The organism is Hydrogenophaga sp. (assembly GCF_035481345.1).
In the GTDB taxonomy this organism is placed as follows: Bacteria; Pseudomonadota; Gammaproteobacteria; order Burkholderiales; family Burkholderiaceae_C; genus Hydrogenophaga.
Map to the genome: position 1 here is coordinate 1 of NZ_DATIGV010000127.1, position 49,163 is coordinate 49,163.

46 protein-coding genes, 1 tRNA gene and 1 pseudogene are annotated in these 49,163 nt (G+C 68.9%); 23 read left to right on the forward strand and 25 right to left on the reverse strand.

Annotated features, from left to right (window positions below; all coding sequences use genetic code 11):
• From VLG41_RS13850 to VLG41_RS13875, 6 genes and pseudogenes are all read left to right on the forward strand, one after another.
• Positions 1-93: pseudogene (locus tag VLG41_RS13850) on the forward strand (3-hydroxyacyl-CoA dehydrogenase); the annotation flags it as partial.
• Between the two features lie 28 nt (positions 94-121).
• On the forward strand, positions 122-1,909 hold the full coding sequence (locus VLG41_RS13855; protein WP_325349987.1) for a gamma-glutamyltransferase family protein: 1,788 nt from the start codon (positions 122-124) through the stop codon (positions 1,907-1,909).
• A 39-nt stretch (positions 1,910-1,948) separates the two neighbouring features.
• Positions 1,949-3,910: a DNA primase gene (dnaG, locus tag VLG41_RS13860; RefSeq protein ID WP_325349988.1), complete on the forward strand. Its 1,962-nt coding sequence runs from the start codon at positions 1,949-1,951 to the stop codon at positions 3,908-3,910.
• 281 nt (positions 3,911-4,191) lie between these two features.
• Entirely contained in the window at positions 4,192-6,567 is a 2,376-nt protein-coding gene (gene rpoD / locus VLG41_RS13865) for an RNA polymerase sigma factor RpoD (protein ID WP_325349989.1), read from the forward strand.
• Positions 6,568-6,704: 137 nt separating this feature from the next.
• Positions 6,705-7,256 (forward strand): hypothetical protein, encoded by a 552-nt coding sequence (locus VLG41_RS13870; RefSeq protein WP_325349990.1) that lies wholly within the window; start codon positions 6,705-6,707, stop codon positions 7,254-7,256.
• Positions 7,257-7,367: 111 nt separating this feature from the next.
• The gene (locus VLG41_RS13875; protein WP_325349991.1) at positions 7,368-8,291 is read left to right on the forward strand and encodes a LysR family transcriptional regulator; all 924 of its coding nucleotides are present in this window, start codon (positions 7,368-7,370) and stop codon (positions 8,289-8,291) included.
• Position 8,292: 1 nt separating this feature from the next.
• Here the strand turns inward: VLG41_RS13875 and VLG41_RS13880 are convergent, their stop codons facing one another.
• From VLG41_RS13880 to phaC, 5 genes are read right to left on the reverse strand one after another with little or no spacing between them, the layout of a single operon-like run.
• Entirely contained in the window at positions 8,293-8,718 is a 426-nt protein-coding gene (locus VLG41_RS13880; RefSeq protein WP_325349992.1) for a putative toxin-antitoxin system toxin component, PIN family, read from the reverse strand.
• 20 nt (positions 8,719-8,738) lie between these two features.
• Positions 8,739-9,059 (reverse strand): AbrB/MazE/SpoVT family DNA-binding domain-containing protein, encoded by a 321-nt coding sequence (locus tag VLG41_RS13885; RefSeq protein WP_325349993.1) that lies wholly within the window; start codon positions 9,057-9,059, stop codon positions 8,739-8,741.
• 59 nt (positions 9,060-9,118) lie between these two features.
• On the reverse strand, positions 9,119-9,856 hold the full coding sequence (phbB, locus tag VLG41_RS13890) for an acetoacetyl-CoA reductase (protein WP_325349994.1): 738 nt from the start codon (positions 9,854-9,856) through the stop codon (positions 9,119-9,121).
• 50 nt (positions 9,857-9,906) lie between these two features.
• Entirely contained in the window at positions 9,907-11,085 is a 1,179-nt protein-coding gene (locus VLG41_RS13895) for an acetyl-CoA C-acetyltransferase (protein WP_325349995.1), read from the reverse strand.
• Between the two features lie 31 nt (positions 11,086-11,116).
• Complete coding sequence (gene phaC, locus VLG41_RS13900; RefSeq protein WP_325349996.1) at positions 11,117-12,925, reverse strand: class I poly(R)-hydroxyalkanoic acid synthase; 1,809 nt, start codon at positions 12,923-12,925, stop codon at positions 11,117-11,119.
• 117 nt (positions 12,926-13,042) lie between these two features.
• Here phaC and VLG41_RS13905 point away from each other — a divergent pair, with 117 nt between their 5' ends.
• On the forward strand, positions 13,043-13,363 hold the full coding sequence (locus tag VLG41_RS13905) for a hypothetical protein (protein WP_325349997.1): 321 nt from the start codon (positions 13,043-13,045) through the stop codon (positions 13,361-13,363).
• Here the strand turns inward: VLG41_RS13905 and pgeF are convergent.
• Together pgeF and maiA are read right to left on the reverse strand one after the other, a co-directional pair.
• Positions 13,283-14,068, reverse strand: a complete 786-nt coding sequence (gene pgeF / locus VLG41_RS13910; protein ID WP_325349998.1) for a peptidoglycan editing factor PgeF — start codon at positions 14,066-14,068, stop codon at positions 13,283-13,285. The genes VLG41_RS13905 and pgeF overlap by 81 nt on opposite strands.
• Positions 14,068-14,709, reverse strand: a complete 642-nt coding sequence (gene maiA, locus VLG41_RS13915) for a maleylacetoacetate isomerase (RefSeq protein WP_325349999.1) — start codon at positions 14,707-14,709, stop codon at positions 14,068-14,070. The genes pgeF and maiA overlap by 1 nt, the downstream gene beginning before the upstream one ends.
• A 77-nt stretch (positions 14,710-14,786) precedes the next feature.
• Between maiA and VLG41_RS13920 the strand changes: the two genes are divergently transcribed.
• Positions 14,787-15,350, forward strand: coding sequence for a hypothetical protein (locus VLG41_RS13920; protein WP_325350000.1), 564 nt, complete (start codon positions 14,787-14,789; stop codon positions 15,348-15,350).
• Between the two features lie 17 nt (positions 15,351-15,367).
• Positions 15,368-15,958, forward strand: coding sequence for a hypothetical protein (locus VLG41_RS13925; protein WP_325350001.1), 591 nt, complete (start codon positions 15,368-15,370; stop codon positions 15,956-15,958).
• A 19-nt stretch (positions 15,959-15,977) separates the two neighbouring features.
• Here the strand turns inward: VLG41_RS13925 and VLG41_RS13930 are convergent, their stop codons facing one another.
• Together VLG41_RS13930 and VLG41_RS13935 are read right to left on the reverse strand one after the other, a co-directional pair.
• Entirely contained in the window at positions 15,978-17,084 is a 1,107-nt protein-coding gene (locus VLG41_RS13930) for an alkene reductase (protein ID WP_325350002.1), read from the reverse strand.
• Positions 17,085-17,215: 131 nt separating this feature from the next.
• Positions 17,216-17,935 carry a GntR family transcriptional regulator gene (locus VLG41_RS13935; RefSeq protein ID WP_325350003.1) on the reverse strand — a complete coding sequence of 240 codons (720 nt, stop codon included), beginning with the start codon at positions 17,933-17,935 and terminating at the stop codon, positions 17,216-17,218.
• A gap of 66 nt (positions 17,936-18,001) precedes the next feature.
• Here VLG41_RS13935 and VLG41_RS13940 point away from each other — a divergent pair, with 66 nt between their 5' ends.
• From VLG41_RS13940 to VLG41_RS13980, 9 genes are all read left to right on the forward strand, one after another.
• Complete coding sequence (locus VLG41_RS13940; protein WP_325350004.1) at positions 18,002-19,375, forward strand: Rieske 2Fe-2S domain-containing protein; 1,374 nt, start codon at positions 18,002-18,004, stop codon at positions 19,373-19,375.
• A complete protein-coding gene (locus tag VLG41_RS13945) occupies positions 19,372-20,847 on the forward strand; it encodes a glutamine synthetase family protein (protein ID WP_325350005.1) in 1,476 nt (491 codons plus the stop codon). The genes VLG41_RS13940 and VLG41_RS13945 overlap by 4 nt, the downstream gene beginning before the upstream one ends.
• 12 nt (positions 20,848-20,859) lie before the next feature.
• Entirely contained in the window at positions 20,860-21,183 is a 324-nt protein-coding gene (locus tag VLG41_RS13950; protein WP_325350006.1) for a 2Fe-2S iron-sulfur cluster-binding protein, read from the forward strand.
• Between the two features lie 19 nt (positions 21,184-21,202).
• Complete coding sequence (locus tag VLG41_RS13955; protein WP_325350007.1) at positions 21,203-21,901, forward strand: fumarylacetoacetate hydrolase family protein; 699 nt, start codon at positions 21,203-21,205, stop codon at positions 21,899-21,901.
• A 91-nt stretch (positions 21,902-21,992) separates the two neighbouring features.
• On the forward strand, positions 21,993-23,039 hold the full coding sequence (locus tag VLG41_RS13960; RefSeq protein ID WP_291021517.1) for a TRAP transporter substrate-binding protein: 1,047 nt from the start codon (positions 21,993-21,995) through the stop codon (positions 23,037-23,039).
• A gap of 74 nt (positions 23,040-23,113) precedes the next feature.
• The gene (locus VLG41_RS13965) at positions 23,114-23,668 is read left to right on the forward strand and encodes an NUDIX hydrolase (protein ID WP_325350008.1); all 555 of its coding nucleotides are present in this window, start codon (positions 23,114-23,116) and stop codon (positions 23,666-23,668) included.
• A gap of 3 nt (positions 23,669-23,671) precedes the next feature.
• Positions 23,672-24,841 (forward strand): MFS transporter, encoded by a 1,170-nt coding sequence (locus VLG41_RS13970; protein WP_325350009.1) that lies wholly within the window; start codon positions 23,672-23,674, stop codon positions 24,839-24,841.
• 110 nt (positions 24,842-24,951) lie between these two features.
• The gene (locus VLG41_RS13975; protein ID WP_325350010.1) at positions 24,952-25,428 is read left to right on the forward strand and encodes a hypothetical protein; all 477 of its coding nucleotides are present in this window, start codon (positions 24,952-24,954) and stop codon (positions 25,426-25,428) included.
• A 33-nt stretch (positions 25,429-25,461) separates the two neighbouring features.
• Positions 25,462-28,587 carry a hypothetical protein gene (locus tag VLG41_RS13980; protein WP_325350011.1) on the forward strand — a complete coding sequence of 1,042 codons (3,126 nt, stop codon included), beginning with the start codon at positions 25,462-25,464 and terminating at the stop codon, positions 28,585-28,587.
• An 87-nt stretch (positions 28,588-28,674) separates the two neighbouring features.
• Here VLG41_RS13980 and VLG41_RS13985 read toward each other — a convergent pair.
• The 10 genes from VLG41_RS13985 to uvrB form a co-directional block, all read right to left on the reverse strand.
• Positions 28,675-28,749: transfer RNA gene (locus VLG41_RS13985), tRNA-Val, on the reverse strand.
• A gap of 56 nt (positions 28,750-28,805) precedes the next feature.
• Positions 28,806-29,525, reverse strand: coding sequence for a DNA polymerase III subunit epsilon (dnaQ, locus tag VLG41_RS13990; protein ID WP_325350012.1), 720 nt, complete (start codon positions 29,523-29,525; stop codon positions 28,806-28,808).
• Positions 29,525-29,863: an ISC system 2Fe-2S type ferredoxin gene (fdx, locus tag VLG41_RS13995; RefSeq protein ID WP_325350013.1), complete on the reverse strand. Its 339-nt coding sequence runs from the start codon at positions 29,861-29,863 to the stop codon at positions 29,525-29,527. Before fdx ends, dnaQ begins: the two co-directional genes overlap by 1 nt.
• A gap of 13 nt (positions 29,864-29,876) precedes the next feature.
• Positions 29,877-31,751: a Fe-S protein assembly chaperone HscA gene (gene hscA, locus VLG41_RS14000; protein ID WP_325350014.1), complete on the reverse strand. Its 1,875-nt coding sequence runs from the start codon at positions 31,749-31,751 to the stop codon at positions 29,877-29,879.
• A gap of 41 nt (positions 31,752-31,792) precedes the next feature.
• Positions 31,793-32,311 carry a Fe-S protein assembly co-chaperone HscB gene (hscB, locus tag VLG41_RS14005; RefSeq protein ID WP_325350015.1) on the reverse strand — a complete coding sequence of 173 codons (519 nt, stop codon included), beginning with the start codon at positions 32,309-32,311 and terminating at the stop codon, positions 31,793-31,795.
• 56 nt (positions 32,312-32,367) lie between these two features.
• On the reverse strand, positions 32,368-32,691 hold the full coding sequence (gene iscA, locus VLG41_RS14010) for an iron-sulfur cluster assembly protein IscA (RefSeq protein WP_009515281.1): 324 nt from the start codon (positions 32,689-32,691) through the stop codon (positions 32,368-32,370).
• Between the two features lie 4 nt (positions 32,692-32,695).
• Complete coding sequence (gene iscU / locus VLG41_RS14015) at positions 32,696-33,082, reverse strand: Fe-S cluster assembly scaffold IscU (RefSeq protein ID WP_325350016.1); 387 nt, start codon at positions 33,080-33,082, stop codon at positions 32,696-32,698.
• 17 nt (positions 33,083-33,099) lie between these two features.
• Entirely contained in the window at positions 33,100-34,317 is a 1,218-nt protein-coding gene (locus VLG41_RS14020) for an IscS subfamily cysteine desulfurase (RefSeq protein WP_325350017.1), read from the reverse strand.
• A gap of 76 nt (positions 34,318-34,393) precedes the next feature.
• Positions 34,394-34,927: a Fe-S cluster assembly transcriptional regulator IscR gene (gene iscR, locus VLG41_RS14025; protein WP_325350018.1), complete on the reverse strand. Its 534-nt coding sequence runs from the start codon at positions 34,925-34,927 to the stop codon at positions 34,394-34,396.
• 251 nt (positions 34,928-35,178) lie between these two features.
• On the reverse strand, positions 35,179-37,275 hold the full coding sequence (gene uvrB, locus VLG41_RS14030) for an excinuclease ABC subunit UvrB (RefSeq protein WP_325350019.1): 2,097 nt from the start codon (positions 37,273-37,275) through the stop codon (positions 35,179-35,181).
• 52 nt (positions 37,276-37,327) lie between these two features.
• Between uvrB and VLG41_RS14035 the strand changes: the two genes are divergently transcribed.
• Positions 37,328-37,936, forward strand: coding sequence for a 3'-5' exonuclease (locus VLG41_RS14035; protein WP_325350020.1), 609 nt, complete (start codon positions 37,328-37,330; stop codon positions 37,934-37,936).
• Here the strand turns inward: VLG41_RS14035 and VLG41_RS14040 are convergent.
• Together VLG41_RS14040 and VLG41_RS14045 are read right to left on the reverse strand one after the other, a co-directional pair.
• Positions 37,909-38,838, reverse strand: a complete 930-nt coding sequence (locus VLG41_RS14040) for an alpha/beta hydrolase (RefSeq protein WP_325350021.1) — start codon at positions 38,836-38,838, stop codon at positions 37,909-37,911. The genes VLG41_RS14035 and VLG41_RS14040 overlap by 28 nt on opposite strands.
• Before the next feature lies 1 nt (position 38,839).
• Complete coding sequence (locus VLG41_RS14045) at positions 38,840-40,030, reverse strand: PLP-dependent aminotransferase family protein (protein ID WP_325350030.1); 1,191 nt, start codon at positions 40,028-40,030, stop codon at positions 38,840-38,842.
• Between the two features lie 128 nt (positions 40,031-40,158).
• Between VLG41_RS14045 and nth the strand changes: the two genes are divergently transcribed.
• The gene (gene nth / locus VLG41_RS14050) at positions 40,159-40,794 is read left to right on the forward strand and encodes an endonuclease III (RefSeq protein WP_325350022.1); all 636 of its coding nucleotides are present in this window, start codon (positions 40,159-40,161) and stop codon (positions 40,792-40,794) included.
• A gap of 48 nt (positions 40,795-40,842) precedes the next feature.
• On the opposite strand, the gene proX is transcribed toward nth, so the two are convergent.
• From proX to VLG41_RS14070, 4 genes are all read right to left on the reverse strand, one after another.
• Entirely contained in the window at positions 40,843-41,865 is a 1,023-nt protein-coding gene (gene proX / locus VLG41_RS14055) for a glycine betaine/L-proline ABC transporter substrate-binding protein ProX (protein WP_325350023.1), read from the reverse strand.
• A complete protein-coding gene (gene proW / locus VLG41_RS14060) occupies positions 41,862-42,983 on the reverse strand; it encodes a glycine betaine/L-proline ABC transporter permease ProW (protein ID WP_325350024.1) in 1,122 nt (373 codons plus the stop codon). Before proW ends, proX begins: the two co-directional genes overlap by 4 nt.
• 13 nt (positions 42,984-42,996) lie before the next feature.
• On the reverse strand, positions 42,997-44,196 hold the full coding sequence (gene proV / locus VLG41_RS14065; RefSeq protein WP_325350025.1) for a glycine betaine/L-proline ABC transporter ATP-binding protein ProV: 1,200 nt from the start codon (positions 44,194-44,196) through the stop codon (positions 42,997-42,999).
• A gap of 447 nt (positions 44,197-44,643) precedes the next feature.
• On the reverse strand, positions 44,644-44,811 hold the full coding sequence (locus VLG41_RS14070; protein ID WP_325350026.1) for a hypothetical protein: 168 nt from the start codon (positions 44,809-44,811) through the stop codon (positions 44,644-44,646).
• Positions 44,812-44,909: 98 nt separating this feature from the next.
• On the opposite strand from VLG41_RS14070, the gene VLG41_RS14075 reads away from it, so the two are divergent.
• From VLG41_RS14075 to VLG41_RS14085, 3 genes are all read left to right on the forward strand, one after another.
• A complete protein-coding gene (locus VLG41_RS14075; RefSeq protein WP_325350027.1) occupies positions 44,910-47,435 on the forward strand; it encodes an FtsX-like permease family protein in 2,526 nt (841 codons plus the stop codon).
• Positions 47,436-47,440: 5 nt separating this feature from the next.
• Complete coding sequence (locus VLG41_RS14080; RefSeq protein ID WP_325350028.1) at positions 47,441-48,631, forward strand: carotenoid 1,2-hydratase; 1,191 nt, start codon at positions 47,441-47,443, stop codon at positions 48,629-48,631.
• Positions 48,632-48,685: 54 nt separating this feature from the next.
• Positions 48,686-49,163 (forward strand): FecR family protein (locus VLG41_RS14085; RefSeq protein ID WP_325350029.1); only part of this gene is annotated, 478 nt, incomplete at its 3' end.

The following is a 49,163-nucleotide window of genomic DNA, read 5'->3' on the forward strand; positions in this document are numbered from 1 at the left end:
TACGCGAAGCTGGCCAAGCACATCATCGAGAACGACATGCTCAATGGCGAGGTGATCCGCCTGGATGGCGCCATCCGGCTCGCCCCTCGATAAGGCGATGCATCGGGCGTAGAGTCGCGCCATGAAGCGCTGGCTCTCGCCTCTCTTTCTCTCGCTGATGCTGGCGGCCTGCGCTCAACCGCCGGCCTCACCTCCCCAACCCGAAGCGGCCTCCGGCCTCACCGCCAAGCCTGGCTGGTCGTTCCAGCGTCAGGCCGTGGCCGCGGCCAACCCGCTCGCCACCGAGGCCGGCGCACAGATCCTGCGCGAGGGGGGCAGCGCGGTCGATGCGACGATCGCGGTGCAGATGGTGCTCACGCTGGTGGAGCCGCAGTCCAGCGGCATCGGCGGTGGCGCCTTTCTGCTGCACTGGGACGGCCGGCGCGTGCAGGCCTTCGATGGCCGAGAAACCGCGCCCGCCGCCGTGGACGAGCGCCTGTTCCTCGACGACCGGGGCCAGCCGATGCCCTTTGCCCAGGCCGTGGCCAGCGGCCGTTCGGTGGGTGTACCGGGCGCCGTGGCCATGCTCGCGCTGGCCCACCGCCAGCACGGCCGCCTGCCCTGGGCGCGGCTGTTCCAGCCCGCCATCGACCTCGCCGAGCGCGGCTTCGCCGTGAGCCCGCGGCTGCACACGCTGCTGGCCGCCGAAAAGGCCTTGCCGACCGACCCCGTGGCGCGCGCCTACTTCTACCGCCCCGACGGCACGCCCCACCCCGTGGGCCACACGCTGCGCAACCCCGAACTCGCGGCGGTGCTGCGCGAGATCGCCGCCACCGGCCCCCAGGCACTGGTCGAAGGCCCGATCGCGCGCGCCATCGTCGAGAAAGTGCGCCAGCACCCCACCCTGCCCGGCGCGCTGACGCAGGACGACCTGCGCCGCTACCAGCCGCGCGAGCGCGAGGCCCTGTGCCACCCGCTGCGCACCGGCGGGCGCTGGGTGCGCGTCTGCGGCTTCCCGCCGCCCAGCTCCGGCGGCATCGCGGTCGGGCAGATCCTGGGCCTGCTCTCGCGCACGCCGCAGGCCATGGCCTCGCTGCGCAACGGCCTGCCCGGCGCCGACTGGCTGCACGCCTACACGGAAGCCTCGCGCCTGGCCTTCGCGGACCGCGCCCAGTACGTGGCCGACCCCGACTTCGTGCCCGCGCCGGGTGGCGACTGGCGCAGCCTGCTCGACCCCGACTACCTGAACGCGCGCGCCACGCTCATCGGCCCGCAGCGCCTGCCGAACGCCGAGCCGGGCCGCCCCGCCGGCACGCCACTGGCCTACGCACCCATGCCGCCGCAGCCCGAGGCCGGCACCAGCCACATCAGCATCGTCGATGGCCAGGGCCAGGCGCTGGCCATGACAACCACCATCGAATCGGCCTTCGGCGCGCGGCTCATGGTGAGCACCAACCCCGCGCGCCCCGGCGGCTTCCTGCTCAACAACGAACTCACCGACTTCAGCTTCGCGCCCGCCGATGCGCAGGGTCGCCCGATCGCCAACCGCGTGCAGCCGGGCAAGCGCCCGCGCTCGTCCATGGCGCCCACGCTGGTGTTCGACGCGCAGACGGGCGAGCCGATCATGAGCGCGGGCAGCCCGGGCGGCGGGCTGATCATTCACTACACGGCCAAGGCCCTGCACGGCACGCTGCACTGGAACCTGCACCCGCAGGCCGCGCTGGACCTGCCCAACTTCGGCACGCTGGGCGGGCCGCTGATGCTGGAGCTCAACCGCTTTCCCGAAGCCACCGTGCAGGCCCTGCGCGCCCTGGGCCATACGGTGCAGACGGTGGAGATGACCAGCGGCGCGCAGGCCCTGGTGCGACGTGGTAGCCGCTGGCTGGGCGGTGCTGACCCGCGGCGCGAGGGCATCGTCGCGGGCGACTGATGCCGATGGCCCCAGGGGGTAAGCTAGCCACCCTTCAATATGGCCATCCCTCAGAGCTTCATCCAGGAACTGCTCAACCGCGTCGACGTGGTCGACGTGGTGGGCCGCTACGTGCAGCTCAAGAAAGGCGGTGCCAACTTCATGGGGCTGTGCCCCTTTCACGGCGAGAAGTCGCCGTCCTTCAGCGTCAGCCCGTCCAAGCAGTTCTATCACTGCTTCGGCTGCGGGGCCAATGGCAACGCCATCGGCTTCCTCATGGAGCACGCGGGCATGGGCTTCGTGGAGGCCGTGAAGGACCTGGCCGCGCAGGTGGGCCTGCAGGTGCCCGACGACGGCGCCTCGCCCCAGGACCGCGAGCGCGCCGCGCAACAGCGCCAGCAGCAGGCCACGCTCAACGACGTGCTGGACAAGGCCGCGCGCGACTACCAGAAGGCACTGAAGGCCTCGCCCCGCGCCATCGACTACCTCAAGGGCCGTGGCCTGTCGGGCCAGATCGCCAAAGTCTTCGGCCTGGGCTACGCGCCCGAGGGCTGGCGCCACCTGGCCGGCGTGTTCCCCGACTACCAGTCGCCGCTGCTGGTCGAGTCGGGCCTGGTGATCGAGCACGCCGATGAGAAAGGCCAGGACGGCCAGGCCAAGCGCTACGACCGCTTCCGCGACCGCGTGATGTTTCCCATCCGCAACGTCAAGGGCGAGTGCATCGGCTTCGGCGGGCGCGTGCTCGACAAGGGCGAGCCCAAGTACCTCAACTCGCCCGAGACCCCCGTCTTCAGCAAGGGCCGCGAACTCTACGGCCTGTTCGAGGCCCGCACCGCCATCCGCCAGCATGGCTACGCCTTGGTGACCGAGGGTTACATGGACGTGGTCGCGCTCGCGCAACTGGGCTTCGGCAACGCCGTGGCCACGCTGGGCACGGCCTGTACGGCCGACCACGTGCAAAAGCTCTTTCGCTTCACCGACGCGGTGGTGTTCAGCTTCGACGGCGACGCCGCCGGCCGGCGCGCCGCGCGCAAGGCCCTGGACGCTGCCCTGCCCTGGGCCAGCGACACGCGCAGCGTGAAGTTCCTGTTCCTGCCCACCGAGCACGACCCCGACAGCTTCATCCGCGAGCACGGCACCGAGGCCTTCGCCGCGCGCGTGAAGGAGGCCGTGCCGCTGTCGCGTTTCCTGCTGGACGCCGCCAGCGCCGACTGCGAGCTCGACACCGCCGAGGGCCGCGCGCGCATGGCCAGCCAGGCGCGCCCACTGTGGAGCGCGCTGCCCGAGGGGGCGCTCAAGAGCCAGTTGCTGGCCGACATCGCCCACACCGCTGCGCTGGACGCGCAAGACCTGCTGCGCCTGTGGGCGCCTTCGGGCGGCCGCGGCCCGACCGGTGGCGCACCGCGCTCGGCCCGAGCACGCCAGGAACCCGGGGAACACGACCAGGCCCACGAGCGCGAGCCGGGTTACGAGCACGCCGGCGGGTACCGGCAGGCCGGCGGGTACGAGGCCCGTGGCACGCGCCGCCAGCGACAGGCCGCGACCCAGCACGCCTGGCAAGGCCGTGCACGGAGCGGGCGACGCGGCCTGATGAGCCGGGAGGATCGCGCCCTGGGCCTGCTGCTGTCCAACACCCAGTCCTGGGACCAGCTCTCCGCCGACGACCACCACCTGCTGGCCGCGCTGCCCGCCCCGCACGGCCCCCTGTTCGCCTGGCTGGAGGCGCAGTTGCACGAGCACGGTCACCAGCCCTGGGCGGCTCTGCGCGAGGCCTTGCGCGGCCACGAGCACGAGGCCCTGGCCTGCCAGCAGGTCGAGCACTGCGCCCTGACGCCGGGTGCGGAGGAGGACGCCGAGGAACTGGCCGGCGTCATGCTGCGCCTGCGCATCGAGCACCTGAAGGCGCTGGAGGTCGAGGCCATCGCCCGCGCCGGCAGCGACCCGGCCGAACTGCGGCGTTATGCCGACATTCAGGCACAACGCAAGGCTCTGGAACACCAGATCGGGGCCGCCCCGGTATAATCCTGGGTTGCACCGCAAGCGCGACAGCAGCACCTCCGGCACCGGCCCGGCCCTCCTGCAAGGGCTACATGGCAACCCAGCCTGGCCACCCCGCCCTCCCCGGGCGCGCGGAACCCCGCAAGGACTGCACACCAAATGATCGCCCGACAGCTTGCCGACCCGCCCGCACCGGCCCGTGGTGGGTTCGTGCTCTTCCAAAACCACCGGTTCGACCCCATGTAGGGTCTTCTGGCGGCTGTTGAGTGTTCTGCCGGTCCCATCGACGTTTTTTTGAGGTGTCCATGCCCACGAAGAAAGCCAGTCCGTCCGCTGCCGCTACCAAGACCGCCGCCAAGAAGGCCGCTCCCGCCAAGGCAAAACCGGTGGCCGCCCCCAAGAAAGCCCCCGCAGTGACGACCAAGACCCCCACCAAAGCCGCCGCCACGGCCGCACCGGCCAAGAAGGCCGCCGCCAAGACGACCGCCAGCAGCACCGCCAAGAAAGCCAAGCCCGAGGCCCTGAGCGAGGAATTGCTCGAGGACGCGCCGGCGAAGAAGAAACCCGGCCGCCCCGCCAAGGCCGCGGCCGACAAGCCCGCCGCCAAGCGCGGCCGCAAGCCCAAGGCCGATGCCAAGGGCGGCAAGGCCGGGGAAGACCTCGACGACGCCGACCTCTCCGACATCGACGAAGACCTGGGTGGCGAGGAACTGCCCGAGGAAGTAGCGGCCGTCGACGAAACGCAGCCGACCGAGAAGGCCAAGCCGCTGCGCATGAAGATCAGCAAGGCGAAGGAACGCGCGCTGATGAAGGAATTCGGCCTGGATGAAACCATCCTGTCCGAAGAAGAAGCCCGCGCCCGCCGCGAACGCCTCAAGACCCTGATCAAGCTGGGCAAGACGCGCGGCTACCTCACGCACGGCGAGATCAACGACCACCTGCCCGACAAGCTCGTCGAGGCCGAGACCCTGGAAGTCGTGGTCTCGCTGCTCAACGACATGGGCGTGGCCGTCTACGAACAGACGCCCGACGCCGAGACCCTGCTGCTCAACAACACCGGCCCCACCGCCGCCACCGAAGAGGAAGCGGAAGAGGAAGCCGAGGCCGCCCTGTCCACCGTGGACAGCGAATTCGGCCGCACCACCGACCCGGTGCGCATGTACATGCGCGAGATGGGCACGGTGGAACTGCTCACGCGCGAAGGCGAGATCGAGATCGCCAAGCGCATCGAGGGCGGCCTGCACAGCATGATGGAGGCGATCAGCGAGTCGCCCGCCACCATCGCCGAGATCCTGGCCATGGCCGAGGAAATCCGCGAAGGCAAAGTCGTCATCTCCACCGTGGTGGACGGCTTTGCCGACGCCGACGAGGCCGACGACTACGTGGCCGAGGAAGACTTCGACGACTACGACGAGGCCGACGACGACGACGGCAAGGGCGGCTCCAAGGCGCTCACGCGCAAGCTCGAGGAACTCAAGCGCGAGGCGCTGGAACGCTTCGACGCGCTGCGCGGCATGTTCGAGAAGCTGCACAAGACCTACGACAAGGAAGGCTACGGCGGTGCCGTCTACGTGAAGACGCAGCAGGCCATCACCGAGAAGCTGATGACCATCCGCTTCACGGCCAAGGCGATCGAGAAGCTGTGCAGCACGGTGCGCGGCCAGGTCGACGAGATCCGCAAGAAGGAGCGCGAGCTGCGCCGCATCATCGTGGACAAGTGCGGCATGCCGCAGGAAACCTTCATCAAGGACTTCCCGCCCAACCTGCTCAACCTCAAGTGGGTGGAGAAGCAGGCCGCCGCGGGCAAGCCCTGGAGTGTCATCCTCGAGCGCAACATCCCGCCGGTGCAGGAGCTGCAGCAAGGCCTGATCGACATCCAGAACAGCGTCGTGGTGCCCATCGACCACCTGAAGGACATCCACAAGCGCATGAACAACGGCGAGGCCTCCTCGCGCGACGCCAAGAAGGAAATGATCGAGGCCAACCTGCGCCTGGTGATCTCGATCGCGAAGAAGTACACCAACCGCGGCCTGCAGTTCCTCGACCTGATCCAGGAAGGCAACATCGGCCTGATGAAGGCGGTGGACAAGTTCGAGTACCGCCGCGGCTACAAATTCTCGACCTACGCCACCTGGTGGATCCGCCAGGCCATCACGCGCTCGATCGCCGACCAGGCGCGCACGATCCGCATCCCGGTGCACATGATCGAGACCATCAACAAGATGAACCGCATCAGCCGCCAGCACCTGCAGGAGTTCGGCTTCGAGCCCGATGCGTCCATCCTGGCCGAGAAGATGGAGATGCCCGAGGACAAGATCCGCAAGATCATGAAGATCGCGAAGGAGCCGATCTCGATGGAAACCCCCATCGGCGACGACGACGATTCGCACCTGGGCGACTTCATCGAGGACACCACCAACACCGCTCCGATCGAGGCCGCCATGCAGGCCGGCCTGCGCGAGGTGGTGAAGGAGATCCTCGACAGCCTCACGCCGCGCGAGGCCAAGGTGCTGCGCATGCGCTTCGGCATCGAGATGTCCACCGACCACACGCTGGAAGAAGTGGGCAAGCAGTTCGACGTGACGCGCGAGCGCATCCGCCAGATCGAGAGCAAGGCGGTGCGCAAGCTCAAGCACCCCAGCCGCAGCGACAAGCTGCGCAGCTTCATCGACTCGCTCTGATCGGGTCGATCCGGAAGAAGGGAGCCGTCGGCTCCCTTTTTTCATGCGCGCCTCGCCGACCATCGGTACTGGGCGGCGCCACGGGCCCTTCTCACAATGGCGGAGCCCGCACCGGGTGACACCGAATGGGAGCGTCCATGGAAACCGCCCAGGCCGACGAGGCCCGCCTCGAGATCGAAAGCTTCATGCACTGGCTGCTGGATTTCCTGGAGGCACTCAAGGAAGACCTGAGACAGCCCCTCCTGTTGGACAGCGCCATGCGCGCTCACCTGCGCGACGCCTGGCCCTCCTTTCGCCGGGACTTCGATGACAGCGGCTGGGTGGGCCGCATCAAGGACGTGTCCGAGGACGACCTGGCCAGGCACGGCTTGTACGGCGCGCAATTGACGCTGAAACTGTTTGCGGTGCGCTATCTGCTGGAGTGCTTCTATCGCCTGCGGGACCAGCGCCTGGCCGACCCTGAGGGGCAGCGCTGGCAGGCCCGCGTGGACGCGCCGGCCCGATCGGCGGCGGCGACAGCCGTTGCCAATGCACCATCGCTGCCCGAGCGGATCAGAAGCGTGCGCGACGCGCTCAAGCGGCTCATCGAGGGCATCGACGTTTTCCTCGAAAGCGTGGTGGCCGCCGCCAATCTCAATGGCGCGGTGGTGGAGATCAAGAAGCTGTTCGGACTGGCCGTCGAGGCCTGAGCGGGTTCACTGGCCCCGGGCTTTCGCGACCCGTTCCAGATAACCCGTGGCCGCATCGGCTTCACGGGAAAGGTCCCAGTCCGGCAGCAGCGCGATCAGCAACGCCCGCAAATGCCGATACATTCATCGGCCATGCAGCTCAATCTGTCGACCCGCGAACTGCGCGCCTTCGTGGCGCTGGCCGAGCAACGTCACTTCACGCGCGCGGCCGCGTTGTGCCACCTGTCGCAACCGGCGTTCTCGGCGCTCATCCGCTCGCTGGAGGAGCACGTGGGCGGCCGCCTGTTCGACCGCACCACTCGGCAGGTGGAGCTCACCACCGAGGGCGCGGCCTTCCTGGAGGCGGCGTTGCGCCTGCTGCGCGACGCCGAGGACGCGGTGTCCGATGTGCGCGACCACGTGGCGCGGCGGCGCGGTCGCGTGGCCATCGCGGCCCTGCCCTCGCTCGCCGCCGGCTGGCTGCCACCGCTGCTGGCGCGGTTCCACCGCGAGCACCCGGGCATCGAACTCGACGTGGCCGACGTGCTGTCCGATGGCTGCGTGGCGCGTGTGCAGGCCGGTCACGCCGACTTCGCGCTGGCCTCGACGCGCGCCAACGTCGGGGGGCTGCGCACCGAGCGCTTCTGCGCCGACGCCTTCCACGCCGTCTTCCGCAAGGACCATCCCCTGGCCGCCGAGACGGGCCGGCTCAAGCTGTCCGAACTTGGCGCCTGGCCCATCATTCAGCTGGCGCGCTCCAGCAGCGTGCGCCAACACGTGGAGGCGGCGATCTACCCGAACCGGCTGCAAACCCTGCTGGAGCTGGAGCAGCTCAGCTCGGTGGCCGCCATGGTGCGCGAGGGCCTGGGCATCTCGATCGTGCCCTCACTCACGCTCTTTCACTTCGACCACAAGGACCTGCGCGCGCGCCCGGTGGTGTCGGCCGGCCTCAAGCGCCAGGTGTTCCTGGTGCGCCGCGCCGACCGGGCGCTGTCGTCGGCGGCGCAGGGGCTGTATGAGTTGCTGATGGCGAACCGGCCGGGGGCGCGGCGCTGATTCAATGCGCCGACAGCCGCATGTCCCGGGCGAATGCCGCCAGTGTGACGATGCGGCAGGCGGGGCGCGAACGAAACGCATCCGCCAAGCTCAGCAGATCGCCATCACCAGACACCAGCCAGCGCGCACGCCCGGCCATTGCCAGCTGCAGGAACGGCAGGTCCGCCGGGTCGCGGCAATCGGGCACCAGCGGTGGCGGCTGTGGCACGCGCACCACCTCGGCATGCGGAAGGTAGTCCGCCAACAACGATTCCTGGTCGCTCTCATTCAGGCGAAAACGCGGGTAGGCCAGGACACGCAGGAGTTCGCGCACGGTGTCCGTACTCACCAGGGGCGTGAATACCCCCTGCTGCCAGGCCTGGCGCAACACGCCGGCCACGCCACCGCCAAACACCAGGGCAGACAGGACGACGTTGGTGTCGAGCACCACACGCGGTGGCGCACCGCTCATGCGCGGGGCTTGCGCTTCTTGCCGGCGAGGGGGCGGGCCGTGGCGCCTGCGTATGCCGGCCCTTCGGGCTCGGATACGCGCAGAGCCTCGGGCGCCGGGGCGCCACGGGCCCAGGCCACGGCACCGGCGATGTCCTTGGCGTCGATGGCGAGTTCGCTCAGCTTGGCGCGCACGGCGTCCGCACGCTGCAAGCGCACGGGCGTCAGCACGATCTGGCCCGCGCGCACGTCCACCTCGAAGTACTCAGCCGCGCCCACAGCCTCGGTGGCCGCCTTGGGGAGCGTCAGCTGGTTCTTGGAGGTGAGCTTGGCAAGCATGAAAAAGCGGTAGAGCAAGGAATCCTTACTCTACCGCCTCAGACGGGCCACCGCAAGCCTCAGCCCATGTGCAGCCCACCGTTCACCGAGAAATCGGCTCCGGTGGAATAGCCCGCCTCGTCGCCCGCCAGCCAGGCGATGATCGATGCGATCTCGCTCGGTTCGCCCAGGCGCTTGACCGGCACGGTGGCGACGATCTTGTCGAGCACGTCGGTGCGGATGGCCTTGACCATGTCGGTGCCGATGTAGCCCGGGCTCACGGTGTTCACCGTGACGCCCTTGTTGGCCAGCTCCTGCGCCAACGCCATGGTGAAGCCGTGCATGCCGGCCTTGGCGGCCGAGTAGTTGGTCTGGCCCGCCTGGCCCTTCTCGCCGTTGACCGAGCTGATGTTGATGATGCGGCCCCAGCCCTTTTCCACCATGTCGGGCACGACCTGTTTGGTCACGTTGAACATGGAGTTGAGGTTGGTGCTGATCACCGCGTCCCAGTCCTCGCGCGTCATCTTGAGGAACATGCGGTCGCGCGTGATACCCGCGTTGTTGACCAGCACGTCGATGGAGCCATGGTCGGCCTTGGCCTTGGAGAACGCGGCCACGGTGGAGTCCCACTCGGCCACATTGCCCACGCTGGCGTGGAAGGTGAAGCCCTGTGCCTTCTGCTCGTCGAGCCACTTCTGGAAGTCGCGCGTGGGGCCGCAGCCGGCGATGACCTTGAAGCCTTCCTTGTGCAGGCGCTGGCAGATGGCGGTGCCGATGCCCCCCATGCCGCCGGTGACGTATGCAACCTTCTGTGCCATGTTGACCTTCCTAAACGTTGTTGTTGAATGCCTTCATGCTATCTGGGCGCTCAGCGCTCCACAGCGAGGGAAACCCCCATGCCGCCACCGATGCACAAGGCCGCGAGGCCGCGCTTGGCGTCGCGGCGCTGCATTTCGTGCAACAGGGTCACGAGCACGCGGCAGCCGGATGCACCGATCGGGTGCCCGATGGCGATGGCGCCGCCGTTGACGTTCACGCGCGCCGGGTCGATGTCGAGTGCCTTGTTCACCGCGCAGGCCTGGGCCGCGAAGGCCTCGTTGAGCTCGAACAGATCGATGTCGGCGGCCTTCCAGCCCGCGCGCGCCAGCGCCTTCTTCGAGGCGGGCACGGGGCCCATGCCCATGGTGGCCGGGTCCAGACCGCTGGTGCCATAGGCCGCGATGCGCGCCAGGGGCTTGAGGCCCAGCGACGCCGCCTTCTTCGCCGTCATCACCACCACGGCAGCGGCGCCGTCGTTGATGCCACTGGCGTTGCCGGCCGTGACCGTGCCCGCCTTGTCGAAGGCGGGGCGCAAGCCGGCCAGCGCGTCGGCGCTGGTCTTCTTGTTGATGAACTCGTCGGCGTCGAAGATCAGCGGGTCGCCCTTCTTCTGAGGAATGGCCACGCCCACGATCTCGTCCTTGAAGCGGCCGGCGTCCTGCGCGGCGGCGGCCTTCTGCTGGCTGCCCAGGGCCAGGGCGTCCTGCATGTCGCGCGTGATGCCGTGGGCCTTGGCCACGTTCTCGGCGGTGATGCCCATGTGGTACTGGTTGTAGACGTCCCACAGGCCGTCCACGATCATGGTGTCGGTCATCTTCCAGTCGCCCATGCGCTGGCCGTCGCGGCTGCCATTGAGCACGTGCGGCGCGGCGCTCATGTTCTCCTGGCCACCGGCGATGACGATCTCGCTGTCGCCGGTCTGGATGGCCTGGGCCGCGAGCATCACGGCCTTGAGGCCCGAGCCGCACACCGCGTTGATGGTGAGCCCGGGCGTTTCCTTGGCGATGCCGGCCTTCATCAGTGCCTGGCGCGCGGGATTCTGGCCCACGCCGGCCGCCAGCACCTGGCCCATGATCACTTCGCCGATGGCGTCGTTGGGCAGGCCGGTGCGTTCCAGCAGGGCCTTGATGACGGTGGCGCCGAGCTCGGTGGCGGGCGTCTTGGCGAGCGCGCCGCCGAACTTGCCGACGGCGGTGCGGGCGGCGGCGACGATGACGATGTCTTCCATGGTTTCTCCTGAGTGATTCGAATGGGGTGGTTCAGGCTTTCGCCTTGACGTATCGGCCTGGCGCCGGCTCGATGGCGCCGTAGGCCCTGCCCCGGCCATAGGCCTTGGGCGCGGGAATCTGCTTGCCCGCCAGTGGCTTGAGCCAGGCGGCCCAATCGCCCCACCAACTGCCCGGGTGTTCGGTGGCCTTGGCGATCCAGTCCTTCACGTCCTTGGGGAAGCTGGTGCCCGATGAGGTCCAGTGGCTGCGCTTGCCCTTGTTGGCGGGGTTGATGACGCCCGCGATGTGGCCCGAGGCGCCCATGACGAAGCGCTTCTTGCCCGGGAACAGCTGCGTGCTGCCGTAGGCCCCGCCGATGGGCACGATGTGGTCCTCGCGCGAGCCGTAGATGTAGACCGGCAGCTTGACCTGGCGGAAGTCGATCTTCTGCCCGCACACGGTGACCTCGCCGGGCTTGATCAGGTCGTTCTGCAGGTACATGTGGCGCAGGTACCAGGCGTAGTACGGCCCGGGCAGGTTGGTGCTGTCGGAGTTCCAGTACAAGAGGTCGAATGGCGGCGGGGTTTCGCCCTTGAGGTAGTTGCCCACCACGTAGTTCCACACCAGGTCGTTGGGCCGCAGGAAGCTGAAGGTGGTGGCAAGGTCGCGCCCGGGCATGAGGCCGCCGCCGTTGAACTGCATCTCGCGGAACTGGACGAAGTTCTCGTCGATGAACACGTCGAGGATGCCGGTGTCGGAGAAGTCGAGCAGCGTGGTGAGGAAGGTGGCGCTGTGCACCGGCTGCTGCCCGCGCGCCGCCAGCACGGCCAGCGCCGTGCCGAGCATGGTGCCGCCGACGCAGAAGCCAAGGGCGTTGATGTCCTCGGCGCCGCTGATGTCGCGCACCACGTCGATGGCCTTGATGACGGCGTCCTCGATGTACTGATCCCAGGTGGTCTTCGCGAGCGATTCGTCGGGGTTGCGCCAGCTCACCACGAAGGTGCGGTGACCCTGCTCCACCGCGTAGCGGATGAGCGAGTTCTCGGGCTGCAGGTCGAGGATGTAGAACTTGTTGATGCAGGGCGGTACCAGCAGGAAAGGCCGCTCGTACACCTTGGCCGTGAGCGGCTTGTACTCGATGAGCTGGAACAGTTCGTTCTCGAACACCACCGCGCCTTCGGTGGTGGCCACGTTCCTGCCCACCTCGAAGACGCTCTCGTCCGTCATGGACACGTGGCCCTGCTTGATGTCGTGCAACAGGTTGGCCACGCCTTTGGCGATGCTCTCGCCCTGGGTCTCGATGGCCTTCTTCTGCGCCTCGGCGTTGAAGGCCAGGAAGTTGCTCGGCGCGCTGGCGTCGATCCACTGCTGCACGGCGAAGCGCACGCGGGCCCGGGTCTTGGCGTCGCCCTGCACGGCCTCGGCCATGGTCATGAGCGTGCGCGCGTTGAGCAGGTAGGTGGCGGCGGTGAAAGCCGACACCGGGTTGGCGGCCCACGCGTCGGCGGCGAAGCGGCGGTCGCCCTCGGGCTTGGCGGACAGGCCCTGGTTCCACAGGGCCACGGCGTCCTTCAGGTAGTTCTGCTGGATCTCGAGCAGCGTGGCCGGATCGAACGAGGCCGGGGTGCCGGCGGCCTGCTGGAACAGCTCGTTCAAGGCGGGCATGCCCATGGGCGCGGCGCCTTGCGCGGGCGGCATGAAGGCCTGGAAGGCAGACCAGGCGTCGGGCGTGGGCACCGCCTGCCCCGCCACGCCGGGAAAACGCTGCGCCAGTTGCGTCCATTGCTGCACCAGGTTTTGCTGGAACTGTTGCGCCGCCTGAGCCCAGTCGGTCGTGTCGTTCTTGTTGCCCGATGCCATGCCAGTCTCCTCAGCTTTCACGCAAGGCCTACAGTGTCGGCCCTTGTCTCCATGAGAGTTCCAGTATCCCTGCGCGGCCCATTGATGGCTTGACGCAGCTCAACCAGAAAGCAAGCCGTGTACCTGATCGTGATCGGCTGGATGTATGTCGTCCTGATGATGTCGGTGGCCGAGGCCACGAACACGACCGGCACGGTGCTCGGGGGCATTGTGACCTTTTTTCTTTACGGCATCCTGCCCGTCGGCATCGTGGTTTACGTGATGCGCGCGCCGCAGCGCCGCAGGGCGATCAAGGCGCGCGAAGCGGCCGAGGACGCGGCCCGTGCGGACGCTGCCGCGCCCGATGAACCGGCCGCCTCAGCCCAGCCAGACGCAGGCGGCGAAGCGCCCGGTGCTGCCGAGCCGGGCGGCGTCGCGCCGGTGCGAAAAGAACCGTGAGGCGTCGCTGACGGTGCACCAGGCGGCGCTGCCGTCGTTGCCGTGCACCGAGCGCAGCCCGGCCGCTGTCAGGCGCTGGCGGGCGAGCCCGGGCAGATCGGCCCACCATTTGCCGCGCGTGGCGTGAGGGCGGAAGTGGTCCACCGCCGCGCGGTCGGCGGTCACGAAGGCCTCCCACACCTCCTCGCCCACCTCGAAGGCCTTAGGGCCGATGGCGGGGCCCAGCCAGGCGATCACCTCGCCCGGGCCCGCCACCTCGCGCAGCGCCTTCAGCGTGGACTCGAGCACACCGCCGTGCAGGCCGCGCCAGCCCGCGTGCGCGGCGGCCACCGCGTGGCCGCTGGTGTGCGCGAACAGCACGGGCAGGCAATCGGCCACCATGATGGTGGCGGCCACGCCGGGCGCGTGGACCACCGCGGCGTCGGCCTCGGTGCCGTCGGGCGTGTCGGCGTCGAGCACCACCACGCCGGTGCCGTGCACCTGGCGCAGGAACACCGGGCGCGCGGGCGCAGTCAGCGCGGTCAGGCGCCCGCGATTGGCCGCCACGGCGGCGGGGTCGTCGCGCACGTGGTCGCCGAGGTTGAGGCTGTCGAAGGGCGGCGCCGACACGCCGCCCGCGCGGACGGTGCACAGCGCGCGCACGCCGGCGGGCGCCGGCCAATCGGGCGCGATGGGCTGAGGGAGGGCGGTGGCGCTGTCGGCCATCAGGCCTCGGCGTCGGGGCAGGCCGAGGGCTGTGCCCGCTGGAAGGCGTCGAGCGCCATGCAGGCCTCGAACGCGGCCATGGTGCGCGGCAGGCCGCTGAAGTCGACCTTGAAGCGCTGGCCGTTGAAGATCTGCGGCACCAGGCAGCAATCAGCCAGGGTGGGCGCGTCGCCGTGGCAGAAGCGCCCCGCCGGAGCGGCGGCGAGTTGCTTCTCGAAGGCCTCCAGCCCCGTGCGCACCCAGTGGCGGTACCAGGTGTTCTTGGGCTCTTCCTCCACCTTCAGTTCGTGGACGAGGTACTTGAGCACGCGCAGGTTATTGATCGGGTGGATCTCGCAGGCCACGATCTGCGACAGCGCGCGCACGCGGGCGCGGCCCAGGGCGTCGGCCGGCAGCAGCTTCGCGCCGGGCTGCGTCTCGTCCAGGTACTCGATGATGGCCATGGACTGCGTCAGCAGCGTGCCATCGTCCAGCTCCAGCGAGGGCACCAGGCCTTCGGGCAACTGGCCGGCCCAGGCCGCCTGCTTGTGCTCGCCGCGCGCGATGTGCACCGGCACGTACTCATAGGGCAGGCCCTTGAGGTTGAGCGCGATGCGCACGCGAAACGAGGCGGAGGAGCGGAAGTAGTTGTAGAGCTTCATGGGGCAGAAGCATACCCAGATGTCCCGCCGCTCTGCGCTAGCATATTGCCCGCTCTCGACAGCGGGTGGAGGAGAACATGAACAATGTACGTGCGCTGGCGGCCTGTCTGGCCGCTGCGCTGGTGGCGGGCTGCGCCACTTTCGCCGTGCCGGCCTACAGCCCGGACTACCCCAGCCTGGACCGGCTCAAGGTCCAGGGCTTGGCGCCCGTCGCCCTTGGAACGGTCGAGCCACGCGACCCGGACCACCCGGTCAACCGCCTGACGCTGCGTGGCGCGCCCTTCGCGCCGCAGGGCAGTGGCTTTGCGGCCTATCTTGAGTCGGCCCTGCGCACCGACCTCACCGAGCTGCGCCGCCTGGACCCGAATGCGTCCACGCGGCTGGATGCCACGCTGCTCAAGAACGACTTCGACGTCTCGGGCGTCTCCACCGGCACCGGCTTCATGCGCGTGCGCCTGGTCGTCACGCGCGCCGGCCAGACGCGCCTGGACAAGACCTACGAAGCCAACACGAGTTTCCCCAGCCACCTGGCCGCCAACGTGGCCGTGCCGCGCGCCCAGGCCGAGTACCCCACCCTGGTGCGCGCGCTGTTGCGCAACGTCTATACCGACCCGGCCTTCCAGGCCGCCCTGCAACCTTGATCTTCCAGGAGCGCTTCATGCATGTCGTTCGAATCGCGCGATTGACGGCCGCGCTGGCCTTTGCGGCATTGATGGCTGCCTGCGCCCATCCCATCGGCATCGGCCCGCTCGAGACCCCGGTGCGCAACGAAGCCGGCCTGAGTGCGCGCAAGGCGGCCTATGTCATGACCGATGCGGACCGCGCGCGCGAGGTCGTCACGCCCGGCGGTGGCGGCGACAAGATCAGCTACTTTCCCTACCGGGACCTGGAAAAGGCGATCCGCGACGCGCTGCGCGCCGTCTACAGCGACGTCTTCGTGGTCTCCGCGGCCAACGACGCCAAGGCGATCAACGAGCTGGGTGCCAGCGTCGTCTACACACCGAGCGTCGTCACGACCTCGTCCTCGCCGTCGATCTTCACCTGGCCGCCCACGGAATTCGGCATCGAGCTGAGCTGCGCGGTCGCGGACGCCGCGGGTCAGCCGCTGGCGCCGCTGAAGGTGCAGGCCAAGGGCACGGCCGAGTTCGCGGAATTCAAGAGCGACTTCGGCCTGGCCGGGCGGCGCGCGGCCTCGCAGCTGTCGGAGCAGTTGAAACAGGCCGTGCTGGCCCGCCCGGACCTTCGCTGACACCGCCCGGCGGCCGGCCTCAGGCGCCGGCCAGAGCCGGGTAGTCGGTGTAGCCCTTCTCGCCGCCGCCGTAGAAGGTGGCCTTGTCGGGCGGGTTGAAGGGGCCGCCCTGGCGCAGGCGCGCCACCAGGTCCGGGTTGGCGATGAAGGGCTTGCCGAAGGCCACGAGGTCCGCACCGTCTTTCAGCGACTGCTCGGCCAGCGCGAGGTCGTAGCCGTTGTTGACCATCCACGCGCCCTTGCCGCCCGCGTCGCGCCAGGCCTGGCGCAGCGCGGCGTAGTCGAAGGGGCGGTCGTCGAGCTGGCGTGGGCCGCCGGTGGCGCCCTCGATGACGTGCACGTAGGCCAGGCCCAGCGGGCCGAGCTGGCGCACCACGTACTCGAACAGCGGCTGCGGGTCGGCGTCGACGATGTCGTTGGCCGGTGTGACGGGTGAGAGGCGGATGCCGGTGCGGCCCGCGCCGATGGCGCCGGTCACGGCACGCACCACCTCCAGCAGCAGGCGGGCGCGGTTCTCGATGGAGCCGCCGTAGGCATCGGTGCGCTGGTTGGCGCCGGTCTTGAGGAACTGATCCAGCAGGTAGCCGTTGGCCGCGTGGATCTCGACACCGTCGAAGCCCGCCTCGATGGCCGCGAGCGCGGCGCGGCGGTAGTCCTCGACGATGCCCGGCAGTTCGTCGGTGCGCAATGCGCGCGGCTCGGAGGTCTCGACGAAGGTCGGCACACCGTCGACGATCAGCACGGTCTTGGTCCTGGCCGTCACGGCCGAGGGCGCGACGGGCGCGCCCTTACCGGGCTGCAGCTCGGTGTGCGATACGCGGCCCACGTGCCACATCTGCGTGACGATTTTGCCGCCGGCCTGGTGCACGGCGTCGGTCACGCGCTTCCAGCCTGCGATCTGCTCGGGCGCGTACAGGCCCGGCACGTCGGCGTAGCCCTGGCCCTGGTGGCTGATGGCGGTGGCCTCGGTGATCAGCAGGCCGGCGCTGGCGCGCTGGCGGTAGTAGGTCGCCATCAGCGGCGTGGGCACCGCATGGGGCGCACGGTTGCGCGTCAGCGGCGCCATCACGACGCGGTTCTTGAGGGCGATGTCGCCGGCGGTGGTGGGTTCGAACAGGGTGGTCATGAAGAGCGGCTCCAATGGGACGGTGGCGGCATCAACGCCGCCGACGCGCCCATTCTGAAGCCACTGCCCGAAAGGGCTTATGACCTGTGCGGCCAAGCAAATGCGGATACCGCTCGAGCGTTTCGCCGGCCTCAGCCCACCACCAGCTTCATCAAGGGCATCACCTGCTCGCTCTCGCTGCGCCGCTCCAGGGCCAGGCGCATGTTCATCTGCGCCACCTGCGTGTGCTCGATCGCCAGGGCCTGGGCCCGCGCGCCCTCTCCCCGCTTGAGCGCCTCGAACAGCATGTGGTGCTGGCGGTGCGCGTAGAGCATCCAGTCGCGGTCCATGGCCACTGTGCCCTGCATGGGCAGCATGGCCGAGGCCGGCGCGAACGGCAGCTTGTCGTTCACCGCCACGGCCCGTTGCAGCGCGCGGTTGCCGCAGGCCTGCAGGATGAGTTCGTGGAAGCGGTCGTTCATGCGCGCGTAGGCCGCGTAGCTCTCCAGCGTGAGCGGGTTGTCGGCCAGGAGCCGGTCGCCCTCGTCGAGCATGGCCTGCAGATCGTTCTGCAACGCGCGCGGCATGCCGTGCTCGGCCACCAGCCGCGCGGCCATGCCCTCCAGGTGCCCGCGCACGGCGATCGCGTCCACCACCTCCTGCGCGGTGAACTGGCGCACCAGGTACTTGCCGGTCTCGTTCGCCTCGACCAGGCCCTCCTGCTCCAGCGTCACCAGCGCGGCGCGCACCGGCGTGCGCGAGGCACCCAGGCGCTCGGCCAGTTGCTGCTCGGCCAGGCGCTGGCCGGGTTCGAACTGGCCCGAGAGGATCCAGTCGCGCAATTGCATCAAAACGGTTTCTTGCAAGCTCATGATCGAAACTGTACACTGCATTCGTCAAACGGGATACCGTTTTAACCCCAAACCCACCAGAACCCCATGAAAGCTGAACTGAATCAACGCCTTACACAAGTCGGCCCCGGCACGCCCGGGGGCCATCTGCTGCGTCGTTACTGGCAGCCCGTGGCCCTGGTGGACGAGTTCGATCCTGCCATCGACCCGGCCATGGCGGTGCGCCCGGTCAAGCCGGTGCGCGTATTGGGTCAGAACTTCGTGCTGTTCAAGAACAGCGAAGGCCGCTTCGGCCTGCTCGACCGCGACTGCCCGCACCGCGGCGCCGACCTGGCCTTCGGCCGCAACGAAGGCGACGGCCTGCGCTGTCCCTTCCACGGCTGGAAGTTCGACGTCGACGGCCGCTGCCTGGAGACGCCCGCCGAGCCCACCGGCAGCACCCTGTGCAAGCGCGTGACGCAGAAGAGCTACCCGCTGATTGAGCGCAGCGGCGTGCTGTTCGGCTGGTTCGGCCCCGAGGGCGTGGAGCCCCCGCCCCTGCCCGCGCTGGACTGTTTCAGCGCCCCCGACACGCACGTATTCGCCTTCAAGGGTCTGTGGAACTGCAACTGGCTGCAGTCGCTGGAGGTGGGCATCGACCCCGCGCACGCCTCCTACCTGCACCGCTTCTTCAGCGATGGTTCGCTCGACGACGCCTACGGCAAGCAGTTCCGCGGCGCCAGCGCCGGCGAGGTGGCCGGCGAGCGCTGGCCCATGACGCGCGTGATGCGCGAGTTCGGCCAGCCCGAGATCCTGCACGAGCCCAAGCCCTGGGGCACCCAGCTCATCGCGCTGCGCCGCCTCAACGACGAGCTGACCCACGTGCGCGTGACCAACGCCGTGTTCCCGCAGACCTTCGTGATCCCGCTGTCGGAGACCATGACGATCACCCAGATGCACGTGCCGGTGGACGACACGCACAACTACTGGTATGCCTTCTTCACCAGCTTCGACAAGCCCGTGGACAAGGAGGCCATGCGCAAGCCGCGCCTGGACGCGGTGACCCTGCCCTTCTTCCAACCCAAGATGGGCCGCCACAACAACTGGGGCTTCAATGCGCAGGAGCAGGTGGAGCGCACCTACCTGGGCATGGGCGAGGACGACATCAACGTGCACGACCAGTGGGCCTGCGAAAGCATGGGCGCCATCCAGGACCGCACCCGCGAGCACCTGGGCACCAGCGACAAGGTCATCATGGCCCACCGCCGCGCGCTGCAGCAGGCCATCGACGCGGTGGAGCAAGGCGGCACGGCGCCCGGCATCGCCGACGTGGCCCAGCACGAGCGCATCCACGGCCCCGACACCATCGACGGCTTCGCGCCCACGGGCGACTGGGACGCCTGGTGGCGCAAGGCGGTGGACGACCGCCGCGAGCACTCGCCCTGGAGCGCGAAAGACGCGGCCTTGGCGGGCGCCAAATGAGCTTCGCCGAACGCTGCGGACTGCACACCCCCGAACGCGAAGCCGCCTGCCAGCGGCTGGAGCGGCTCATCGCCGAGCGCGGCATCGAGCGCGTGCGCGTGGGCTGGTGCGACGCCCACGGCCTGCTGCGCGGCAAGACGCTGATGCCGGACGCCGCCGTGCGCGCCCTGCGCCAGGGCGTGGGCATGGTGGGCACGCTGATGCTCAAGGACACCGCCGACCGCACGGCCTGGAAGGTGTTCGAGCCCGGCGGCACGGCCGACCTGCCCGGCTTCGCGGGCGCGTCCAACCTGCTGCTGCTGCCGGACCCGGAGAGCTTCGTCGAGCTGCCCTGGTCCCCCGGCACCGCCTGGTTGCGCGCCCAACCCTGGCATGAAGACGGCACGCCCGTGGCCTTCGACAGCCGGCGCGTGCTGCAGGCCGCGCTGGGGCGCCTGGCGCAACGCGGCCTGGGCTTCACCACCGGGCTGGAGGTCGAGTTCCACATCTACCGACTCACCGACGCTGCGCCGCAGCTCGACCCCGAACTCGCGGCCTGGCCCGGCCTGCCGCCGTCGGTACACATGGTGCACCCGGGCTACCAGTTGCACGGCGAGGCCATGACCGACATGGCCGAGGACGCGCTGCGCATCGTCGAGCGCACGGCACTGGGCTTGGGCCTGCCGCTGCAGTCGCTGGAGATCGAACTCGGCCCGAGCCAGGTGGAAGCCGTGTTCGACGCCACCGACGCGCTCACCGCGGCCGACCAGATGGTGCTGCTACGCAACGGCGTGCGCCAGGCGCTGCGGCGCGAGGGCTACCACGCCACCTTCATGTGCCGCCCGCCCTTCCCGAACATCATGTCCAGCGGCTGGCACCTGCACCAGTCGGTGGTGGCGCTGGATGGCGGGCGCAACGCCTTCATGCGCGACGCGCCCGCGCCCGGCACCGACCCGCGCGACGCCACGCACACGCTCAGCGAACTGGGCGCGGGCTGGCTGGCCGGCCTGCTGGCGCACGCCCCGGCGCTCACGCCGCTGTGCACGCCCACCATCAACGGCTTCGGGCGCTTCCGCCCGAACGCGCTGGCACCGCAGGCCATCCTGTGGGGCCGCGACAACCGCGGCGCCATGCTGCGCGTGGTGGGTGGCGCGGGCGACGGCGCCACGCGCATCGAGAACCGCCTGGGCGAGCCCGCGGCCAACCCCTACGTCTGCATGGCCGCCCAGATCCACGCCGGCCTGGACGGCGTGGACCAGAAGCTGGCCGCGCCCCAGGGCACCGAGGCGCCGTACGCCGAGGGCAGCCAGCGCATCCCCAACAACCTGGGCGACGCCCTGGCCGCGCTGCGCGCCGACGCGGGCATGGTCAAGGGTCTGGGCGAGGTGGTGGTGAACCACTTCTGCCGCATCAAGCAGAGCGAGCTGGAGCGCCACGCCGCCGCCGAGGACAAGACCGATTTCGACCGCCGCGAGTACTTCGCTCGCTACTGATCCCCACGAACCATGATCACGATCAAATTCATCGCCGCTGACCAGAGCGAGCAAACCGTGCAGGGCAAACCCGGCGACAGCCTGATGAAGGCCGCAGTGGACGCCGGCGTCAGCGGCATCGCCGCCGACTGCGGCGGTACCCTCACCTGCGCCACCTGCCACGTGTACGTGGACGCCGCCTGGGCCGACAAGCTGCCGGCGCCGATCGCCGACGAAAGCGACATGCTCGACTTCGCCGCCGCGCCGGTGCAACCTGAAAGCCGCCTGTCCTGCCAGATCGTGCTCACGCCCGAACTGGACGGCCTGGTGGTGAAGCTGCCGGCCACCCAGTACTGAGATGGCACACTCCGGGGTCATGAGCGAATACGTCATCACCCCGCCCCCCACCGTCTCCGTGCCCGTGGTCGGGCGCGCCGAGCGCTTCCCGGTCCATCGCATCTACTGCGTGGGCCGCAACTACGAGGAACACGCCAAGGAGATGGGCTTCACCGGCCGCGAGCCGCCCTTCTTCTTCCTCAAGCCGGCCGACGCCATCGTGGTGGCCGACGCCGGCCAGACGGCCAGCGTGGCCTACCCCTCGCTCACCAAGAACCTGCACCACGAGATCGAACTCGTGGCCGCCATCGGCACCGGCGGCAAACACATCAAGGCCGCCGACGCGCTCAAGCACGTCTTCGGCTACGCCGTGGGCCTGGACATGACCCGCCGCGACCTGCAGAACGACATGAAGAAGCAGGGCCGCCCCTGGTGCATAGGCAAGGCCTACGACCAGTCGGCGCCCATCGGCCCCATCACCCCCGCCGACCAGGCCGGTGACGTCGCCAACGCCGCCATCTGGCTGCAGGTCAACGGCGCCGACCGCCAGCGCAGCAACGTGAGCAAGCTCATCTGGAACCTGGCCGAGACCATCGAACACCTCTCGGCCGCCTGGGAACTGCAACCGGGCGACCTCATCTACACCGGCACGCCCGAGGGCGTGAACGCGGTCGTCAGCGGCGACACCCTCAGCGGTGGTGTGGACGGCCTGGTGCCGATCACGGTCAAGATCGCCTGACAAATGCCGATCTTGGGGTTTGACCTCTGATACAGGGGCACACCCACGGTTTAAGCTTGAACCAAGTTCATCAACCCCGGAGACCCATTCCATGATCCAGCGCAGAACCCTGCTCCAGTCTGGTGCAGCCATCGCCCTCGGCGCCCCGGCGCTCACCGGCTTTGCCCAGCAAAGCGTCACGCTCAAGTTCCACACCTTCATGGCGCCGCAGTCCAACGTGTGGCTCAACATGCACAAGGCCTGGATGGACAAGGTCGAGAAGGACTCGGGCGGGCGCATCAAGTTCGAGGCCTACCCCGCCATGCAACTTGGCGGCTCGCCCGTTCAGCTGTACGACCAGGCACGCGACGGCGTGGCCGACATCGTGTGGACGCTGCCGGGCAACACCCCGGGCCGCTTCCCGCGCATCGAGGTGTTCGAGCTGCCGTTCATGATGAACAACGCCGAGGCCACCTCCAAGGCCTACTGGGAATACGTGCAGACCGTCGCCAAGGACGAGTTCCGCGAGATCCAGCCCATCGCCCTGCAAGTGCACGGCCCGGGCATGTTCCACATGCGCAGCAAGCTCATCAAGACGGCCGACGATCTGCGCGGCTCCAAGGTGCGCGGCCCCACCCGCCAGATCACCAAGATGCTGGGCCTGCTGGGCGCCACGCCCGTGGGCATGCCCCTGCCGCAGATCCCCGATTCGCTCTCCAAGGGCGTGATCGACGGCTGCGTGATCCCCTGGGAGGTGGTGCCTTCGGTGAAGGTGCACGAACTCACCAAGTTCCACAGCGAGTTCGAGCCCGCCGGCGGCGCCCTGTACACCACCACCTTCGTGATGGGCATGAACAAGGCCAAGTACAACACCCTGGCGCCCGACCTCAAGGCCATCATCGACAAGAACTCCGGCCTGGAGACCTCGGGCTGGCTGGGCAAGACCCAGCAGGCGGGCGACGCCGCCGGCCGCAAGGCCGCCGTGGACCAGGGCAACACCATCCACACCATCTCGGCCGCCGACGCGCAGGAATTCCGCCGCAAGGCCCGCCTGGTGGAAGTGGAATGGATGCAGGAGATGGACAAGCGCGGCTTCGACGGCAAGAAGCTGTTCGAGACCGCCAAGGCGCTCATCGAAAAACACGGCAAGAAGGCCTGATCGCCTTTTGCCTCACAAGGCCGGGACATCCCGGCCTTTTTTTCGCCGCCAGACCACCTCGCTACACTGCCCCGATGCTGCGTCCGCCCGCCAAGTTCTGCCGCAACTGCGGCACCGCCGTGCAGATGCGCCTGCCCGACGACGGCGACACGCGCGAACGCGCGGTCTGCCCTGCCTGCGGCACGGTGCACTACGACAACCCGCTCAACGTGGTGGGCACCGTGCCCGTGTGGGGTGCCGACGGCGAACTGGTGCTGCTGTGCAAGCGCAACATCGAGCCGCGCTGGGGCAAGTGGACCCTTCCTGCCGGCTTCATGGAGCTCGGCGAAACCACCGCCGAAGGCGCGCTGCGCGAAACCGACGAAGAGGCCGGCGCTCACATCGAACTGGGCGAACTCTTCACCCTGATGAACGTGCCGCGCGTGGGTCAGGTGCACCTGTTCTACCGCGCGCGCCTGCTCAGCGAGCGCTTCAACCCCGGCCACGAGACCATCGAAGCCCGGCTGTTCCGCGAGGACGAGGTGCCCTGGGACGAGATCGCCTTTCGCACCGTGCGCGAGACGCTGCAGTGCTACTTCGCCGACCGCCGCCACGGCCGCTTCGGTTTTCACGTGCTCGACATCGTGTAAGACATGGGCGGCAACACGCGACTCGTGTTGCGTCTGGGCACCGCCCAGACCCTGGCCTGGGCCTCCAGCTACTACCTGCCCGCCATCCTGGCCCGGCCCATGGCCGAGGACACCGGCCTGCCCGTGGGCACGGTGTGGATGGCGTTTTCCATGGCGCTGCTGCTCTCGGCCCTCATCGGCCCCTTCGCCGGGCGCGCCATCGACCGCTTCGGCGGGCGCCCGGTGCTCGCGGCCACGAGCCTGATCTTCGCCAGCGGGCTGGGTCTGCTGTCGCTGGCGCACGGCCCGGTCGTGCTGTTCGCGGGCTGGCTGCTGATCGGCGTGGCCATGGGGGCCGGCCTGTACGAGGCGGCCTTCGCGGCGCTCGTGCGTCTGCAGGGCGAGGCCGCGCGCGACGCCATCACGGGCATCACCCTGCTCGCGGGCCTGGCCAGCACGGTGGGCTGGCCCCTGTCGGGCTGGATGGAGGCGCACATCGGCTGGCGCGGCGCCTGCCTGGGCTGGGCCGCGCTGCACCTGCTGCTGGGGCTGCCGCTCAACATCGGCCTGCCGCGCGCCGCGACCCTGCCACCGCCACGGCCACATGAAGGCCCGGCCACCGACGCTCCGCCGCGCGCACCGCGCCACGTGGCCTGGGTGCTGGCCTACGTGTTCGCCGCCACCTGGTTCGTGAGCACCGCCCTGGCGGCGCACCTGCCGGCCCTGCTCATGGCCAGCGGCCTGTCGCTGGCGGGCGCGCTGGCGGTGGGGGCGCTGGTGGGGCCGGCGCAGGTGGCGGGCCGCCTGCTCGAGTTCGGCGGACTCAGGCGTTTCCACCCGCTCATCTCGGCGCGCGTGGCGGCTGCCATGCACCCTGTGGGCGTGCTGGTGTGGATGGCGGTGGGCGCCGCGGCGGCACCCGTGTTCGCCGTGCTGCATGGCCTGGGCAACGGCATCCTCACCATCGCCAAGGGCACGCTGCCGCTGGCCTACTTCGGCCCGGTGGGTTATGGCCGCCGCCAGGGCTGGATCGTCGCGCCCTCGCGCGTGGCCCAGGCCTTCGCGCCGCTGCTGTTCGGCGCGCTGGTGGAACGCTGGGGCGCACAGGCGCTGTGGGTGTCGGGCGGGCTCGTGGCGAGCGCCTTGCTCAGCCTCATGTGGCTGCGCGCCGGCATCGCACGCCACGGCACCTAAGGGTTGACCCTATAACGCATACACCATAGACCCTCTGGCGGCCATGCCGCCGGAACATGGCGTCATGACTCCGTCACCCATGCACCATCGTTGGGATTCATGGAGTCGTCATGGATGAGCCGGATCTTTCCACCTGGTTGCAGGACTGGCGCCGCGCCGTCCAGCGCGAACAAGGGTTCGATGGCATCCACAGCCTGGATCCTGTCATCGTGCCCATCGACGACGAGGACTGGGTCACCCTGTCTGCCACGGCGTCGCGCGATGTGTTGCGCCTGGACGTCGTGGTGGATGCGGACCTGGCTGATGAGGTCGTCCCCTGGCTGGTCCGGCAGATCCTCCACTGGGGCTTTGATCACCCGTACGCCGAGAGCGCCCTGCAGTTCGCTCTCGCACCCGACGCGACCCTCGTGGCCTTCACCCACTTGAGAGTCGTGCCTGAGGACGACGCAGCGATGGTGACGCAGCGCATCCGCGTGGCCCTGGACCAGGCCGAGGACGCTTGGAGCCAGATCCTGGTCGACGCCCTGCTCAAGGCGCACCTGGAGACGCAGCCATCGGCTGGCGAGCCGCCCCGCATCACCGCCTGAGCAGGTTCAGCCCTTCTTCGCGATTGGACTCACATGAAAGTTCAGACACTGGAGAAATGGCCACGGAAGGACGTCATCGTGCGCCCGTCCACAAGCCCGTTGAACCGCGCATCGCCGGCATCCGAAGCCCCGTCGAAGGAGCAGCAAGCGGCCATCGACATCGCGACCGCACACGCGCAGCGGGCCAGCCAAGCCACCGGGGACGGCTCCGGCGGCGCCTCGCATGCGATACCGGGCGTTCCCTTGCCGTCGCAGGCGCCGCTGGTCATGCCGGCGGCAATGCCCGCCCTCCCGGCCGTGCCCGTCCCCGCGAAGTCCCTGCTTCCATGGGCTCCCAAGCCCGTCCCGCAAGGGGAGACGGCGGTAGAAATTGGGCAGAACGTGCGCCACCGGGCCGCGCTGACCGCGCACAACAAAGGTCTGGTCTACGGCGTTTGGGGCCTCGCGTTCTTGGCTCATGCGATCGTGGCGGGCGTCTCCGCAGGGGGCGTGGCCCTCGACAGCAACGCCTCACGCGTGCTCACCCTCTCGAGGTCAGTGTTCAGTCTCTATGACCTCTACAGCGCCGATAGCGACTTCCGCTACGCCAAACGCGACTACAAGAAGGCGCACTCGCTCCACAACAAGGCGCTGGCCTCTTGGAGAACGATGGCGGAGCAGGTGGACGGGCAGCCGCTGGACGAACTCTCCGAACAACTGCTGGCCGCGAGCCGCCACATGGTGGGGCTGCTCGCCGACATGCTCAGCGGTTTCGAATCCGCCTATCTGCCCACCGCCGCGGCCAACCGGCTGAAAGCGCAACGTGAACTGTCGCTGACAGCCGAAGACCAGTGGCTGGCGCGCCGACGGCTGCCTGATACGGTGGACAACCACGACAAAAGGGCCACGCTGCAGGAGGCGATGGACAAGACCCTTGCGCATCTCGATACGCTGCCCAAACCGATTGCGATGTTGGACACCAAGCGGCCCTCAAAGCCCCGCATCAACCGGCGTGACTACCAAGCCATGCAGCGCAAGCGTCGAGCGGACGCCCGAAAAATCCGCAAGATTGAAAAGGAAGGAGCCACGCATCCCGACCATGCGCAACTGGACACCTTGCAGAAAGAACAAGCCAAACAGCAGGGTGAGCTCCAACGCCTCAAGGCCTTCTTCAGCAAGGGCAAGGGCCCGGCCCTGTTCCTGCCCCCAGGTGACCTGGGCCTCAAGGAACTCGCGCGACTGCGGGACGACACCCTCACCCGGGCCAATCAGCCCCTCATCGTGGGATCCATGATCGCCGGTCTGATGGCGCAGTACCTGCCCATGGCGACCGAGGCGCTTGCGCAGGGCGTCGGCTTCGGCAGTGGCGTCCTCAGCGTCCTGTTGACCCCGTTGAACCTCTGGTTTTCCGCTCTCGACGCGGAGGTGGCCAAACGCGAAGTGCTGAATGCCGCAAGCGCTAGCCGCATAGACCACAAGGGCCTGCAGTACGCGGTCGCGCTCAGGTGCAGCTTGAAGGGCGTGTCCCACCAAGCCAGCATTGGCCATTTCGTGATCGACAACCAGATCTCGGCACTCCACCACGACATCAAGCGGCAACTCGCCTCGAAGATGTACGGCGCCATTCGCGGGCTCAAGGCGCAAATCATGTTCCTGGGAGTCACACCGGTCGTCGGTGTCGTCCTGGGCGGTGCTGCGCTGGGCCTGTTCATCGCTGGCAACTTGGCCACAGGGGGCATCGTCGGTGCAGCCGGTCTGGTGCTGGCCGGCGCCGTGCTTGGCCCCTACTTCCTCACTGTGCGGTGGCGTTTGCAGCAAGCCAAAAAGGACAAGAACGAGGACAAGAAAAACCAACGCATCGAGCAACACCTGAGGGAGGTGCTGGGCCCCGACTACACGCGCTGGATCTACACCCTGTCCGGGCCGGAATTCGATCGGCGCATGCAGGCCGTGAAAAGCAGTGCACCCGAGAAGCTGCGCAAAGGCTTGGAGCCCAATGCCCTGCTCAAACACAACCACGCGGTCTCCACCGAGTGGTTTTCGCGCGAGCTACTGCACGCCGCGCAACGGGCCAGAGACGAGGGTACCCCCGTGCCTGCCACCTATGCGAGCCAGTTGCTGGTGCGCATGGGCATGTCCGAGACGGAAGTCCAATTCCTGCAAACCTGCCTCCCGCTGTGCAGCAGTGATGAACACTACTTGACCGTCTGCCGCGCCACGATCGCATCCAAGATATACAAGATCAAGGTCTACCGGCCCGATCGCCTCCCTCACCACAAGCCGGCGGCCAGCCTGCAGGACACCGAGCAAGTGCTGGTCTCGCTACTGGGCGACCCAGAACACGCAGGCCTGCTCCAGGAGCTTCTCGCAGCCAGCTCACGCGATGCCTTGAATCCTTCGGGCGCCCTCACCACTCAAGGGCGCCTCCTTCGCGAGGAACAGCTGGCCAAGTTGAGATCGGCGCTGCTGATCCAGGGCGTGAGCGTCGACGACTTGAAGCGCTTCCGAAGTGATCGCCCCACTCACGGCTTGAACCTGCCCCACCAGCCGCTGAAGGGCTACAAGCTCCAGTGGCTTCTGGATGTACTGATCGATCCAAGCCAACACGTACAAGCACCACGGCCCGTGCAGCCCCTCACGCAGGTCCCCGAGTTGACAGCCCCGCTATTGGGCTACGAGGTGCTTGCCGGCGCCATCCAGCAAGTCGGCCATGAGAAGGTGAAATCCTCCGTGGTTCGCTGGCTGGAAGGTCCGGACTACCGCACACCGAATCCCATGGGAACGGCGGGACAATTTCTGAAAGAAAGCGACCGCAACCCCGAGGTGACGGATGACGTACTTGACGCGTTGAAAGCCTGGAAACTGCGCGAGTTGCAGAAGCTGAATGGCAAGCCAACGGTACCTCCCGGGTACCACAGCCTGGACAATTGGCTGCTAGACGCGTTGGAGGGGACCATCGCGCAATGCCAGAAGGTGAGCGCGGGCGTGCAGACCCTCAATGCGGAAGGCGAAAAGCGGGGAAGAAAGCTGCAGCGCCGCCACAACGATCTGGCCGTTGCAGCCCGACAGTGCAAACAGCGCCTGGCGCAAAGGATGAGGGAGCGAGGCCAGCCGGCGCCTCGGGCGGACAGGTCCCAGGGAGTGACCGCGGACCGGTCGCTTCTCCTGATTCCCGTGTGAAGAGCCGCTACAGGGCCGACCTTTGCTGCGGCCAAAAACCAAAAGGCCTTGCGATCGCTCGCAAGGCCTTTGGCTGGAATGGGTTCCTGGTGGGCGGTGCAGGGTTCGAACCTGCGACCCCTGCCGTGTGAAGGCAGTGCTCTACCACTGAGCTAACCGCCCGTTCAGCGGCGGTGGATATCACCGCTGACGGAAGCCTCGCATTATAGCCAGCTTTTTCAGGCCGCTTGCGGGGCCGCTTCCAGGCGACGCCACAGCGTCTTGCCCTTGCTCGATTTGTCGAGTTCGGCCAGCACAGCCTGGTGGGCCTGCGCCTCTTGCTCATTGGCGCGCAGCACGGGCAGGTCGAGGCGGCTCAGGTCCACCACCTCCACCACACCGCCCTCGCCTGCCGAGTCGCTCACCTCGATGAGCAGCGCGTCCTGGCCACGCGTCATGTTGATGTAGACGTCGGCCAGCAGCTCGGCGTCGAGCAAGGCGCCGTGCAGGGTGCGGCCGGAGTTGTCCACGCCCAGGCGGTCGCACAGGGCGTCCAGGCCGTTGCGCTTGCCCGGGTACATCTCCTTGGCCATCACCAGGGTGTCGAGCACACTGGCGACGATGTCCTTCACCAGCGGCAGGCCCAGGCGCCGGAACTCCATGTTGAGGAAGGCGACGTCGAAGGGCGCGTTGTGGATGATGACCTCGGCGCCGCGCAGGTACTCCACCAGATCCTCGGCGATGGCCGCGAACTTGGGCTTGTCGCGCAGGAATTCGTTGCTGATGCCGTGCACCTTGAGCGCGTCCTCGTGGCTGTCGCGCTCGGGGTTGACGTAGTGGTGCAGGTTGTTGCCGGTGAACTTGCGGTTGATCAGCTCCACGCAACCGATCTCGATGATGCGGTCGCCGTTCTCGGCCGACAGGCCGGTGGTTTCCGTGTCGAGAATGATCTGGCGCATCAATGGTTCTCTTTCGCGTGGTTGATCGTGTACTTCGGAATCTCGATCGTCACGTCCTTCTGCGCCAGGATGGCCTGGCACGACAGGCGCGACTGCGGCTCCAGACCCCAGGCGCGGTCGAGCAGGTCTTCCTCGGCCTCGTCGGCCTCGTTCAGGCTGTTGTAGCCCTCGCGCACGATGACGTGGCAGGTGGTGCAGGCGCAGCTCATGTCGCAGGCGTGCTCGATGTTCACGCCGTTCTCGAGCAGGGCTTCGCAAATCGAGGTACCGGCCGGCGCGCTGATGGTCTTGCCCTCGGGCGCGTACTCGGTGTGCGGGAGGATCTTGATCGTGGGCATGGGGTTCTTCGATTCAGACTTCTTCGATCTTCTTGCCGGACAGGGCCTGCTGGATACCGCGGTTCATGCGCTCGGCCGCGAAATTCTCGGTGCCCTTGGCCAGGGCCTCGCTCGCGGCCTCGATGGCCGCGGCGTCCTCGCCGGCCGCCGCGGTGCGCAAGGCGCTCATGAGCGCATCGATCGCAACGCGCTCCTCGGCCGGCAACAGGTCACCGTCGGCCGCCAGCGCGGTGCGGGTGGCCAGCAGCAGGCGATCGGCGTCCACGCGCGCTTCCACCAGCGCCCGCGCCTGCATGTCCTGTTGCGCGGTGGAAAAGCTGTCCTGCAGCATGCGCGCGATCTGCTCGTCGCTCAGGCCATAGGACGGCTTCACGTCGATATTGGCCTCGACGCCCGAGGTGAGCTCCTTGGCCGCCACGGACAAGAGGCCATCGGCATCGACGGTGAAGGTAACGCGGATGCGCGCCGCGCCGGCCGCCATGGGCGGGATGCCGCGCAGCGTGAAGCGCGCGAGGCTGCGGCAGTCGGCCACCAGGTCGCGCTCGCCCTGCACCACGTGCAGCGCCAACGCGGTCTGGCCGTCCTGGTAGGTGGTGAAGTCCTGCCCACGCGCGGTGGGGATGCTGCTGTTGCGCGGCACGATGCGCTCGACCAGCCCGCCCATGGTCTCGATGCCCAGCGAGAGCGGGATCACGTCGAGCAGCAGCAGATCGCCGTCCTTGCTGTTGCCCGCCAGGGCGTTGGCCTGGATCGCCGCGCCAAGCGCGACGACCTCGTCGGGGTTGAGATCGATGAGTGGATCGGTGCCGAAGAACTCGCCCACGACGCGGCGGATGACGGGCATGCGCGTGGAGCCGCCCACCATCACCACACCCTGCACCTCGTCCTTGGCAATGCGCGCGTCCCGCAGGGCCTTGCGCACGGCGTTCATGGTGCGCGCGGTGAGCGCCTCGGTGCAGGCCTCGAAGTCGGCCACGCCCACCGCCTGCTCCACCGCGCGACCACCCAGCGTGGTGCGGAAATATTCTTGCGGCGCGATCGAGAGGGCCTCTTTCACGCGGCGCGCTTCCTTGTGCAGTGCCGCACGCGCCGAAGCGTCGAGCGCGTCGGCGCTGATGCCCTGTCGTTGCAGCACCCAGGCCGCCAGGGCCTGGTCGTAGTCGTCGCCACCCAGCGCGGAGTCGCCGCCCGTGGCCAGCACCTCGAACACGCCGCGCGTGAGGCGCAGGATGGAAATGTCGAAGGTGCCGCCGCCCAGGTCGTACACGGCGTAGACGCCCTCGGCGCCGTTGTCCAGGCCGTAGGCGATGGCCGCGGCCGTGGGTTCGTTGATCAGGCGCAGCACTTCGATGCCGGCCAGCCTGGCGGCGTCCTTGGTGGCCTGGCGCTGCGCGTCGTCGAAGTAGGCGGGCACGGTGATGACGGCGCCGAACAGGTCGTCGACGAAGCTGTCCTCGGCGCGGTAGCGCAGCGTGGCCAGGATCTCGGCGCTCACCTCCATGGGCGTCTTGCGGCCCGCCACGGTGTCGATCTGCGCCATGCCGTCCTGCTCGACCACGGTGTAGGCGAGTTTGTCGACGTCGACCACCTGATCGCGCCGGCGTCCCATGAGGCGTTTGACCGAGCTGATGGTGTTGGCCGGGTCATCGACCTGGGCCGCCAGCGCGTCGAAACCGATCTGGCGACCCGAGCCACCGGCCGAGGCCTGAAGGTAGCGCACCACGCTGGGCAGGATGACGCGGCCCTGCTCGTCGGGCAGGCATTCCGCCACGCCGTGCCGCACCGCCGCCACCAGCGAATGGGTGGTGCCGAGGTCGATGCCCACGGCCACGCGGCGCTGATGGGGGTCGAGGGACTGGCCGGGTTCGGAAATCTGCAGGAGCGCCATCGGGTGGTCTGTCTTGTCGGTATCGCGGGGAACGGAGCCGCCTATTGTCCCTGCTGATCGAGCCGGTCCTCCACATCGCGCGCAAAGCGCTCAATGAACATGAGGGCTCTGACTTGACGCGCGGCCGCGGGCGCGTCGTTCTCTTCGTCCAGCGCGGCGCGCAAGGCCGCCAGGCGCTCATGACGCGCCTCGGCGACCTCGTCCGACAGGGCTTCCAGCGCCGCCACGCCCTCGGTCTCGTCGAGCGACTCGCGCCAGTGCATCTGCTGCATGAGGAAGTCGGCCGGCATGGCGGTGTTGTTCTCCGCCTCGATCGGCGCGCCGCGTCGCTCGCACAGGTAGGCCGCGCGGCGCAGCGGGTCCTTCAGGCGCTGGTAGGCCTCGTTGATGCGCACCGACCACTGCATGGCCTGGCGCTGGGACGCCGGATCGGCGCTCGCATGGCGGTCGGGGTGGGCCTGGCGCTGCAGGTCCTTCCAGCGCGCGTCCAGCGTGGTGCGGTCTACCGAGAAGGCCTCGGGCAGGCCGAAGAGTTCGAAGTCGCTGGATTGCAGGTTCATGGAAAAAGAAAGACCGCCAAGGCCTGCGCCGGGCGGTCGGTTCGAGGTGGCAACACTCAGATCCTGAAGCTCTCGCCGCAGCCGCAGCGGTCGCGCTCATTCGGGTTGTTGAACTTGAAGCCCTCGTTGAGGCCTTCTCGCACGAAGTCGAGTTGCGTGCCGTCGATGTACGGCATGCTTTTCGGGTCGACCAGCACCTTCACGCCGTTCTCCTCGAACACCACGTCCTCGGGTGCGATCTCGTCGGCGTACTCGAGCTTGTAGGCCAGACCCGAGCAGCCCGTGGTCTTGACGCCCAGGCGCACGCCCACGCCCTTGCCCCGCTTGGCGATGTAGCGCGTGACGTGGCGCGCGGCGGCTTCGGAAATCGTGACGGACATGGGCTCAGTTCGCGTGCTTCTTGCGGTAGTCGTCCACGGCCGCCTTGATGGCGTCCTCGGCCAGGATGGAGCAGTGGATCTTCACCGGTGGCAGCGCCAGCTCCTCGGCGATCTGGCTGTTCTTGAGCGCGGCGGCCTGGTCGAGCGTCTTGCCCTTGACCCATTCGGTCACCAGCGAGCTCGACGCAATGGCCGAGCCGCAGCCGTAGGTCTTGAAGCGCGCGTCCTCGATCACGCCGGTGCTGGGGTTCACCTTGATCTGCAGCTTCATCACGTCGCCGCAGGCGGGCGCGCCCACCATGCCGGTGCCCACCGTCTCGTCGCCCTTGTCGAAGGAGCCGACGTTGCGGGGGTTTTCGTAGTGGTCAACAACTTTTTCGGAATAGGCCATGGTTGTTCTCCTTCAGGTCAGTGGGCCGCCCACTGGATGGTCGAGAGGTCGATGCCATCCTTGAACATTTCCCACAAGGGTGAGAGTTCGCGAAGCTTGGCGACGTTCTCCTTGATCGTCGCGATCGCGTAATCGATTTCTTCTTCCGTCGTCCAGCGGCCGATGGTCATGCGCAGGCTGCTGTGGGCGAGTTCGTCGCTGCGGCCCAGGGCGCGCAGCACGTAGCTGGGCTCCAGGCTGGCCGAGGTGCAGGCGGAGCCCGAGGACACGGCCAGGCCCTTGATGCCCATGATCAGCGACTCGCCCTCGACGTAGTTGAAGCTCATGTTGAGGTTGTGCGGGATGCGGCGCGCCTCGTTGCCGTTGATGAACACCTCTTCGATGTCCTTCAGGCCGTTGACCAGGCGGTCGTGCAGGGCCTGGATGCGCTTGTTTTCCTCGTGCATCTCGGCCTTGGCGATGCGGTAGGCCTCGCCCATGCCCACGATCTGGTGCGTGGCCAGCGTGCCCGAGCGCATGCCACGCTCGTGGCCGCCACCGTGCATCTGCGCCTCGATGCGGATGCGAGGCTTGCGGCGCACGTACAGCGCACCGATGCCCTTGGGGCCGTAGGTCTTGTGCGCGGTCAGGCTCATCAGGTCCACCGGCAGGGTCTGCAGGTCGATGTCGACGCGGCCCGTGGCCTGCGCGCCATCGACGTGGAAGATCACGCCCTTCTCGCGGCAGATCGCGCCCAATGCCGCGATGTCCTGCACCACGCCGATCTCGTTGTTGACGAACATGACCGAGGCCAGGATGGTGTCGGGACGGATCGCCGCCTTGAAGGCCTCCAGGTCGACCAGGCCGTCGGCCTGCACGTCGAGGTAGCTCACCTCGAAGCCCTGGCGCTCGAGTTCACGCATGGTGTCCAGCACGGCCTTGTGCTCGGTCTTCACCGTGATGAGGTGCTTGCCCTTGCCCTTGTAGAAGTTCGCCGCGCCCTTGAGCGCGAGGTTGTTCGACTCGGTGGCGCCGCTGGTCCAGACGATTTCGCGCGGGTCGGCGCCGATCAGCGCGGCCACCTGCTCGCGCGCGGTTTCCACGGCCTTCTCCGCCTCCCAGCCCCAGGCATGGCTGCGCGACGCCGGGTTGCCGAAGTGCTCGCGCAGCCAGGGAATCATGGCGTCCACCACGCGCGGATCGACCGGGCTGGTGGCGCTGTAGTCCATGTAGATGGGGAAGTGGGGAGTGCTCATGGGCTTCTTCTGTCTAGCGTTGGACGAGGGCTGGCGCGGGCAGCGGCCGAAGCGCCGCCGCCCCCGGCCGCCCGGATCATTTGGAGAGGGCGCCTCCCAGGGCGAACACGGAGTTCGGCGCGTTCACGCGGATCGGCTTGACCACCGGCGTGCTGGAGATGGCGCGCTTGATCATGGGCGCGTTCTCGATCACCAGGCCCTTGGCGAGCTGCTCGTCCACCAGGGACTGCAGGGTCACCGAGTCGAGGAAGTCGACCATGCGGGCGTTGAGCTGGGCCCAAAGCTCGTGCGTCATGCAGCGCTGGCCTTCGCCCAGGCAGTTTTCCTTGCCGCCGCACTGGGTGGCGTCGATCGGCTCGTCCACCGAGACGATGATGTCCGCGACGGTGATCTCGGCTGCCTTGCGCCCCAGGGTATAGCCGCCGCCCGGCCCGCGGGTGGACTCCACCAGCTGGTGCCGGCGCAGCTTGCCGAACAACTGCTCGAGATAGGACAGGGAAATCTGCTGCCGCTGGCTGATAGCCGCAAGCGTGACCGGACCGTTGTTCTGGCGCAGCGCCAGATCGATCATGGCTGTGACCGCAAAGCGGCCTTTCGTGGTGAGGCGCATCGCAAGCTCCTTCTGTGTTGCTTGACCTTCGTGGTAAGGCCCGCCGGGCATTCGCCGTGGCGAACCCCTCCTCCACCCGCCCCGACCCTCGAAGGGTCTTTTGTTCTGCAGGGTTTCCCGACTAATTTTGTCGAATTCTACCTCAAAAGCTGAGCGTTTTGCTCGGCATTGTACCGGTATGGGGTTTGTGCCACTGGACAGGCGCCCGGACATCACCCCCGTTTCATGGAGTCGCCGGCCGCCTGAAACGTTCACGCGGCGCTGTCGTGCCCCGAGGCGCCGAACACGCGGGCCTTGAGCTGGGCGAGCTGGTCGCGCACCTGGGCGGCCTTCTCGAACTCCAGGTTGCGGGCGTGTTCCAGCATGAGCTTCTCCAGCCGCTTGATTTCCCGCGCCACGTCCTTCTCGCTCAGTTCCTCCAGCTCGGCGCGCGCCGCGCTCTCGGCGGCCAGGCGGTCGGCTTCCTTGCCCGCCTTCTCGCTGTAGACGCCATCGATCAGGTCCTTGATGCGCTTGTTGACGCTGCGCGGCTCGATGCCGTGGGCGGCGTTGTGCGCGATCTGCTTGGCGCGGCGGCGCTCGGTCTCGCCCATGGCCGCCTTCATGGAATCGGTGATCTTGTCGGCGTAGAGGATGGCCTTGCCATTGACGTTGCGCGCCGCGCGGCCGATGGTCTGGATCAGGCTGCGCTCGGAACGCAGGAAGCCCTCCTTGTCGGCGTCCAGGATGGCCACGAGCGACACCTCGGGGATGTCCAGCCCCTCGCGCAGCAGGTTGATGCCCACCAGCACGTCGAAGGCGCCCAGGCGCAGGTCGCGGATGATCTCCACGCGCTCGACGGTGTCGATGTCGCTGTGCAGGTAGCGCACCTTCACGCCGTTTTCGGTCAGGTAGTCGGTGAGCTGCTCGGCCATGCGCTTGGTCAGCGTGGTGATGAGCACGCGCTCCTGCTGCTGCACGCGCTGACGGATTTCCTGCAGCACGTCGTCCACCTGGTGCATGGCGGGGCGCACCTCCAGCTCCGGGTCCACCAGGCCGGTGGGCCGCACCAGCTGTTCGACCACCTTGCTGGCGTGGGTCTTCTCGTAGTCGGCCGGCGTGGCCGAGACGAACACCACCTGGCGCATGCGCTGCTCGAACTCGTCGAACTTCAGCGGCCGGTTGTCCAGCGCGCTGGGCAGGCGAAAGCCGTATTCCACCAGCGTGGTCTTGCGCGCGCGGTCGCCGTTGTACATGCCGCCGAGCTGGCCGATGAGCACGTGGCTTTCGTCCAGGAACATCACCGCGTCGCGCGGCAGGTAGTCGGTCAGCGTGGACGGCGGATCGCCCGGGCGCGCTTGCGAGAGGTGGCGCGTGTAGTTCTCGATGCCTTTGCAGTGGCCCACCTCGCTGAGCATTTCCAGGTCGAAGCGGGTGCGCTGCTCCAGGCGCTGCGCCTCCACCAGCTTGCCCGCGCTCACCAGTTCCTTCAGGCGCTGGTCGAGCTCGAGCTTGATGGTTTCCACCGCCTGCAGCACCTGCTCGCGCGGCGTCACGTAGTGGCTGCTGGGGAATACGGTGAAGCGCGGGATCTTCTGGCGCACCTTGCCGGTGAGCGGGTCGAAGAGCTGCAGGCTTTCGATCTCGTCGTCGAACAACTCGATGCGGATCGCCATCTCGGAGTGCTCGGCCGGGAACACGTCGATGGTGTCGCCGCGCACGCGGAACTTGCCGCGGCCGAACTCCATTTCGTTGCGCGTGTATTGCATGCGCACCAACTGCGCGATCACGTCGCGCTGGCCCAGCTTGTCGCCCACGCGCAGGGTCATCACCATCTGGTGGTAGCTCTCGGGCTTGCCGATGCCGTAGATGGCCGAGACGGTGGCGACGATGAGCACGTCGCGCCGCTCCAGAATGCTCTTGGTGCAGGAGAGGCGCATCTGCTCGATGTGCTCGTTGATCGCGCTGTCCTTCTCGATGAACAGGTCGCGCTGCGGCACGTAGGCCTCGGGCTGGTAGTAGTCGTAGTAGCTGACGAAGTACTCGACGGCGTTCTTGGGAAAGAACTCGCGGAATTCGCTGTAGAGCTGGGCGGCCAGGGTCTTGTTGGGCGCGAAGACGATCGCCGGGCGGCCGATGCGCGCGATCACGTTGGCCATGGTGAAGGTCTTGCCCGAGCCGGTCACGCCCAGCAGGGTCTGGAAGACCTCGCCGTCGTTGATGCCCTCGACGAGCTGGTCGATGGCCTCGGGCTGGTCCCCCGCCGGTGGGTAGGGCAGGAACAGCTCGAAGGGGGAGTTGGGGAAGCGCACGAACTCGCCCTGGGTGGGGGCCTCGCTCGCCACTTCCTGCAGCAGGGGGGTGGTCATCCGGGAAATTGTGCCGGAAGGGGGATGGCCCTGGCCGCTATGCTGGCGCCCCATGACCGCGCGCGAAACCCGCCCCACGCCCGACAGGGAAGCCATCGACGCCCTGCCCCCGTTCCCGCCGCTGGAACTCTCGCGCATCGCCCTGGTGCGCACGGCCGACGGGGCCGTGGAAGCGGCCGCCGCGCTGGCCGAGCACCCGGTCTGGGGCTTCGACACCGAGTCCAAGCCCACCTTCTTCAAGGACCAGGTGTCCGACGGCCCGCACATCGTGCAACTGGCCGTCGCCGAGCGCGCCTGGGTGTTCCAGCTCACCGACGCCGGCTGCCGCGCGGCCGTGGCGGCCCTGCTGGCCAACGCGGCCCACGCCAAGGCCGGCTTCGGCCTGCGCGACGACAACCTGCGGGTGCGCGCCAAGCTGGGCATCGAGCCGGCGGGCGTGATCGAGCTCAACGCCCTCTTCCGCGCCCAGGGCTACCGCAAGGACATGGGCGTGCGCGCGGCGGTGGCGGTGCTGTTCGGCCAGCGCTTCGCCAAGAGCAAGAAGGCGGCCACCAGCAACTGGGCCGCCGCCAGCTTGAGCGAATCGCAACTGCTCTATGCCGCCAACGACGCCTGGGCGGCGTACCGCGTGGCTCAGGCCTTGGGCGTGGAGGCCGGCTGAGTCACGTTGGCCAGCCAGTCCTTGAGCACCGCGTGAAACTCCGCGGGTTTCTGTTTCATGATCCAGTGGCCTGTGTCGAGTGACTTGGCCGCGCAGCCGGTGGTGCGGTTGAGGTGCCGCACCCAGCGGCTGGAATGGAACATGAAGGGCTTGCGCCGGCCATAGACGAACAGACCCGGCAGGTTCTCGCCGATCAGGCGGTCGGCGTGGCCCGCGCCGCGCAGGCCGCCGAAGGCGTTGAACCAGCGCATGGCGTAGGGGTAGTTCATCTCCCAGCCGATGAGCGCCGGGTCGTTGCGGCAGCCGATCTTGCGGGCCATCCAGCGCGTCATGCGGTTGGCCAGGCCGGGGGTGTGGGGGCCCAGCGCCCAGGCCACGGCCAGCCAGAGCTGGTAGCCCGAAATCATGAGCTTCTCGCGCCAGCCCAGGGACTCGAAGTAGTCGCTGGAGCCCACGTCGCCGATGTCCAGCGCCACGATGCGCGCCACGCGCTCGGTGTGGCGCTTGGCGTAGGTGTAGCCGAAGGCGCAGCCCCAGTCGTGCAGCAGCAGCGTGACGCGCTGGTCGGGGCTCACGGCGTCCACGATGCGCGCGATCAGCGCCACGATGTCGCTCTGGCTCATGGGCCGCGGGCCGCGCGCCAGGTCGAAGCCCGGCAGGTGAAAGCGCACGCAGCGCCACTCGGGCACCAATGCGGCCACGGTGCCGTCCCACAGCGCGGGCGTGTCGGGCCAGCCATGCACCATCACCACCGTCTGTGGCCCCACGCCGTCGATGAAGACATCGACGTCGTCGATCACCATTTCAGGCACGGGGCCCGGTTGTGTCGCGGGACCTCCGTCGTCGGCCTCGTCGGCCTCGGTGGATGCGCGGATCGGGGCGGCGGTGGTGGTGGTGTTCATGTCACAAGGCTTTGCCCAGTCGTTGAATGCCTTCTTCGATCTTGTCCAGCGGCGCGGTGGCGAAGCTCAGGCGCAGCGTCGCGTGCACGGGGTTCGTGGCGAAGAACGGGGCGCCCGGCACGAAGGCCACGCCCTGCTCGATGGCCTTCTTCGCGAAGGCCGCGCCATCGGCCACCTTGCCGCCCGCCCCGGTGAGGCTGGCCCAGACGAACAGGCCGCCCTTGGGCTCCACGAACTCGATGCCATCGCCCAGCTCACGCCGCAGCGCGTTCGACATGGTGGCGGCACGCTCGGCGTAGATCTGGCGCACGCGCGACAGCGTGGCGGGCATGCGACCCGCCTTGAGGTACTGCGCCGCCGTGGCCTGGGCGAAGGTGCTGGTGTGGGCGTCGCTGAACTGCTTGCACATGGTGGCCTTGGCCAGCAATTCGGCCGGGCCCACCATCCAGCCCACGCGCAGGCCGGGGCTGAGCACCTTGCTCAGCGAGCCGCAGTGCACCAGCACGTCGCGCGCGCCGGGCACCTCGTCGGCCAGCGCCAACAGGCTGGGCGGGGGCGCCTCGCCGAAGTACAGGTCGCCGTAGGGGTCGTCCTCCACGATCAGCGTCTGGTGCTTCACCGCCATGCGCAGCACGGCCTTGCGGCGCTCCAGGCTCATCATGGCGCCGCTGGGGTTGCCGAAGGTGGGGATGAGGTAGACGAACTTGGGCTTGTGCTCGGCGATGAGCGTCTCCAGTTCATCGGTCTTCGCGCCCTGCCCGTCCACCGGCACGGTGAGCAGCTCGGCGCCGTAGAGGCGGAAGCACTGGATGGTGGCCAGGAAGGTGGGGCCTTCGACGATCACCTTGTCGCCGGGCGACACGAGCGTCTTGCCCAGCAGGTCCAGGGCCTGCTGGCTGCCGGTGGTGACGATGAGGTCGTTGGCGCCCACGCCGCGCGCGCCCTTGCTGGCCATGAAGGCCGCGAGCTGCTCGCGCAGCGGCTGGTACCCCTCGGTGGCGCCGTACTGCAGGGTGGCGCCGGGCTCTTCGCTCAGCGCGGCGTTCACCGCCTCGCGGATGCCATCCACGTCGAACAGGGCGCTGTCGGGAAAGCCCCCCGCGAAGCTGATGATGCCGGGCTTGCCCAGCAGCTTGAAGAGCTCGCGGATGGCGGAGGTTTCGACGTTGTTCAGGCGATCGGCGAAGGGAATGGAGTAGCTCATGCGGGCAGCGGGTGGGTTCGGTTCGGAATGGCGCATTGTCACCAAATCCGTTCGCGGCGCGCCCGCCCGGGCAAACCCTCGGGGCGGTGCATGGCGAGTGGATAGACTGCGCGCCCATGAAGCGCGAGCTGATCGAACCTTTCTTCGCCACCCTCAAGGCCACCAACCCCAGCCCGCAGTCGGAGCTGGAGTACACCACCGTCTTCGAGCTGCTGGCCGCCGTGCTGCTGTCGGCCCAGGCCACGGACGTGAGCGTCAACAAGGCCACGCGCAAGCTGTTCCCGGTGGCGAACACGCCGCAGGCCATCCTGGCGCTGGGGCAGGACGGGCTGGAGAACTACATCAAGACCATCGGCCTGTTCCGCAGCAAGGCCAAGCATTTGATGGAGGCCTGCCGCATCCTCGTGGAGCGCCACGGCGGCGAGGTGCCGAACACGCGCGAGGCCCTGGAGGCCCTGCCCGGCGTGGGCCGCAAGACGGCCAATGTGGTGCTCAACGTGGCCTTCGGCCAGCCCACCATGGCGGTGGACACGCACATCTTTCGCGTCAGCAACCGCACCGGCCTGGCACCGGGCAAGACGCCGCTGGCCGTGGAACTGGCGCTGATGCAGCGCGTGCCGCCCGAATACGCCGTGGACTCGCACCACTGGCTCATCCTGCACGGGCGCTACGTGTGCCTGGCGCGCAAGCCGCAGTGCTACCGCTGCGCGGTGGCGGCGTACTGCGACTTCACGCCCAAGACGCCGGGTTGACGCTGGCTGCAAGCCAGCGCCCGGAAGCCGACGTCCCGCAGACGGGCCTCAGCCCTTCACCGCCGCCTTCGCCTCGGCGATCCAGCCGTCGAAGGTTTTCTGGTTCGCCTTGATCCAGGCGTCGACGTGGCGCTGAATGTCGGCCGGCTTGTTCTCGCCGTCGCGCATGCGCAGGTTCTGGGCGTTGATGTCGCCCACCGACAGCTTCATGACCTCGAACAGCTTGCCCGCCGCCGGGTTCTTCTCCACGAAGGCGCGGTTGGCCACGATGCGCTGCGTGTTGATCACGAAGCCGTAGTTCTGGCCGTTGGGCAGCTGGGTGTCCAGCTTGGCCTGCTCACCGGGCAGCGAGGAGAACGGCACCTGCAGCCACACCACGTCCTGGCCCGGGCGCAGCACGCCGCTCACCCAGTAGGGCGTCCAGGTGTAGTAGAGGATGGGCTGGCCCTGCTTGTAGCGGGTGATGGTGTCGGCGATCAGCGCGGAGTAGCTGCCCTGCACGTGGCGCACGGTGTCGCGCAGCTTGTAGGCGCCCAACTGGTGTTCGATCACCGCCTCGCAGCCCCAGCCGGGGTTGCAGCCGGTCAGGTCGGCCTTGCCGTCGCCATCGGCGTCGAAGAGCTTGGCGATCTCGGGCTTCTGCAGTTGCGCGAGGTTGGTGATCTTGTGCGCGTCGGCGGTCTTCTTGTCGATGAGGTAGCCCTGGGCCGCGCCGGGGGAGAAGGCACCGGTGCGCGAGAGCTTGGCGTCGCCACCGGCGTTCTTGTAGAAGTCGGCGTGCAGCGGGTCCCAGTGGCTGGCCAGGTAGGTGGCGTCGCCATTGGCCAGCGCGACGTGGGCGGTGGCGTACTCCACCTCGCTGATCGGCTGCACCTCATAGCCCAGCGTCTGCAGGGCGCGGCCCACCAGCAGGGTCTGGAAGGTCTCTTCGGCGATGGAGCTCTTCACCGGTTTGACCACGACGCCCTTGCCGGGCAGGTCCTGGGCGATGGCCGTGGCGGCCGTCGCGGCCATCAGGCCGGCGGCGAAGAGCTTGCGCCACAGCGCGAATCGGTTGAACGGAAGGTTCATGCGGTTTCTCCTTGGGTGAGAGCGTTGGAGGAAGAAGGTGAAGGGTTGCGGCGGCGGCGCGCCAGCCGCAGCACCAGGCCGGCGGGCCCGGTCTGCCACCAGTGGCGCGCGCCGCGGCGCGGCTGGCCCATGGCCTGCGTGATGCGGTCCAGCGTGATGGCCAACAGCACGATGCCCAGGCCACCGACCGTGGCCAGGCCCATGTCCAGGCGGCCGATGCCGCGCAGCACCATCTGGCCCAGGCCGCCGACGGCGATCATGGAAGCGATGACCACCATGGACAGCGAGAGCATCAGCGCCTGGTTGATGCCGGCCATGATGGAGGGCATGGCCAGCGGCAGTTGCACCTTGACCAGCAACTGCCAGGGCGAGGCACCGTAGGCCTTGGCGGCCTCGATCAGATCGGGCCGCACCTGGCGGATGCCCAGCGTCGTCAGGCGCACCAGGGGCGGCAGAGCGAACACGATGGTCACGATCACGCCGGGCACGTTGCCGATGCCGAACAGCATCACCACCGGCACCAGGTAGACGAAGGCCGGCGTGGTCTGCATCGCGTCGAGCACGGGCCGCACGACACGCTGCGCGCGGTCGCTGCTGGCCAGCGCCACGCCCAGCGGCAGGCCGATCAGCACGCAGAAGGCCAGCGAGGTCAGCACCAGCGACAGCGTGACCATGGCCTCGGGCCAGATGCCCAGCACCGACACCAGCAGCAGCGAGACCACCGCCCCGATGGCCACGCCACGGCCGGCGGCCTGCCAGGCGATCAGGCCCAGCAGCGCCACCATCACCGGCGTGGGCACGGCCAGCAGCGCGGCCTCCACGCCGCCCAGGGTGGCGTCGATGGGGCCGCGCACGGCCTGGAAGAAGGGGCGGAACTGCTCCACGGCCCAGGCCAGGCCGCTGTTGATCCAGTCCTGCACGGGCAGGCTGCCGTCCCAGAGCTGGCTGAGCTGGAAGCCGTCGGCACCGGGCGCGGCGGCATCGGTCGGGGCTGTGCCCAGCCAGTCGCCCCCCGAAGGCTGCGTGCTGGTGGACCAGGCGTCGCCGGCCGGCGTCTGGGGCTCGGCGGCGGGCGCGGCGGAGGCCCAGGGGTCGGTGGTTTGGGTGTCGTCTTGCATCGCTGCTCCTTCCTCAATCGCTGCCGCGGTCCATGAACCGCAGCAGCGTGGTCTTGCTGATGGCGCCGACGTAGCGGCCGTTCGCGCCCACCACCGGCAGCGGCCACGGCGCCTGCGCCACCTGGCCGAACAGTTCGTTGACGGGGTGACCGGACTCCAGCGCCTGCACGCCAGGCAGGAAGGCGTGCTGCAGGCCCAACGGCCCTTCGTGGCCCTTGAGCGCGGCGCGCAGCGACTCCACGGACACCATGCCCTGGAAGCGCTCCTGCGTGCACACCACGAAGGCGTATTCGCGGTCCTGCTGCTCCAGCATCGACAAGGCCGCGCGGGCACCGCGCGTGGCGCTCTCGGCCACCACCACCTGGCTGCGGCGCGCAATGTCGCCGGCCTTGAACACGGCCGCCGCGTCCACGCCGCGCACGAAGTGGCGCACGTAGTCGTCGGCGGGCTGGCGCAGGATCTCTTCGGGCGTGCCCACCTGCACCACCTGGCCGTCTTTCATGATGGCAATGCGGTCGCCGATGCGCATGGCCTCGTCGAGGTCGTGCGAGATGAAGACGATGGTGCGGCGCTTGACCTCCTGCAGGCGCAGCAGCTCGCTCTGCATGTCGGTACGGATGATCGGGTCCAGCGCCGAGAAGGCCTCGTCCATCAGCAGGATGGACGGGTCGGACGCCAGCGCGCGGGCCAGGCCCACGCGCTGCTGCATGCCACCGGAGAGTTCGTCGGGGTAGCTGTCGCCCCAGCCGGCGAGGCCCACCTGCGAGAGGGCCTCGTCGGCCTGGGCCAGGCGCGCCGCCTTGTCCACGCCCGCCAGTTCCAGTCCGAAGGCGGTGTTGTCGCGCACCGTCATGTGCGGCATCAGCGCGAAGGACTGGAACACCATGCTGATGTCCTTGCGGCGCAGGGCGCGCAGCTCGCGATCGCTGTGCTCGAAGATGTTGCGGCCGTCGATCACCACGCGGCCGGCGCTGGGCTCGATGAGCCGGTTGAGCAGGCGCACCAGCGTGGACTTGCCAGAGCCCGACAGGCCCATGATCACGAAGATCTCGCCGGCCTGGATGGTGAAGTGCGCGTCGAAGACGCCGATGGACTGGCCGGTCTCGGCCAGGATCTCCTGCTTGCTGCGGCCCTCGCGCACGAGCGCGAGCGCGGCCTCGGGGTCATCCCCGAAGACCTTGAATACGTGGTCGATCTGAATGTCTTTTGCCATTGCGGCGGGCCTCCTGGTGGGTGGGCTTTGGGCAATGGCCGCCTCGGAACGTGCGCGCAGGCGGCCGCGGACCGCAGCCACGCAGCAGGCACTGAAGACGACGAAGCGACGACGCAACCAGCGCCTGTGCACGCCAAGGGGAACCGTTCAGCGGGCCTGGTCGAGGGGCGAGAACGGGGTGGCGCGACGCGGCGGCAGGTGGCTGGAAACCAGCCGGTGTGCCGGGCGGTAGCCCGGCGGGGGTGTAACCGGCGCCGCGACGGGATTCAGGAAGATCCGCGAGTAGCGCCCGGTGCGTCAACATACGTTGTTGACTGAATGGGAAACGACGATTGTAACTTTTTGATCTAAACGAGTCAAGCCTTGTCATCGGGCATCCGCTGGCAACGGCGGGCATCGGAAAACAAAAAGCCCGCCGAAGCGGGCTTTTGCCGGGAACCGCAGCGATCAGCCGCTGTGCGGGCGCTTGCCCGGGTTCTTCTTGCTGCGCGTGGCCACGCCGCGCTCCAGGCTGCGGCGCTGGCCACGGCCGGGGGTGGGCAGCACGGCGCCATTGGCAGCGACGGGACGGGGGGTGGCCTTGCGGTCGGCCTCGGTGACGATCTTGTTGCCCATGGCACTTTCCTTAGAGCGGCGGGGTGACGAAAAACCGGTATTGGACCACAGGACGCGCGCGCCTTCGCGCACCACCCTCGTGCCCGTATGCTGCCCGCATGCTTCGCCTGCTCGCCGCCGTCTCCTGGCCCGAATTCCGCCACCACCCCTGGCGCACGGCCACGGCCGTGTTCGCGGTGGCGCTGGGCGTGGCGCTGGCGCTGGCGGTGCAGCTCATCAACGCCTCCGCCCTGGCCGAATTCCGCGACGCGGTGAGCGCGGTGAACGGCCAGCCCGACATCGAACTGCGCGCGCGCCAGGGCACGCTGGACGACGCCCTGCTGGACCGCGTGGCCGCGCAGCCCGGCGTGGCGGCGGCCAGCCCGGTGCTGGAACTGCCCGCGCAAGTCATCGGCTCGCAAGGCGAGCGGCTGGCCGCCCGCCTGATCGGCGTGGACGCGCTGAGCGTGGGGCGCGTGGCGCCCGCGCTCATGCCGCTGATCAACGAACAAGGGGGCCGCCTGGACCTCTTCGCGCCCGACGCCGTCTTCCTCAACGCCAGCGCGCGTCGGGCCGTGGGCGACGCGCCCACGGCCCGGCTGCGCCTGGGCGCGGCGGAGCACGGGCTGCGCGTCGCCGGCCACGTGAACGCGCCCGGCGCGCCCGTGCTGGTGATGGACGTGGCCGCCGCGCAGGCCCTGGCCGCGCGCGAGGGCGCGCTCAGCCGCATCGACCTGCGCCTGGCCCCCGGCGCCACCGCCGAACGGGTGCTGGCCGCACTGGACCTGCCGCCCGGCACCCTGGCCCAGCGGCCCGAGCAGGCGGGCGAGCGCGTGAGCAACCTCTCGCGCGCCTACCGCGTCAACCTCACGGTGCTGGCGCTGGTGGCGCTGTTCACCGGCGCCTTCCTGGTGTTCTCGGTGCTCTCGCTCTCCGTCACCCGGCGCCAGGGCCCGCTGGCCTTGCTGGGCGTGCTGGGCCTGTCGGCGCACGAGCGGCTGCGTCTGGTGCTGGCCGAATCGGCCCTGCTGGGGCTGGTGGGCAGCGCCATCGGCGTGGCCCTGGGCAGCGCCGTCGCGGCCTTCGCGCTGCGCCAGTTGGGCGGTGACCTGGGCGGTGGTTATTTCACCGGCGTGTCGCCCACGCTGCACTGGAGCCCGCTGGCCGCGCTGCTGTACGGCGCGCTGGGCGTGGTGGCGGCGCTGGCCGGCGGCTGGTGGCCCGCGCGCGCGGCGCAGGGTCTGGCGCCGGCTCAGGCCCTCAAGGGGCTGGGCACGGGCGCGCCCGGCGCGCGGCGGCATGGCGCGGCGCTCGCCCTGCTGTTACTGGCGGGCCTGAGTGCGCTGGCGCCGCCCGTGGCCGGCATTCCGCTGGGCGCCTATGTGTCCGTGGGCCTGCTGCTCATTGGCGGCATCGCGGCGCTGCCGCTGGGCGTGTCGGCTGTGCTCGATCGCCTGGCGCCGCTGAGCGCGCGCCGCCTGCTGCCGCTGCTGGCCGTGGAGCGCGCGCGCCGCCTGCGCGAAACCGCCGCCGTGGCCACCAGCGGCGTCGTCGCCAGCCTGGCCCTCTCCGTGGCGCTGACGGTGATGGTGGCGAGCTTTCGCGATTCGGTGACGCGCTGGCTCGACACCGTGCTGCCCGCCCCGCTCTACCTGCGCGGCAGCGGCGCGGCCATGGACAGCCAGCACCTGCCGCCCGCCTTCGTGGACGCGGTGGCCCGCGTGCCCGGCGTGGCGCGCGTGGACACGATGCGCGCCGTGCCGCTGCAACTGGACCCCGCGCGCCCGCCCGTGGCCCTGCTGGTGCGCCCCCTGCGCGGCGACCCTTTGCCCCTGCCCCTGGTGGGCGAGGCCCTCGCCGTGGCCGCGCCCGACATCCCCGTCTACGTGAGCGAGGCCATGCCCGACCTCTACGGCGCGCGCGTCGGCCAGCCCTTGCCCGCGCTGGCCCAGGCCCTGGCCGCGCCCGAGGCGCGGCACGCGCGCTACGTGGTGGCCGGCGTGTGGCGCGACTACGCGCGCCAGCACGGCAGCATCGCCATCGACGCCGACACCTACGCCCGCCTGAGCGGCGAGCGCCGCGTGAGCGACCTGGCGCTGCACCTGACGCCGCAGGCCGACGCGCTGGCCGTGCGCGAGGCCCTCACCGCGCTCGCCCGCGCGCACGGCATTCAGGACGCCATCGAATTCGCCTCCGTCGAGCAACTGCGCGCCACCTCGCTGCGCATCTTCGACCGCAGCTTCGCCGTCACCGTGTGGCTGCAGGCCGTGGCCATCGGCATCGGCCTGTTCGGCGTGGCGGCCAGTTTCAGCGCGCAGGTGCTGGTGCGGCGCAAGGAGTTCGGCCTGCTCGCGCACCTGGGCCTCACGCGGCGGCAGATTCTGGGCGTGGTGGCCGCCGAGGGCTTGGCATGGACCGCGCTGGGCGCGCTGGCCGGCACCGCGCTGGGCCTGCTGGTGAGCCTGGTGCTGGTGCACGTCGTCAACCCCCAGAGCTTCCACTGGACCATGGACCTGGTGCTGCCCTGGACCCGGCTGGGCGCGCTGGCACTGGCCGTGGTGCTGGCGGGCACCCTCACCGCCTGGCTGGCCGGGCGCGCGGCCGCCAGCCGCGACGCGGTGCAGGCCGTGCGGCAGGATTGGTGAACCGCATGGAACACCTCGACCTCCGTCCCATCAACCGACGCCACTGGCTGCTGGGCAGCGCCGCCGCCCTGGCCTGGCCGCACGCGCCGGCGGGCGCCACCGCACACGTGCCGGCGGGCGCCACCCCACCCGCGCCAGCGCGCGACATCGCCCGCCCCGGCGACGCCCTGCGCCCGCGCGAACTGCAGTTCCCGCGCGACCACGGCACCCACAACGACACGCGCACCGAGTGGTGGTACCTCACCGGCCACGCGCGCGACGAGGGCGGGCGCGACTTCGGCTTCCAGATCACCTTCTTCCGCAGCCGCGTGGACGAGGCGCGCGATCTGCCCGGGCGCCTGGCGGCGCGGCAACTGCTTTTCGCGCACGCCGCCATCACCGACGTGGCGGGCCGGCGCCTGCACCACGACGAGCGCATCGCGCGCTGGAACGGCGAGCGGCCGTTGAACGCCGACCGCGGCGTGTTCGCCAGCGACACCGACACCGAGGTCGTGCTGCGCGACTGGTTCATCCGCCGTCGAGCCGACGGCGGCTACGCCACCCGCGCCGTCGGCGACACCCTGCTCATCGACGTCGAGGCCAGCGCACCGCAGGCCTGGCTGCTGCAGGGCGACCGCGGCTTCTCCCGCAAGGGGCCGGAGGCCGCGCAATCCAGCTTCTACGTCTCGCAACCGCAGTTGCAGGTGCGCGGCACGCTCGGCCTGGCGGGCCAGCGCTTCGCCATCACCGGCACCGCCTGGCTGGACCACGAGTGGAGCGAGGCCCTGCTGCACCCCGAGGCCGTGGGCTGGGACTGGATCGGCATGAACCTCTTCGACGGCCACGCGCTCACGGCCTTCCGCCTGCGCCGAGCGGATGGCTCCACCGTGTGGACCGGCGGCTCCTTCCGCGCGGCGAGTGATGCGCAAGACCCCAACGCCATCCACCGCTTCCGGCCGGGCGAGGTGGAGTTCACACCCCGGCGCTGGTGGACCAGCCCGCTCACGAACACGCGCTATCCCGTGGAATGGCTGGTGCGCACGCCGGCCGACTTCTACACCGTGCGCGCGCTGATCGACTCGCAGGAACTGGACAGCCGCGCGAGCACGGGCGCGATCTACTGGGAGGGGCTGTCGGACCTGATCGACAGCAACGGCCGGGTCGTCGGGCGTGGCTATCTGGAGATGACGGGGTACGCCAAGCGGCTGGTGCTCTGAGCCTTTGACGCCGCTCATGCGGTTTATCATCCCGTTCGTCAGACGGAGAACCCCATGGCCCACCCACGTCCCCACGTCCGCACCACCCGGCTGTCCATCGTGAGCGCCGGCCTCTTGTGCCTGGCGCTCGCGAGCGCGGCCTCGGCGGTGGAGAAAGCCCCGGTCGGTCACGTCAAGACCGTCAAGGGCCTGGCCACGGTCACCACCGACGGCCAGGTCGTCAAGGCCCAGCCCGGCACACCGCTGCATCAGGGCAGCGCGCTCAGCACGCAAGCGGACTCCAGCCTGGGCGTGGTCTTCGGCGACAACACCATCATGTCCTTCGGGCCGAACACCTCGCTCACCGTCGAGGAGTACATGTACGAGCCCAGCGCCGGCAAGCTCAAGCTGGGCGCGCGCATGGGCAAGGGCACCCTGAACTACGTGTCCGGCGGCATTGCCAAGCTGCAGCCCGAAGCCGTGTCCGTGAAGACGCCGACCGGCATGATCGGCGTGCGCGGCACGCAGTTCCTGCTCAAGGTCGACGAGGAGT

Excerpts from the sequence above, each read along its gene's own strand:
- VLG41_RS13855 (WP_325349987.1), top strand. The coding sequence starts at position 122 with ATGAAGCGCTGGCTCTCGCCTCTCTTTCTCTCGCTGATGCTGGCGGCC.
- dnaG (WP_325349988.1), top strand. The coding sequence starts at position 1,949 with ATGGCCATCCCTCAGAGCTTCATCCAGGAACTGCTCAACCGCGTCGAC.
- rpoD (WP_325349989.1), top strand. The coding sequence starts at position 4,192 with ATGCCCACGAAGAAAGCCAGTCCGTCCGCTGCCGCTACCAAGACCGCC.
- VLG41_RS13870 (WP_325349990.1), top strand. The coding sequence starts at position 6,705 with ATGGAAACCGCCCAGGCCGACGAGGCCCGCCTCGAGATCGAAAGCTTC.
- VLG41_RS13875 (WP_325349991.1), top strand. The coding sequence starts at position 7,368 with ATGCCGATACATTCATCGGCCATGCAGCTCAATCTGTCGACCCGCGAA.
- VLG41_RS13885 (WP_325349993.1), bottom strand. The coding sequence starts at position 9,059 with ATGCTTGCCAAGCTCACCTCCAAGAACCAGCTGACGCTCCCCAAGGCG.
- phbB (WP_325349994.1), bottom strand. The coding sequence starts at position 9,856 with ATGGCACAGAAGGTTGCATACGTCACCGGCGGCATGGGGGGCATCGGC.
- VLG41_RS13895 (WP_325349995.1), bottom strand. The coding sequence starts at position 11,085 with ATGGAAGACATCGTCATCGTCGCCGCCGCCCGCACCGCCGTCGGCAAG.
- phaC (WP_325349996.1), bottom strand. The coding sequence starts at position 12,925 with ATGGCATCGGGCAACAAGAACGACACGACCGACTGGGCTCAGGCGGCG.
- pgeF (WP_325349998.1), bottom strand. The coding sequence starts at position 14,068 with ATGGCCGACAGCGCCACCGCCCTCCCTCAGCCCATCGCGCCCGATTGG.
- maiA (WP_325349999.1), bottom strand. The coding sequence starts at position 14,709 with ATGAAGCTCTACAACTACTTCCGCTCCTCCGCCTCGTTTCGCGTGCGC.
- VLG41_RS13920 (WP_325350000.1), top strand. The coding sequence starts at position 14,787 with ATGAACAATGTACGTGCGCTGGCGGCCTGTCTGGCCGCTGCGCTGGTG.
- VLG41_RS13925 (WP_325350001.1), top strand. The coding sequence starts at position 15,368 with ATGCATGTCGTTCGAATCGCGCGATTGACGGCCGCGCTGGCCTTTGCG.
- VLG41_RS13930 (WP_325350002.1), bottom strand. The coding sequence starts at position 17,084 with ATGACCACCCTGTTCGAACCCACCACCGCCGGCGACATCGCCCTCAAG.
- VLG41_RS13935 (WP_325350003.1), bottom strand. The coding sequence starts at position 17,935 with ATGAGCTTGCAAGAAACCGTTTTGATGCAATTGCGCGACTGGATCCTC.
- VLG41_RS13940 (WP_325350004.1), top strand. The coding sequence starts at position 18,002 with ATGAAAGCTGAACTGAATCAACGCCTTACACAAGTCGGCCCCGGCACG.
- VLG41_RS13945 (WP_325350005.1), top strand. The coding sequence starts at position 19,372 with ATGAGCTTCGCCGAACGCTGCGGACTGCACACCCCCGAACGCGAAGCC.
- VLG41_RS13950 (WP_325350006.1), top strand. The coding sequence starts at position 20,860 with ATGATCACGATCAAATTCATCGCCGCTGACCAGAGCGAGCAAACCGTG.
- VLG41_RS13955 (WP_325350007.1), top strand. The coding sequence starts at position 21,203 with ATGAGCGAATACGTCATCACCCCGCCCCCCACCGTCTCCGTGCCCGTG.
- VLG41_RS13960 (WP_291021517.1), top strand. The coding sequence starts at position 21,993 with ATGATCCAGCGCAGAACCCTGCTCCAGTCTGGTGCAGCCATCGCCCTC.
- VLG41_RS13965 (WP_325350008.1), top strand. The coding sequence starts at position 23,114 with ATGCTGCGTCCGCCCGCCAAGTTCTGCCGCAACTGCGGCACCGCCGTG.
- VLG41_RS13970 (WP_325350009.1), top strand. The coding sequence starts at position 23,672 with ATGGGCGGCAACACGCGACTCGTGTTGCGTCTGGGCACCGCCCAGACC.
- VLG41_RS13975 (WP_325350010.1), top strand. The coding sequence starts at position 24,952 with ATGGATGAGCCGGATCTTTCCACCTGGTTGCAGGACTGGCGCCGCGCC.
- VLG41_RS13980 (WP_325350011.1), top strand. The coding sequence starts at position 25,462 with ATGAAAGTTCAGACACTGGAGAAATGGCCACGGAAGGACGTCATCGTG.
- dnaQ (WP_325350012.1), bottom strand. The coding sequence starts at position 29,525 with ATGCGCCAGATCATTCTCGACACGGAAACCACCGGCCTGTCGGCCGAG.
- fdx (WP_325350013.1), bottom strand. The coding sequence starts at position 29,863 with ATGCCCACGATCAAGATCCTCCCGCACACCGAGTACGCGCCCGAGGGC.
- hscA (WP_325350014.1), bottom strand. The coding sequence starts at position 31,751 with ATGGCGCTCCTGCAGATTTCCGAACCCGGCCAGTCCCTCGACCCCCAT.
- hscB (WP_325350015.1), bottom strand. The coding sequence starts at position 32,311 with ATGAACCTGCAATCCAGCGACTTCGAACTCTTCGGCCTGCCCGAGGCC.
- iscA (WP_009515281.1), bottom strand. The coding sequence starts at position 32,691 with ATGTCCGTCACGATTTCCGAAGCCGCCGCGCGCCACGTCACGCGCTAC.
- iscU (WP_325350016.1), bottom strand. The coding sequence starts at position 33,082 with ATGGCCTATTCCGAAAAAGTTGTTGACCACTACGAAAACCCCCGCAAC.
- VLG41_RS14020 (WP_325350017.1), bottom strand. The coding sequence starts at position 34,317 with ATGAGCACTCCCCACTTCCCCATCTACATGGACTACAGCGCCACCAGC.
- iscR (WP_325350018.1), bottom strand. The coding sequence starts at position 34,927 with ATGCGCCTCACCACGAAAGGCCGCTTTGCGGTCACAGCCATGATCGAT.
- uvrB (WP_325350019.1), bottom strand. The coding sequence starts at position 37,275 with ATGACCACCCCCCTGCTGCAGGAAGTGGCGAGCGAGGCCCCCACCCAG.
- VLG41_RS14035 (WP_325350020.1), top strand. The coding sequence starts at position 37,328 with ATGACCGCGCGCGAAACCCGCCCCACGCCCGACAGGGAAGCCATCGAC.
- VLG41_RS14040 (WP_325350021.1), bottom strand. The coding sequence starts at position 38,838 with ATGAACACCACCACCACCGCCGCCCCGATCCGCGCATCCACCGAGGCC.
- nth (WP_325350022.1), top strand. The coding sequence starts at position 40,159 with ATGAAGCGCGAGCTGATCGAACCTTTCTTCGCCACCCTCAAGGCCACC.
- proX (WP_325350023.1), bottom strand. The coding sequence starts at position 41,865 with ATGAACCTTCCGTTCAACCGATTCGCGCTGTGGCGCAAGCTCTTCGCC.
- proW (WP_325350024.1), bottom strand. The coding sequence starts at position 42,983 with ATGCAAGACGACACCCAAACCACCGACCCCTGGGCCTCCGCCGCGCCC.
- proV (WP_325350025.1), bottom strand. The coding sequence starts at position 44,196 with ATGGCAAAAGACATTCAGATCGACCACGTATTCAAGGTCTTCGGGGAT.
- VLG41_RS14070 (WP_325350026.1), bottom strand. The coding sequence starts at position 44,811 with ATGGGCAACAAGATCGTCACCGAGGCCGACCGCAAGGCCACCCCCCGT.
- VLG41_RS14075 (WP_325350027.1), top strand. The coding sequence starts at position 44,910 with ATGCTTCGCCTGCTCGCCGCCGTCTCCTGGCCCGAATTCCGCCACCAC.
- VLG41_RS14080 (WP_325350028.1), top strand. The coding sequence starts at position 47,441 with ATGGAACACCTCGACCTCCGTCCCATCAACCGACGCCACTGGCTGCTG.